Here is a 57,671-nt window from a genome sequence, read left to right as displayed (position 1 = left end):
GCTCCCGGAGGTTACGGTGAACCGAAGTCTCTCCAGCGGTGTTCTCTCCGTCGTCAGCGCCAAGATCGTCATTCTGATAGTCGGCATCCTCTCGACACCCATCCTCTTCCGACTCCTCGAGCCCGCGGGGTTCGGGGACTACTCGTTCCTCATGTCGGTGTTCGCCATCTACATGATTTTCGTCAGTTCGGGGATCGCCGACGGCGTCCGCAAGTTCCTCGCGGAGGAGCGGTCCATGCAGGACTGGGAACCGTACGTGGTCGGCTACTACTTCCGGCTGGCGCTGCTGTTCTCGCTCACGGGCGCGTTTCTGATGATCCTCTCCTCTCAGAGCGGGCTCGTCACCCGGCTTTTCGGAGCGGAGTACACGCCCTACTTCTACGGGCTAGCGCTGCTCGTCGTCTCCGTCCAGTTCCAGACGTACTCGCGCAAGACGCTCATGGGCTTCGGCCTCGAGCGGTACTCCGAACCGCTCAACATCCTCGACAAAGTCGCGTTCGTGGTCGTCGCTATCCCCCTCGTCTATCTCGACTTCGGCGTCACTGGCGCGCTCGCCGGCCACGCCGTGGCCAGCATCGCCGTCGGGGTGATCGGCCTGATGCTGATCCACCAACGGGTGCCACTCTCGAACGTGTTCCGGACGCCGCCGAGTAATTTCCCCCGAAAGAAGATGCTGACGTTCAACTCGATGAGTATCGTTCTCCTGTTCCTGCTCACCTCGCTCTATCACATCGACGTCGTCATGCTCCAGCACTTCCGGGAGAGTGCCGACGTCGGGAACTACAGGGCGGCGCTCACCCTCGCGGAGTTCCTCTGGTTCGTTCCGCTGGCGCTGCAGACCGTGTACGTCCACTCGACCTCCGAGCTGTGGTCCAGAAACCGCACCAAGCAGATCACCTCGCTCGCCTCGAAGACGACGCGGTATACGTTTCTCCTGACGGCCATCATGGCCGTCGGACTCGCAGCGCTGGCGGATATCGCCGTCCCGATCTACTTCGGTCCGGACGCGACGCCGGCGATCGAGCCGTTGTTGCTGTTGCTCCCCGGTGCACTCGGATTCGCGCTCGCACGGCCGATCCTGGCCGTCTCGCAGGGCGAGGGGACCCTCCGGTATCCGGTCGCGGCGACCGGCGTCGCGGCGACGATCAACGTCGTGCTCAACTTCCTGTTGATCCCGCGGTACGGGATGCACGGTGCAGCCGTCGCGACCAGTGTCGGCTACGGAGGGATGTTCGCCTTCCACTGCGTGTCTGCCCGACACGTCGGCTTCGATCCGCTTGCCGACGCACGGTTCAGCCGGATCGTCGCGACGACCGCGCTCGCTGCGATTCCGATCTTCGCGCTCGCGGCCGTCATCACGAACGAGTGGCTGGCGCTGGTGATCGTTCCGCCAACTGGCCTCGCGATCTACCTGACGTTTGCCGTGCTGACCGGCGCGATCACACCTGCCGAACCGTTCGAGGTTCTCGCAGAGTTCCCTGAGCCGATCGGTTCGCGAGCGGCGTTCGCCCAGGAGCGACTCGAGGGCGTTCACGCCGATCTGACCATCGCGGGATGGGTCCAGAGTATGCTGTTCCTGACGGGTGTGACGTTCCTGCTGTCCGGACTGCTGATCGCCCTGTTCGGAACGGAGGGCGGCACTCCGGTGTTCGGATAGCCGCGGTCGAACGGCACACTCGCGAACGACGCTCTGACTGGGCCGCGTTCGATCGTTCCGAGCTCGTGAGACGTGACGATCGACTTCGCATCGACTCACCGCCGGAACGATCCGCCACAGATCACGGAACGTCCCGCTCGCCGACGGCGACGGCGAACAGATCACGGAACGCTTCCCCGTCCATCCTCCAGTCGGCACCGTACCCGAACTGTACTGCGTAGCGCTGTTCGGTCGTCGAGGTCGACGGACCGGACTGTGCCCGCGATATCGCGTCTCGACAAGACGTCGGGGTCGTGCGGATCCGCCGTCTCAGTTCCGAGCACGTTTCGTGGGTGGCGAACTCTCGTGTTCCGTTCTCGAAGCCGGTAACTCGTGAAGTCGACGTCCTCCCGGTTCGAACCCGAAGGAGCCACCCACTCGGTGCCGGCTGAAACAAGTGCTGTCCCGAGTCGTGGGAGCCGCTGTCGGATTCGCTCGCCCACTTCGGGCGACAGCGCCGTTTAGCCCATCGATAATAAAACGCCGTGCGATCCAAGTCGAGTGAAATGGCACTGGTCAGCGTTATTATCCCGACCTACAACCGGGAGGAGACGGTCTCTCGAGCGATCGACAGCGTGCTCGCCCAGACCGTCGATACCGTCGAGGTCGTCGTCGTCGACGACGGCTCGACCGACGACACCGAAGACGTACTCGAGTCCTACGACGACGAGCGGGTGCGCCCGATCTATCACGAGACCAATCAGGGGGCGAACGTTGCACGAAACACCGGGATCGAACACGCCCGGGGCAAGTACGTCGCCTTCCTCGACTCGGACGACGAGTGGCGCGCAGAGAAACTCGAGGCCCAGCTCGACGTGCTCGAAAAGCGTTCGTCGGAGTGGGTCGCCGCTTACTGTGACTTCACGTTCGAACTCACCAGCCCAGTCGATCGACTGCGTGGGCTGGCCGCCAGCGTGCTCTCTCGCGCCGACGATCAGGCGCAGATGGAGGGTGGTGAGGAGCTAATCGGCGAGATCCTCGCGGACAACGTCCACACGGGGGCCGGCTCGACGCTACTCGTCCGCACCGACGTCGCCCGTGAGGTCGGTGGCTTCGACGAGACGCTCGACCGCTTCCAGGATCCCGAGTTCGTCCTGCGCATCCTCGACGTCGGCAAACTCGCGTACGTCGACGAGCCGCTGGTCGTTCGCGAAGAAACCGGCACGCCGCCGGCCGATACGATCAGGCAGGCCGACGAACAGTACCTCTCGCTGTACGACGACGAGGTCACCCGGTTCGAGGAGGACGGCTATCAGATCCGCTCGAGTCACGATCTCGTTCTCGCGAAGACCTACTTCACCGAGGGACGATTGCTCCGTGGCAGCTTGCACCTCTTCCGGGCGGCGCCCGAACCGCGTCACGTTCCAGGTGTCCTCTGGGCGGCCGGTTCGGGTGTCCGTCGCCGTCCCACTCCGGTGTTGATCGCCGGTATCGCGCTCGTCGCCGTCGCGGTCGGCAGTCTGATAGCGCTTCGCTCCTGAACCCAGGCCAGCGAGGGAGTCCTTCGACTGATCGACGACAACGTTCCGCGATAACGACCGTTCAGTTTTCGGTCCGTAACGATTCTGAACGGTCTCGGTGCCTTACAGTGAACGGTTTCGTTTCACAAACGACGGGGGTGATTTGCTAATGGAGCTATAGTAAAGCACCCTACACATCACGTGGGGGTTGTAATGGAGCGTTTGAAGACTCATCGACGGAAGGTTTTGACCGCTGCAGCCAGCTGTACAGCCGCAGGGCTCGTCGGTCTCAGTGGCGCTCAGCAGGAGTCGACGTCGCTCTCTCGGGACTCCTTCGAAATTATGGAGGGGACCGAGTACGAGACGACCGTCTACGAGACGACGGCGGGCGCTGACGGCGGAACGGTCGTCGTATTTGGCGGCGTTCACGGCAACGAAGTTGCGGGATACGAAGCCGCAGACGTAATCGCTGACTGGGAGATCGAAGCCGGGACGCTCGTCGTCGTTCCCGAAGCGGACGCTCCCGCCGTCGAAGCGGGCACACGGTCCGGTCCCGACGGCGACGACCTCAACCGACAGTTTCCCGTCGGCGAGGAGCCACGGACGGAACTCGCCCGGACGATCTGGGGCGTCATCACCGACTACGATCCCGATGTCATCATCGATCTCCACGAGTCGACCGGTATCTACGCGGGCTCCCCGGTCGACGGTGTCGGCCAGGCGATCTTCCACTCCGGCGACGGACAGGCCACGCAGGAGGCCCAGCAGGCGACCGACTACGTGAACCAGAACTACGTCGAGACGTCGGGGTGGGAGTTCACGACCGGCTCGCTCGGTCCCGACACCAACCCGACCGACCTGATCGTTCACAAGGCCTGGCTCGATCTAGGTGCTCGAACGCATCTCGTCGAAACGCTTTCTCAAGGACCCGACCTCGAGACGCGGATCGACTGGCAGCTGCGGCTCGTCGGTGAACTCGTCGCGGACGAACTGTTCCCGAGCGGTGTTCCCGAAGAACCGGCCGAAGGACCTGTCGAGGGGCCAGAAGAGCCTGAGGAGGACGAGGAAGAAGAACCGGACGAGCCGGAAGAACCGGACGAGCCGGAAGAACCGGACGAGCCGGAAGAACCGGACGAGCCGGAAGAACCGGAGGAGGAGGACGAGGAAGAAGAGCCGGAAGAAAAAGAACCTGAGGAGGAGGACGAGGAAGAAGAACCTGAGGAGGAGGACGAGGAAGAAGAACCTGAGGAGGAAGAGCCGGAGGAGGAAGAACCTGAGGAGGAAGAACCTGAGGAAGAAGAGCCGGAAGAAGAAGAACCGGACGAACCCGAGGAAGAACCTGAGGAAGAAGAACCGGACGAACCCGAGGAAGAGCCTGAAGACGACGGCCACGAAGCAGGACGACCGACCGCCACGATCGAGACGACCCCCTCGGACGCCGACGAGCGGCAGATCCAGTGCGGGGAGACCGTCACGCTCGATGCCGCTGCCTCTTCCATCGAGGGCGGCGAGATCGACTCTTACGAGTGGGACGTCGACAACAACGGATACTTCGAGGAGACCGGCGAGACCATCGACGTAACTGTGACTGCTGATGGCGATCATACGGTTACGCTCTGTATCACCAGTGAGGGCGGCCGGACCTCGGTCACCGAGATCACGCTCTCGGCCGAGTAACTCGAGCCCGGACGTCTCGACTCAGTCGCGTCTTTTTTGCGGCCCCGATTGGTGACTGTTCTGTGGCTCGAGTGCCGACGGAGGTATCGACCCGTCCCGCGAAAATCACACCGTCCCGGTCCGTCCGATCGACGGGCTCGGTGCTCGCGGCGTGCAGTCACTGTCGGTCGAAGAAAGAAAGAAACAGAGCCGCAGACGGTCGTGCGGTCGTCGGTGAACCGCTCGAGTAGGGATTTCGAAGCGCCGGTCAGTTCTCGTGACCTTCGCGACGCAGCTTCCAGAGGTCGTCGAAGTCGATGACCTCGACGTCGTCGGTGTCGTTGATGTGCTGGAGCAGCTCTTCGTAGTCGTCCTCGTCCATCGTGTTGTCCTGGTCGAACGCGTGGAAGTTCAGGACCGTACACTGTCGGTGCTCCGCCGCCAGGTCGACACACCGCATCGCGATGTCGAGGTCGTGACCGATCGTTCTGGGCAACGCAAGCGGATCGAAGCCGTGGACGCCGGTGAGGTTGACGTCCCCGGCCTGGTTGAAACCGCCGGCGTAGTAGTAGTTCGAGGCGACGTCTAGGACCTCCTGGTCGTAGCTGTTGTGCGGGAAGACGATGTAGTGGCCGCCCTCGAGGTCGTTCTGGACGGCCCAGTTCTTGTCGCGGCTGAGGGCGTCCTCGACGTCTTCCTTGTCCATGTCCGCGAGCGCGGAGTGAGTCCCGTGGGCGACGATCTGATCGCCCGCCTCCTGGCGCTCCTTGAGCTGGTCGATCGACATCACGCCCTCGCGCTGATTTCGCGTCCACTGCCGAACTGCGGCCTGCACGGCGTTGACGTCGTACTCGTCGTGCAGCGGCGACGCCTCGTCGTAGAAGTCCTCGAGACCGTCGTCCCAGCTGAGCATGACGTAGCCCTTGTCGGGCTTCTCGTGGGTGCGTAGATCGTCGACCCACACCTCGGCGTCCTCGGTGTTGTGGATGATGATCTCGATCTCCTCGACCACGTCCCGCTCGAGTTCTATCGAACTCTCCTCGAAGACGCCGGGGCACGTCCGGAACCAGCCGATGTCTGGGGTGCGATAGGTGACCGACCGGAGCTGGTGGTGGGTGTAGCCGCCGTAGATGTCCGTGAGTCGGATGTCGATGGCGATGTTGGAGGGTGTCGACGTGCGTACGGCCATCGAGAGGTCGAGATCGCTCATGTCCGTCGTCTCGATCTGCTTTTCGACGACGATGTTCTCGTTGTCCTCTGCAGTGAGCTTGAGGCTCTGATCGCCGTCGAAGACGACGTCTTCATCGGGTTCGCCCGATCCGCTGGTTACCTCCCAGTCGTCGAGGTCTTCGAAGTCGTCGAGTTGCTCGCCGGGTTGCCTAAACTCCTCTCGGCTGTTGTACTCGGTCTCGACCGCGAGTTCGGGCGACTCGAACTCGTCATCGTCGCTGTCGCCGCCGCCGTCGGACTCGTTTCCGTTCGACGAGTCGTCGTCTCCGTCGTCGCCGTTCGGAATTGCGGAATCCACCCGGTCCGTACAGCCGGCCATGGCCGCGAACGCTGTCGCACCGGACGCTGCGAGGAATCGTCGTCGGGTATTCGGTCGTTTGGTCATTGCTGGATCGGCATACCGGCAGCAACGGTATTATTATGCAGACGATAGTGGGTTAGCCGCCGTTCAGTGGTTACCTTATATAGGTGTTAGACGGGCCAGCTCCGTCCAGAACAGGACTGCTGCTCTCTGTAGACCCGTTCTACGGAGCTGTCCCGTCCATCCGCGATCAGTACCCAATCGCGGCCGCGTTAGCGGAACTATAGTTAATGGTGGCTCGCCCCGACTATGATCTAGTCAAGCGTGTATCCGATCTGCGATCACCGGTCGGCGAACCAGGACTGGCCGCGAAACTCACGAGTCGTCTCCCGAGAGTACACGCTACAGTCACGCAGTGAGGTGTCTTCGAGATGAATACGGAACTCTTCGGCGTATTTGGCGGCATGGAAGCGTTTACCCGGTTCAGGTCGACGGACGAGTTCGACGAGATGCTCGTCGGACCGTCGACGACCGTCGGGATCAGAGATTCCGGGCTCGGCACTCCTGGCTGGAGCGCGACGTACGAGAGTGACGACGGCGTCTGCGCTATCTGGGGAGAGGTGTATGTCCCCGGTAGCGAGTCGAACGCCGCGCGATGGTTTCTCGAGGCGTACGATCGCGAGGGGGCCGACGCGCTGTCCAGGCTCAACGGGTCGTACCTGCTCGTGCTCGACACCGGAGACGCGGCGTTCACCGCGACGGATCCGATTCGATCCCGGGAGTGTTTCTACACCGACGATCCCGGAGTTCGCGTGTTTGGGACGGACTCCTCGACCGTCGCAGCAACGATCCAGGAGCCCGAATTCCGGCGGGATGCCATTCTCGAGTTTCTCCACCTCGGCGTCACCCTCGGAGAGAAAACGAGCGTCGAGCAACTGTCTCGACTCCCGATCGATAGCTACCTGACGCGGTCGTCCATCGAGCATCTCGAGCGGTTCGTCTACGACACGCAGGAGTTCGACTACGCCGAGAGCCTGGCGAACCGTCTCGAGCGGGCGATCGACCGACGGTCGATACTTCCCGGACGGAAGGGGCTGCTCCTCTCTGCGGGGTACGATTCGCGAATGCTTCTCGCTCAGCTCCCCGAGATCGAACACTGCTACACGGTCGGCAGTCCGACCGCCCAGGAGGTCGCGGGTGCCAACCGTCTCGCGACGCAGTACGGCGCCGATCACACCGCGTTCGAACCGGACGAGCGCTACCTCCACGCAGACGAGACGAAAGTCCGCTACTCGCAGGGTCTCAAGGAGTCGTTGCATATCCACCACGCCGGCTACTCCGACGAGATGGAGGTCGATACGATGTACCACGGCCTGCTCTGTGACACGTTCTTCCGCGGGCACTTTACCGCGCAGGTGGATTTCGAGGTGTTCGGCAAACGCATTCCGTTCGAGCGCCTCGATCCCGACCCGGATCCGATCGACGTCCTCCTCTCGCGGTTCGGGTACGATCCGTCCGCGAGCGTCGACCTGGCCGAGCGAACGTCGTTCGACGTCGATCCCGAATCGTTCGTCAGACAGTCCGTCCGAACCGAGTTCGAGTCCGTTCTGGACCGCTCTGACTCCATCCAGAACGCGATCAACTGCTGTGGAATCTCGAATCAGCCCTCGATCCCGTTCCACACACAGCTTGCGGACAACTACTTCGCGTCGTTTCTCGCCGCGGACACGGAACTACTCGAGTGGCACCTCCAGGCACCACCGGCCGAGCGGACCACCGAGACGTTCCTCGAGGCCTGCGAAATGATCGACGCCGACATGCTCAAACACCGTCCCCCGGACCGTCCTCACGATCTCACGCTGTTCAACGAGATGGAACGGTTCGTCCGGCGTAAGACGCCATTTCTCGAGTCGTTCGAGTCTCCCTGGCCGGACCGGGAACAACAGTTCAACCAGCACGACTTCGACCAGCGACTGCTGCCGGAACTCGAACACGTTCACGACCTGCCCGCCCGTCACAAACTCCGGCTCAACGATTTTCTCGGCTGGACTGACAGTTGGACGGACAGTGCTGAACAGCCCAGAACTTGGCTCGACCGGCATCCGTCGGTTGCATAACAAATTCTGTCGTAATGGGTGTTTTCACGGTCTGTAAAACGTTTACCCTCGGTTTGAACGCGCGAACGAACGGCCGCGATTGATTCAGATCTCGATATCGGGACCATATTTATAATACCCGATGTGTGTGATATACAATATGCGTCTGACGCCGTTTCGAGATAACTCATCCTCGGACTCGAGTGGCGACGAGTCCACAATTCAAGCGTCGACGTCCGTCAGAGTCTTTAATTACGATGAATCGTCGATCGTCTCACACGACACCGAGACCGATGCGGGAGCGACCAGCGCACCGCCGGAACTCGAGTGGGACATCGTTGCGCTGCTCAAGTCGCGCGACGAACCGGTGACGATAGACGAGATCGCAGATCAAATCTACGACGCTGATGGAGTCGACGATGTCGAAGCCTGGGGCGACGTTCACGAACGACTTTCACAGACCGCGTTGCCGGCACTCGATGCCTCCGGCGTGATCGATTTTCATCCGGACCGGGGAACGGTTACGCTGGTCGAGCGACCGGGTTCTCGTTTTCGGAACTACGTGCTTACCGTTCTGTTTGCGGCGTCACTTGGATTGCTCCTCGCGCCGATCGTTCTCGACGTCACGGCGACCGTTTCGCTTCTCGGTCTCTTGACCGCCGCTGTCGGAATCCTCGCGACCGTCGTCTGGTAATCTCGAGCAGGGGTGTGCCGACCGGGTGGCGAAACCCACATGTCGGTGATGAGCTCGTCGGTGACGCCCGTCGGATTCGGACGCAATTACCTGACGTACTGTCCGATCGTCAGTGCCGTAAACATCAGCAGAATAAGGGCACTCAGTCCGATACCGGTGATGAGCGAGAAGAGCGGCAGTTCGAACACCGCACCGAGAAGCAAGACCGCGCCCACGCCGGCGGCGCCAATATAGTAGTCGTCCCAGTCACCAGTCACCGCGTTGCCGTCGTCTCTACTTGCGTTCGTCTCGGAATCGGCATTGAGGTAGTAGTCGAGTTGCTTTGCGAGGGGACGGCGCTCGACGATACCGCGGTTCTGTTGGTAGTCGATTATGCCCGCCTTGTCCAATTTCGGCAGGTGGGACTGATAGAGTGGGATGTAAACGCGCTGTCGCTCGTCGGAACTCAGTTCCTCGACTGTCGTGCCGTTTTCCCACGCCGCAACCTGCTCGGCCACGTCGCGCATGCGTACGGAATCCTCCGCCTCCTGAAGATACTCGAGGACCATTCGACGGCGTTCGTTCTGCAGAATGTGGAAAATCTCGTCTACCGGCAACTCCTCACCGGACGTACCCTGTTCGTCCGCTTGGTCTTCACCTCGATTCTGTTCGTCTCTGACCGCCTGTGTGGAACTCATCGTACTGCTTGATCGTCACTCACGGACCAGTATTAAAGGCTGAAAATCGTCCACAGATGAACGGTTTGACTTCAGTGAAATTGCCCCTAATATTTGGGTTTGTGACTGTTTCAGAACGTACATTCGGCGGAATGGGCGTTCAGAAACGGTTTTTCCAGCACTCGGACTGTTCAATAGTCACATAACTTATACGCCTCTCTCGTCCCGAGACTATGCTCTATCATAACACTCCATCGTTCAGAACTGCCTGAATTGACGGAATATTTTTATAGTTGAACGAAACTCTCCTGGAAATCCGACGGTGTTTACTGTCACCAAATTTCGAAGACGGTCGCCGGTCGGCTCCGACGGTGGACGACGACCGACGGCGGCGTGGCTCGGCTTATACGACCGATAACTAAACGCTCAAGGTACTCATTCCCGGTAAATGAGTGACTCCGACTGGTGGTTTCTCGATCTGGCACTGGTTATCGCGGTGACTGGCCTCGTTACGTTCGGGCTGTTCATCGGCGTTCCAGGACCAGTTCGCATCCTCCTCGGAATTCCGTTCCTGCTATTCCTGCCCGGATACGCCCTCGTTTCGGTGTTGTACCCGGACAAATTCGACGACGAGTATCAGTCGTTCGACGACGAGAAGACCACCCGACGAGGTCCGGTGTTGAGCAGCGGTGGACTCGGATCGATCGAGCGGTTCGTCCTGTCGGTCGTCGCCAGTATCGCGGTCGTTCCGGCGGTCACGCTGGTTACGTCCGCGACGCCGTGGGGAATCACGGTTCGACCGGTCGTCGTCGGAATTGCCCTGACGACGATCGTCTTCTCGTTGCTGGCGATCGTCCAGCGGTATCGGTGTCCGCCGGAGCAGCGGTTTGCCCTCTCGCTGTCGGGATCGTCCCTGCTGTTCTCTGCTGACCGGAACTCGTACGGTCGATCGGCGCCGAGTCCGATGCTGTACAACGCGATCTTCCTGGTCGCGCTGGCCGTCCTGCTCGTCACCGCAGGATTCGCAGTCGCGACGGGCCCGCCCGAACACGACGGCTACACCGAGTTCTACATCGAAACGGAGGAGGTCCACGGGGAGATGGAAGTGATGTACGACGACTCCCTGTCGGCGGGTGAATCGCAGTCGCAGACGGCGTACATCACGAACGAAGAACACGAGGAGCGATCCTACACGACCGTGGTCGCGCTCCAGCAGGTGAGTTACGAGGACGACAGCGTTACCGTCCACGAGCAGGATGTCCTCGCCAGCGAGTCCGCCACCGTCGCCGACGGCGAGACCCACGAGCAGACGCTCGAGTTCGAGCCGTCGATGACCGGCGACGACCTCCGACTGGTACTCTACCTCTACGAGGGTGAGCCACCGGAGGATCCGACCGAGGAGAACGCCTATCGAACGATCGAGCTTCCGGTCACGGTCTCGTAATCGACTCGAGCAGCGGTCGCGTTCGATTGGGTTCTGCGACTCGTTCTCGCTACCGCCGACTCGATTTTTTACCGCCGACTCGTTCGACCCGCCGATCAGCCGCTCTCTCGATGCGCACTATCCTGTCCATCTCTCGATGCACACTCTTCCCGTTCACACTCATCCGTCCGCGGAGTCGAGTGCCAGCAGTGCCGTGTGTGTGACGGACGGTCCGACGCTGTCCGTCACGCCTGTTCGTGCTCGATCCCGGCCAGTAGTGTCCGAACCGCGTCGGACTCGGTCTCGAGTCCGGCGACCCGCGGGTAGACGGCGACGCCGAGTACGAAGTCGTCGTCGTGTTCGACTGGCTCGCTGAGCTGTACGGCGACGTCGAACGTGATGCCAGCCTCGACGAGGCGAGCGCGGGCGTCGTACCGGGCGACCGTCGTCTCGGTGTCGAGGATCGAGACGACCGTCTCGTCGACGCGCTCGACCGCCTCGAGTTCGTCGTACCGTTCCTGAATGAGTTCGACGAGTTCGTCGGTCGTGTACTCGCCGACGGGGTTGAACGACCGGCCGAAGGCGGACACTCGTGGCGTGCTCAGAACAGCGACGACCGCCGCCTGGAGTCGGGGCAGTCCGATCGCATCGAGCGCGACGGCACGGTCGTACTCGGCGTACCAGTTGCGCACTTCGATCGTGCGCTCGAGGCCGAACCGGCCGACGGTACGCTCGATCGGGAGTTCGTCGACGGCGTGCTCGCCGTACCCCGTTTCGGCCAGCGCGTCGTCGTCGACGGTCGCCGGTGTCGACGAGAGTGCACCGTCGGTGAGTCGGGTGCATCCGGCACCGAGGCCCATTCCGACGGCTGCACCCGATGCGAGAATGCGCCGGCGCGTGAAAGTCATCGATACGTAACTGTCCGCAGAAGACGAAAGTCCGTCGGTTCGCAGCGACCGTTTCATACCGAACGACGCCAGCGGAAGACGACGAGAAGGAGTGGAGTCGCTATCCGTTCTCTCCGTTCGAGATTACTCGAGTGCGGGCGACGGTGTACAGAACTCCACGTTGCCGTTGTCGTACACCGTCGACTGTTCGGGCTGGCAGAGTTCGTGCCGATCGATGGCGGGGGTGTAGCCGTGGCCGTTTTGGTCCCGGAAGTACGTCGCCGTTTCCTCCGACTGTACCGTCCGGTAGAGAGTGTACTGCTGATCGGTTTGGTTCTCCGCGGGTATCTGTGCCGATGTCGTCCCGCTTAGCGGATACGAGTGCGTTCGGAAGACGACCGTCTGGTACGGGTGATCGGTGTAGAGTGCTTGATCCGGACGAATCTCGTCACCGGCCGGCGATCCGGTCATCTCGCCGACGGCGTACGCCGCGGCGATCTCGTCCTCGTCGTAGGCGAGGCGCTCGTTGTGTTCCTCGAAGACGGGATTGTCGACGCTGCTGCTCGACGCGAGCATCATCCCGCCCGGGAAGATCAACGCGACCAGCAACAGGACGACGATGACGGGCGTTGCCGAGAGGTTCCGACTGAGCGTCCGGAGTCCGATCGCACCGAGGATGGCCATCAGTGCGTAGAGGAACGCAAACCAGCGCGTCGGAATGAAGTTCCGAATACCGAACATCGGCAACCCGAGCACGAAGAACAGCATGATGCCCGACCCGAGCGCCAGGGTGAAGACCGATTGCTCGGCACGCCGCCGGTGGACGATATACAGACAGCCGACGAGCATAAAGCTGAGCAACAGCAGAAAGCCGAGTTCCTCCACGTACGGAACGATCTGGTCGAACAGCGTGGTGGTCGTCTCCGCAGCGGCGCCGGGTTCCTCCTCGTCATCCGTCGCACCCGGCGACGCGAGATTCAGGAAGCCTGCACTCTCCGAGAGGGTTTCGCCGAACAGGCTGAGGATGGTTCCGAGGAACGAGTCCTGTCGGTACGGGGTCAGCGACCAGACGAAGATCAGGAACCCGAAGTTGAACACCACGAGACCGAGGAGGTTGACGGGTTTTTTCGTCTGGAAGACGCTCGTGTCGAGCCGCGTGAGCCCCAGTGGGCCGAGCATGAACACGAGCTGGGCGAGGAACGCGGCGCCCAGTAGAACGAGCATAATGAACGACGACACCTGGTGAGTGAGGACGATCGCGATGGAGAGGAGGATCAATAGCGTGAAATCGCGACCCGTGTACTCGATCCGCATCACGCGGAGCAGTGCGTACAGGAGGCCGAGGAAGAAGACGAGTCCCATACTCGTCGGAATGAGGTGGATCCCCCACAGCGCGACGTGACTGCTCACCGCGAACAGCGCCGTGGCTAACGTCGCCCATCGGGTGGGAACCAGCAGGTTCGACGCGGCGTAGACCAGCAGGATCGACAGCGGCATCACGAGACCGACCGAGAGGAACAGCCCGAGTCGCAGGGAGACGTCGTAGACGAGTGCGGAGGCGACCACGAGCAGGTGGAAAAACGGCGAAGCGAAGTGCTTGTCGTGTCCGATCGCACCCAGTGACTCCTCGGTGTAGATCGCACTCGCTAGCTCCGTCATGTGCGTCCAGACGTCGATTCCGATGTAGCCCGGCGTCGCGTACAGCGCGAGCAGTCGGAAGACGAACGCGAAGAGGACGAGCTGGAACAGGATGAGCCCGTGGTTGAAATCGCGGTCGCTGGTGAACAGTATCTGGACGAACAGTAACGTCCCGACCACGGCCGAGATCGCGAAGAAGGCGGTCGTCCGTGCCTCCTGTAGCACCGTTACGAGCACCATCGCCACCATGCCGACGACAACGATGCTCGGCAACGCCATGGCCGCCGGTGTCGACAGCACGGACAGCGTCCGCTCGTCCTCGTTCTGATTGACCGCGCCGAGATACAGGAGACAGCCGATCCCAATAACGATCGGAATCGTGTTGATGTAGATCTGCGAGGCGAAAAACCGCAGCGGGAACAGCAACAGGGCGACGGCCAGTCCGATGATCGCCGCCGTCGTATCCAGGCGTAACGGTCGTAAGTTCGACAGTGACATCCTAGACGCCATGATGTACCTCCCCGTCGTCGGTTCGATCGACGGTCAGTTCGGTCGGCTCGCGGCCCCTTCGCTCGAGGACCTGCCGATAGCACTCGAGCACCCGGTCACCCATCGCCTCGAGGCTCAGGCCGTCGATCACCTCACGGCCGTTCGAGCGGCGGTCGCCGGCGAGAACTGACTCGAGGCCGGCGGCGAGTTCGGCGTCGCTATCGCTGACGGTACAGTTCTCGACGTCGCCGATCGTCTCGCGGACGAAGCCGACGTCGGTCGAAACGGTCGGCACGTTGCAGGCCGCGGCCTCCTTGACGACCATCGGACCGGCCTCGCGCTTCGAGGTCACGAGGAGGACGTCGCTCGCGTTCATGTAGTATGGCATCTCTTCGTAGGCAACGCCGTCGACCGTTCGCAACTCGAGGTCGGCGTCGGCGCGCTCGACGACGCGTTCGGCCCGCGCGTAGTCTTTTTCGTCCCGGTCGGGATCGTACGGAAAGAGTGCGATTCGTTCGTCGGGGTCCCATCCCACGCGCTCGCGGGCCTCCTCGCGTGGAACGGGTCTGAACTGCTCGGTGTCGACGCCGAACGGGATCTCGACGTGATCGACGTCGAGTTCGCGCGACATCGCGGGACTGGGCACGATCGTGGCGTCCGCGAAGCGGGCGCCGTATCGACTGATCGTCTCGAGCCAGCCCATGTCGCTCATCAGGTCGGTTCCCCACAGACTCATCACCACCGGGCGCGTCGGCTGGGCGAGTGCAAACGGCGCGACGAGACCGTAGTGGCCGTGAATCAGGTCGTACTCGTCCGAACGAACGTGCGAGAGCACCTTCGGATAAAACCGCAGGTAGTCGCCGGGCGTCCGCGGTGAGTCGGCGGTGTAGTCGCCGGGGACGCCGATGACGGTGCACTCGACGCCGCGGTCTTCGAGCACGGAAATCTGTTGCTCGAAGAACGAACGCGTGGAGGTGATGAGATGTAGTACGTGCATATCGTGTCAGTCAGCGTTGGCAGCGAGCGCCGATCGGTCCGGATCGCGTCCGGAGACGGTTTCGACCTCTCTAACGATGACGTCGGTGACGTCGATCCGGTCGGCCAGCAGTCGTTCGCGTCGGCGGTTCCACTTCTCGTCGTCGGCCTCCTCGACGATCGACACTGCCCGCTCGAGCGACCGAGCGTGGCGGTTCGTGCCGTTGAAGTTGAACACGAGGCCGTAGTTCTCCTCGAGTTCCCTCGTGTAGCCGAGCGAGAGGGAGTTGACGTACACCGAGGGTGTGCCGAGCACCGCCGCCTCGGAGGCCATCGTCGCGCCCTCGCCGACGAAACAGTCGGCGTACGCGAGCAGATCGTGCATCCGATCCGGCGACGTGGTGAGTCGGTTGGATTCGAGTTCGGGCGGAAGGGGGACCTCCGACGTGATCAGCACCTCGGCGCCGGCGTCCTCGAGGCGCTCGACGGCCTCGACTGGATCGTCGAAGCCGCCCTGGCCCATATCGTGCGAGGAATCCCAGCTACTCAGGCGCATCACGACGAACGTGTCGTCGGGTTCCAGTCCCGCCTCCTCGAGGATCGCGGGATCGGGTTCGAAGCGGTCGGGGTGGAGGTAGGCGAGTTCGTGGTAGCCCGCGTACTCGACCTTCTTCGAGCCGATGTCGCCGTCGTAACACTCGGGCGTGCAGATGACGTCGGCGAACGGGTAGGCGAGTCGTTTTATAAGCGTCGCGTGCTCGGTGTCGTAGAAGACGACGCTCTTCGCGCCGACGAGTTTCGCGACGTGGGTCGCGGCGGGGCCGCCGATCGCGGTGATCACGTCGGGTTTGATCTTGCGGGCCCGGGCCAGCAGCCGCGTCTCGTAGGTCGCCTGCACCGCTGCAAGCGAGAGCAGCGAGTTCGACTCGCCGGCCAGGATCTCGTGATCGATGTCGTAGGTCTCGAGCAGTTCGGCGACCACTTCGTTCCGACGCGCGAAGACGTGGACACTGTGGCCGTTGGACTCGAGTTCCGCGATGGCGTGCTTGAAGAAGTGAACGTGGCCAGGATGCTGGATCGTCACGATGGCCCGCATCTAGCGACGCACCCCCTTGCCCGCGTTCGCAGCAGCGTCGATCCCCATCGCGACCAGGAAGACGACCGCACTCGCGGCGAACGCGAGAACGGTCGTGAACAGGTTACGCGGCGACGCCTCGCCCTCGAGGGCGTCCGCGCCGGCGGCGGCGGTGAACGCGACGGTCCCGGCCAGCGACGCAATACCGAGCAGGTAACTGAGCGCGACTGGATCGCTGCGGTCGTTGGCGAGTTGCGTTCGCATCCGCCGGAGGAAGCCGCGAAGCAGCGTCACCGAGGTGGTTGGGATGAACCGCTTGTACTCGATGGTGCTCTCCTCGTCGGCGTACTTGGCGGGCATCGAGACGTCGCCGACGCGCATCTCCGCGATGTTCAGTCTGACGAGCAGGTCGTTGGGATACTCGTGATCGTCCGGCAGCGACTCGATGTCGACCGTCGACAGCGCCTCGTTCGAGATCGCAGTGTAGCCGTTCTGCGGATCCTGGAGGGTCCAGTACCCGCTCGCGATCTTTGTCAACTGGGTCAACGTCCAGTTGCCGAACAGACGGAACGGGGGCATCTCCTTGCGGTCTTCCCGGTCGGCGAGTCGGTTGCCCTTCGTGTAGTCGGCTTCACCCTCGACGATCGGGTCCAGCAGCCGCGGAAGCTGGTCGGGATCCATCTGACCGTCCGCGTCCATCGTAGCGACGATGTCAATTCCGTCGTCTCGCGCGCGGACGTAGCCGGTCCTGAGTGCCCCACCGGCACCCTGGTTCTCTTCGTGGCGGATCGCGACGATCTCGGTTCCCTCGATCGTCCCACCGTCGGGGATCGAGGCAGGCACTGCGGCCCGTTCGTCGCCGGTCGAATCGGCGCGTTCTTCGTCGTCGGACTGCTTCGAAGCGGCTGCGTACTCCTGGATGATCTCCCAGGTCCCGTCGGTCGACCGGTCGTCGACGGCGTAGATCCGATCGACGAAGCCGGGCATCGTCTCGAGCACGTCGCCGACGTGTGATTCCTCGTTGTACGCCGGGACGATGACGCCGACCGTATTTCCGTGATACATTATACCCCCCGGTAAATGAGTCCCTCAGCGGTCGCGTCGTCCGCGTCGAACCCTCCTGCGACGTCGACCAGCGCGGCGTCGTCGTTGAGCGCCGCCGCCATCTCTCCGAGGTCGATACCGTCGAACTCGCTGTGTGGTGTCGCCAACAGTACGCCGTCGAACTCTTCGAAGGAGAGCGAGTCTTGGACGTCGATGCCGAACGACTGCTCGACGGCGTCGTCGTCCGCGTGCGGATCGTACCCGACGATGTCGACGTCGAACTCTTTCAGCTGGTCGATGACGTTCGCGACCTTCGAGCTCCGGATGTCGGCGACGTTTCGTTTGTACGTGAGCCCGAGGACGAGTACGCGGCTGTCTCGAAGGGTGTTGTGACCCTCGTTCAACGCCTTGATCATCAGGTCGGAGACGTGTTCGGGCATCGATTCGTTGACCTTCCGGCTCGAGAGGACCAGCTCCGGATTGGCGCCCACCTGCTTCGCGCGGTGGGCGAAAAAGTACGGATCGACTGGGATGCAGTGGCCGCCAACGAGCCCCGGCCGGTAGTCGTGGAAGTTCCACTTCGTCCCCGCTGCCTCGAGCACCTCGTGGGTGTCGAGGTCCATCTCCTCGAACACCATCGAAAGCTCGTTCATCAGCGCGATGTTGACGTCGCGCTGGACGTTCTCGATGACCTTGCTCGCCTCGGCCACTTCGAGCGACGAGGCGCGGTGGATGCCCGCGTCGACGACGGATTCGTAGAGCGTCGCGACGTCCTCTCGAACTGCCTCGTTCTGCCCACCGACGACCTTGACGACGCTCTCGAGGGAGTGTTCCCCGTCACCCGGCGTCGCCCGCTCGGGCGAGTAGCCGACGAAGAAATCCTCGCCGGCCTCGAGTCCGGAAGCGTCCTCGATTGCCGGCGCGAACACCTCGCGCGTGACTCCCGGGTAGACCGTCGACTCGAGGACCACGGTGGTTCCGCGCTCGACGTGCTCGCCGACGGTTTCGGCGGCACTCTCGATGAACGCCAGATTCGGTCGCTCCTCCTCGACGGGGGTCGGAACCGTGACGAGCACGTAGTCCGCATCACGGATCGCGGCGTCGTCGGTCGTGTACGTAACGTCACCATCGAGGATATCGTCGTCCGAGAGATCGCCGGTCGTGTCGACCCCGTTTTGCAGCGTTTCGACCTTCGAATCGTCGACGTCGAAGCCGATGACGCGGTAGTCCGCCTGCGCGAACCCGACCGCGAGGGGGAGTCCGACGTATCCGAGACCGACCACACAGACCGTCGCATCCTGGACCCGCTCTTCGACGGACTGCTCGAGGAGGACCTCTCCGTCCGAGTGGCTGTCTGTCTGGTGGTCGCTCTCTGGTCCGTCCGTTCGTCTCTCGGTGTCGCTCAGTGGTGGGGTCATAGTGTGTGTCACGTGGCCGACGCACGCTCGACCGCCCGTGCGTCGGAGTATGCTGTGTCAGACGCCGTTCGAAGCGGCTGACACGCCTCGACTGACCCAAGACAATCTCATGGGTTTACTATATAGCCGATAAACTGTCCCGTCGGACCCCGTTCAGATACATCAACGGTATAGACACCGCTCGACCACCGTTCGGCCTTGGTTTCGTTTCTCACGGGTTGAGACCTTATCGCGGACTTAAGCGGATCTGTTTGACCGCATAATGAAGTTGGATGTCATATTGTAATCTGATACGGCCGATGTGAATATGTTCTCTCACGCTCGGTCATACCCGAATTTAGCAACCATGGAGCCCAGCACGATCGATATCGTATCCACATCCGTCTTCAGCGACGCATTGCTCACCGACGGCGACGCCGCCACAGCCACGTTGCTTTCGGCCGCCGACGGTGGGGCACTCCGCCCGAGAGCGGCCGCTCTCGTCGCCGACCGGGGCGCCTCACAGATCGTTCAGTTCCTGAACGTGACCCCCATCTGGGAGTTCGCGCTGGTGGCCGCTGCAGTCCTGATCATCGGCGTACTCATCGGGGCGCGTCTCATCGAGGCGCTGTCGAACCGCGACCTCGACATCGATCCGATGGCAGCACTGTCGAGTCAAGAGACGGACGACGAGACCGACGAGCCGGCAGACGACGAACCGGCGCACACGTACGAGGCGTACATCTCGCCGGACACGCCGGACGAGTTGTTGAGCGACAGGGGACAGATCATCCGGATACTCGTCGAGAACGACGGTCGGACGTATCAGTATCGCATCGTCGAGGAGACGGGCTGGTCGAAGTCGAAGGTCAGCCGTCTCCTCTCGGAAATGCACGAACGAGGCGAGATCGGCAAGGTCTCGGTAGGCCGCGAGAACGCGATCGTCCTCGCGGACCACGGACCCGACGGATCCGATCAGGCCGACGATCCGTCGGTCGCCGTCAAAAAGTCGCCGCAGTAACCAGGTCGTTGCTGCGCAATCAGCGTCGCTGGTTCTCTCCACGCTCCGCTCGCTTTTCGCTTCTCATTGCGTTCCGTCCGCTTTTCGGATCTCACCAGTAGTCGAGCACACGCGGGTTTCGATCGAACGTTGCGAACGATTACGAACGGTTCTGATCTGCGTCGCGAGGACGCTGATCGAACGATCACAGCCCGTTCTCGACGACCTCGAACCGTCCAACGAGCTGTCACACACGTGCTCCTGGTGGTCGTCTCTCGGCGCTCTCCGAGAACCATCGCGTGTCCTGGAGCCGGCGCTTCGATGGATCTGTCGGACTGCTGTGACAGTATCGGCTCGAGTACCGTCGCGTCGGCGGCACTCGGCGAGACTGCGGATTCGGCGGCTGTAGGCGCCTTAGTAGTCGAATAAGGATGGGTCGCACGCGTGCAACAGAGCACACACGCGCGTCAGCGGTCGTTTTTCGACCCGTAGCAGCCCCTGGACGACCGAGACCGTCTGTTCCGAGAAGGAAGTAGCACGTCGAACCATCACACACTCGAGTAATTCTATTGACGACTTCTGGAAAAACTTCGGAAACACTCGCTTCTCGCTACTTATCCGATCCATAGTAATGGGCGTTGTCGGACATCTACGAAGTACGCACCGGGTCGACGCTCAGGGACAGACGACCCGGGAGGAATACATCTATGACACGCTACAGGACTGAACGCCACACTGGCGTACCGAACCGACGTTCGATCACCGCGACTCGGACGGCCTGCTCTGCTCGCTCTCCCTCCCCGGTCGTAGCGACCGTAGCTACGGAGGTGTCACACTAATGTGCGGGATCATCGCCCGAATTGGTTCCGACGACGCTGCTGACTCGCTGCTGACCGGACTCGAGAACCTCGAGTACCGCGGCTACGACTCGGCAGGGATCGCCGTCCAGAACGGGTCTGGCGTGAAGGTTCACAAGACCTCCGGCGAGGTCTCGGACCTCAAATCGAAGCTGAACTACCTGCCGAGCGGGAACGCCGGCATCGGCCACACACGCTGGAGTACGCACGGCCCGCCGACGGAGGAGAACGCACATCCGCACACGGACTCGGCCGGCGACGTCGCCGTCGTTCACAACGGTGTCATCGACAACTACGAAGAGCTTCGCACGGAGCTGAGCGCGAAGGGACACGTGTTCCAGAGCGACACCGACACCGAGGTTATCCCGCACCTCATCGACGAGTACCGTAGCGAGATGTCGACCGAGGAGGCGGTTCGTCACGCAGTCGATACGCTCGAGGGCAGCTACGCGATCGCGGCGATCGTCGACGGCGAGGACCGCGTCTACGCGGCCCGGAAGGGCTCCCCGCTCGTCCTCGGACTCGGCGCGGACGAGTGGTACCTCGCGAGCGACGTTCCCGCGTTCCTCGACTATACGGACGAAGTGATCTATCTCGAGGACGGCGACGTCGTCGTTCTCGACCCCGAGTCGTACGAGATCACCGACCTCGGGGGCGAGGCGGTCAATCGTGATGTCGATACGGTCGACTGGGACCCGGAGGACGCCGGCAAGGGCGAGTACGACCACTACATGAAAAAGGAGATCCACAGCCAGCCAACCTCGCTCGCGAACACGATCGAGGGCCGCGTCGAGGACGGCGAGGTCGACCTCGAGGCGCTGCCAGCGGGCTCCTTTACGGACGTAGACGAGGTCCAGTTCGTCGCCTGCGGAACGTCGTATCACGCGGCGCTCTACGGCGCGCAGTTGCTGAAGGCGTCCGGGGTCCGGACGGAAGTGATCCGCGCCAGCGAGTACGATTCCGCTTCGGGGCCCGTCGACGAGGGCACCCTGACGATCGCCGTCACGCAGAGCGGCGAGACCGCGGACACGCTGCAGGCGATCCGCGAAGCGACAGACCGCGGCGCGCGAACGCTGGCCGTCACGAACGTCGTCGGTTCGACGATCGCCCGCGAGACCGACGACGCGATGTACATCCGTGCCGGTCCGGAGGTCGGTGTCGCCGCGACCAAGACGTTCTCCTCGCAGGCGGTCTCGCTCGCGCTGGTTAGCCAGCGCATCGCGGCCGACGTCTCCCACGCCACACCCGTCGACGACCTCGAGGAGATGCTCGCGGATCTCGAGGACCTCCCCGAGCACGTCGAGGAGATCCTGGAGACTACCGACGCCGAACGCCTGGCCAAGCAGTACATCGACAGCGAGGCGTTCTTCTTCATCGGCAACGGACTCGGCCATCCCGTCGCGCTCGAGGGAGCGCTGAAGTTCAAGGAGATCACCTACGAGCACGCCGAAGGGTTCGCCTCCGGCGAACTCAAACATGGCCCGCTGGCGCTCGTCACGGAACAGACCCCGATCTTCGCGGTCTGTACCGGCGGCGACGACGACAAGACGAAGACGAACGCGATCGAGGCCCAGACTCGCGGTGCGTCGATTATCGCCGTCTCGCCGGACGATCACCCGGTCGTCGACGCCGCCGAAGTCCACCTCTCGGTCCCCGACACGCATCCCGTCTGGGCCGGACTGCTCGCGAACGTCCAGCTCCAACTCGTCTCCTACTACGCTGCGGACCTGCTCGACCGACCGATCGACAAGCCACGTAACCTGGCGAAGAGTGTCACCGTCGAGTAAGGCGACTCCTGTAGCGGTCATCCTCCCGCGCTGACTGTCTCTTTCCGCGTCGGTCCGATTTTTGGCGACTCTGCAACAGTGTTCGACCGCTACGTTGTTTTCACTCTTTCAATATCGCCTGTACAGCGGCGGTCGTCGCTCGAGTAACGCGCCTCGAACTACCACTGCCGGTCGTTCCGGCGACGGCGAACCGGGAACGCCGACTGCTCGGGCCGTCAGTTCGCCCTCGAGTTTCGGACGAGTCTCGCGACGTGCGTACAGGGCTGGGACATCGTCAGACGAAAGTCGACGATCCCGTATCGTCGGCGTCGTCGGGTCTCTCCTCCGCAGTCCGCGTCGTCACCGTTTGCTACTCGTACCGCTCCTCACGGCCCCTCGTCGGTGTTACCGATCACGACGGTTCCATCGCCGGGGCGCCGCCGTCCTCGTTTTCGACCGTCCTCGTCGCCGTTTCTGGCGATCGACGTGGAACCGTCGCCGGCGTTCCGGTTTCGAACTCGTCGTTCGCGGTGACCGTCCAGTCGACAGTTTCCGCGCGGGAATCGGCTACTGGCGCTCCACCGATCAGATCTGACTCCGTACGACGTGGGTTCCTGCGACAGTCAGGTACCGTCACGTCGACGTCGTCCCGGTCTCGTCGTCTTCGCTCTGGTCAGTAACGTCGGACGCGTCGACCACGGGTCGTCGTTCGTCGGACGCGTCGACGCGGAGCCGTCGTTCTGCGGTTTCGGGTCTTCGCTCGAGCTACCCGTGGTGATCGTCACGAGTTCGCCACCGGGGGCGAGCAGTACTCCCGTAGCTCTCACAGGCCGTCGATACCGATCTGGCGCACGTTCGCCGGCGCTACTCGGTGGATCCCGCTTTCCTCTGGACGAACGACGGGAGCCGCTGAAGCACGTCGTCTCTCTCCAGCGGTGAGTGGCGGGTGAGTCAGCAGACGAGGCGCAAACTGTCGAGTCGCGCGGGGGCGTTTCGGACTACTCCGAGAAGGTGGTCGTGCAGGCATCTTCGACGAGCGTTCTCGAGAGATTCGTCGCTGTCACTCGATTCGAACGCCGAGTCGAGGCCGGCAGTCGCCGACCGAACCGTCTCCGTCGCTATCAGTGGTATCGAACTGGGAAAACGTCTCGGGTGGGAAGAACGTCTCGAGTGTACCGATCGTCGACCGATACCGAAGCGATCAGACTCGCTGGACGACGTCAGTTGTCGACGGAGGAGAACCAACTGTCGTCGTCATCGTCGTCGTCGTCGTCATCGTCGTCATCGTCGTCATCGTCGTCATCATCGTCATCGTCATCATCTGCTTCGTCGTCGTCTGCCTCGTCATCGTCGCCCCCGAACGGATCGTCATCCGCTCCGTCGTCATCATCTGCTTCGTCGTCGTCTGCGTCATCGTCATCTGCTTCGTCGTCGGCCTCGTCATCGTCTCCGAACGGTGGGCCGCTGTCGTCATCGTCGTCGTCGGCGCCAGTGTCGTCGTCTGCGTCATCGGAGCCGCCTTCGTCGTCCCCGCCAGTGTCGTCGGTTCCATCGTCTTCATCTGCTCCGTCGCCACCGTCGCCACCGTCGCCACCGTCGCCGCCGTCACCGCCATCGGTGTCGCCGGCGTCACCGCTATCGCCGTCACCGCCGTCACCACCATCGCCCTCGCCGCCGTCGCTCTCCTCACCGTTCCCGTCGCCGCCATCTCCGTCAGCGGGGTCTTGGTCGTCTTGGTCGCCGTCTTCTCCAGGATCTTCCTCGATATCGTCGTCGTCGACGCCGGTAATCGCCTCGTCGATGCCCGAACCGCTCGCTGCGAGTGCGATTCCGGCGACGAGAAATGCGATGCCGGCGACGACCAGCAGCAACTGTGCACCGGTAGAGACTGACCGTGCCTCTTGCTGTTGACTTGGGTGGCTCATAGTGCTGTCTCTGATACTTCAGATACGGTGTTCGTCTCCCGTCGCAACGCCGGCGACGCTCGAGAACGGGCAGAGGCGGATCGAGGAGCGACCGTGGCGTGCGGGGCTTCACGACGTTCGTGACCGCGAGCGGTGCTGACTGACGAACCGGATTCGCGGCTCGTCGACACTGCTCGCGTCACGTCGTGGCTCGTCGAGTACACATCGGCAGCGATACGCGCTGTGGCGCCGGCTGTAATACACACTGTGGCGCCCGCCCGTGTGCGGTCTGCGTGCCACGACGAGATACCTGGTCCCATCAAGAATTCTATTGTGGAGTATAGCGCTTCATTATACAGGTGTTAAACGAAACATCGAATTCGCCGGCCCGTCCGGCCGTCTACCGTTGCTCGAGCCAAACGGCGCGCTGTGGATACGGCGCCCTGGGCGCGAAAGCCGTCGAAATCCGCTTCGTTGAACTCGATTCGACCGAATCGTCCGCAGTTCGCGCACCGCTCGCAAACAACTAAGTGACTTCGACAGCGAGGTGAAAGTAATGGCAGACGACCCCGAGGAGGGGATGTTGTCGTGGGACGAGTCCGTGTTCAGAAACGAGCACGTCTTCGAAATCGACTACGTTCCCGAGACGTTCAAGCACCGCGAGAGCCAGACCCAGAACCTCACGTACGCGTTACGCCCAGCGGTGCGCGGGTCGCGACCGTTGAACGTCATGGTCCGGGGACCGCCAGGGACGGGGAAGACGACCGCGATCCAGAAGCTGTTCGACGAGGTCGGAACCCAGACCAGCGACGTGCGCACGATCCGCGTCAACTGTCAGGTCAACTCCACCCGCTACTCGGTGTTCTCGCGGCTCTTCGAGGGAACCTTCGACTACGAACCCCCCTCTTCGGGCATCTCGTTCAAGAAACTCTTCGGCCAGATCGCCGAAAAACTCGTCGAGGACGACCGCGTGCTGGTCGTCGCCCTCGACGACATCAACTATCTCTTCTACGAGAACGAGGCGTCCGACACGCTCTACTCGCTACTGCGGGCCCACGAGGAGTATCCCGGCGCGAAGATCGGCGTCATCGTCGTCTCCTCGGATCCCACACTCGAGGTCATCGACGAACTCGATTCGCGCGTCCAGAGCGTCTTCCGTCCCGAGGAGGTCTACTTCCCGGTGTACGGCCAGCCGGAGATCGTCGACATCCTCGCGGAACGCGTCGAGCGCGGCTTCCGCGACGGCGTCATCTCGCGGGATACCCTGGAGCGCGTGGCCGACCGGACGGCCGAGAGCGGCGACCTCCGGGTCGGGATCGACCTGCTCCGGCGCGCGGGGCTCAACGCCGAGATGCGAGGCAGTCGCACCGTCGAGATGCGAGACGTCGAACAGGCCTACGAGAAGTCGAAGTATATCTCCCTCTCCCGGAGTCTCTCCGAACTCTCGGACACCGAACAGTCGCTGCTCGAGGTCATCGCGAACAACGACGGCGGCCAGGCCGGCGAGGTGTACGAGACCTTCCACGAGGAGACGGAACTCGGCTACACGCGGTACTCCGAGATCGTCAACAAACTCGACCAGCTCGGGCTGATCGACGCCGACTACGCCGACATCGAGGGCCGCGGTCGCTCGCGCTCGCTCTCGCTGTCCTACGAGAAGGACGCGGTGCTCGATCGACTCGAGTGAGCCGGGACCCAGCGTACTTTTTCGCGGCCCCTCGTCGAAACGCCGTCTTTCGGACGCACGTTCGCCTGAAACAGCTGTTGGATAAATCTTCGATACGAAGGCCGCTTGTTCCCACCGATTGCTCCCGTTCCGGTGTGCAGTGCTGGGCCATGGCTTAACCGTCAACGCGCCGAACTGACGAGTATGCCCACGCTCCTGTGCTACGGCTCGTACGGCTTCGTCGGCGACCTGATCGCTCGCGAGGCGATCGACCGTGACGTGGACCTGCTCCTCGCCGGTCGCGATGGCGACCAACTCGCCGAGCAGGTGGACGAACTCGGCTGTCCGGGCCGCCGATTCGACCTCGAGGATTCGGAAACCGTCGCGGACGCGCTCGAGGACGTCGACTGCGTCCTGAACTGCGCGGGTCCGTTCTCGAACACCGCCGAGCCGTTAGTCGAAGGCTGCCTCGAGAGCGGAACGGACTACGTCGACATCACCGGGGAGATCCCGGTCATCGAGTCGATCTATGACCGAGACGAGGAGGCGAAAGATGCAGACGTGACGCTGCTCCCGGCCGCCGGCTTCTCGACGGTTCCGCTGGACTGTCTCGCCGCCCACCTCGCAGACCGCCTTCCGGAGGCGACCGACCTCGCGCTCGGCGTCGACTCGTTCCGACCGCCCTCGATCGGAACGGTGCGAACGGTGATCGAGGGGGCCGACACCGGCGGGGCGATCCGTCGCGACGGCCGACTCGAGCGCGTCCCGACCGCGTGGCGGACACGGGAGATCGACTTCGGCCGCGGCACCCGCCCGGCCGTCACGATGCCGATGGGAGACGTGTCGACCGCCCACTACACGACCGGCATCCCGAACGTCGAGGTGTACGCGCTGATGCCCGAACCCGCCAGGACTGCGCTCAAACTCCACCGGTATCTCGCTCCCGTACTCGGACTGACACCGGTCCAGTGGACGCTGAAGCAACTCGCGGGTCTCGTCCGCGAGGGTCCCGCGGAGTGGTCGCGCGAGCGCGGTTCGGCCTACATCTGGGGCGAGGCCCGAACCGGCGACGACGACGAGCGCGTCGTCTCCCGCCTGCGGACGCCCGACGCGTACGTCGTGACCGTCAACGCCGCCGTGGAGACGGCCGAGCGGGTCCTCGACGGCGAGGCCGACAGCGCGTTCCAGACGCCGGCCGGCGCGTTCGGCGCCGATTTCGTCCTCGAACTCGAGGGCGTCGAGGGCTTTTTCGACGAGTCGACGCCGGACGAAACGTCGCCGATCAATCCGCTCCTGCGGTAAGCGGTCGCGTCTCGAGGACGCGTCCGAGTTCGCGGGCGAGGCAGGGATCGTCCACGGAACCGGCAGTCGCTGGCCCAATCCCCACAGTGAAACCCCTTCAACGGTCCCGTATGGAACGTCACGACTTCTACCAGGCCGTCGAGCAGCGAGCGAATCTCGCCGACGAGACCGACGCCCGGAACGCGACGCAGGCGGTCTGCTCCGCCCTGGGCGAGCGACTCGAGGAACACCAGTCCCACCAGCTCGCGGACGACCTGCCGGAGGAGATCAACGATCACCTCACCGACGGGGCCTCCGGACGACGGCTCTCCTACGAGGAGTTCCGCTCGCGGGTCGAAGAGCGAACCGACCGCGCCGAAATCGGCGATCCCGAACGGCTCTCGCGGGCCGTCGTCGAGACGCTGTTCGAGCACGTCGACGACGAGGAAGCGGACGACCTTCGGGAGCGCCTCGAGGAGTTCGGGTACGACGAGATCGTTCCGGACAGCTGATCGCGACTTGGTTCGGGTTTCGTCTGCCCCGTCCCCAGCAACTGCCGCCCGAAGCGTGAGGGGCGACGTCACCGTGACTCGAGGTATGGAGCACGAGACGTTCGTCGAGACCGTGAGCGACCGCACCGACAGCGACAGCGACGCCGCGACGGACGCGACGCGAGCCGTCCTGACGACGCTCGGGGAACGACTGAGCGAGGATCAGGCCCACGACCTGGCGTCCCAGCTGCCCGGGGAGTTCAGCGATCACTTCACCGAGGGCGAATCCGGGCAACGGTTCTCCGAAGAAGAGTTCATCTCGAGGGTCGACCAGCGCATGGAGACGGTCGACCTCACCGGCGAGCGTGCGACGACCGCAGTGCTCGGAACGCTGCTCGAGGCCGTCGACGAGAGCGAACGCGCCGCCGTCGTCGACCAGTTCGAACACTACGGGTTCGAGGAACTGCTCTCGGAGACGAACACCGAGGTCGACGTCACCGACCGAACACCGCGAGAACGATAGTTTAGGCCTGATCGATGCCTTCGCGGTAGTCCTCGGCTGTCTCGAGCGCGTCTTCGATCCGATCTTTCGTGTCGTCGCTCGCGTCCTGACTGAGCTGTCGGAGCTGGTTGAGATGCCCGTCGAGGACCGCGTGGTCGGGCTCGTGATCGCCGATGGTGTAGTCCTCGAACGCGTCGACTTGCTCGCGGAGGTCGTCGCGGATGTCGTCGTCGTCTGCCGTTTTTGCTGCCTTTTCGAGTTCGTCGCGAACCTGCTTGAGTTCCTGAGCCATAGTCGAGACAACCACGACTCGACCCATAACAGTTAGCGTGGCAGTTGAGCGCGAGCCCGACGTGCCGGGTCGAACCGTCGGCGAACTCCCTCCCCTCACGCGATCGAGGACCAGGCTATCATCTGGTGTACGTGACGATTTCTCGCCGTAAGGAGTGCGTACACCCGACGCTGCCGTCGGAAACGCCAAGAGAATCAACGTTACTGACTACTGGATTTTTCCGCTCGAAGTTCCCCCTCTCGATTGCATTATGCCAGTATCACGACGGACGGCCCTGAAAACGATGGGTGTGGCGGGAGGATTGAGTGTTGCCAGCGGTACCGTGTTCGCGAAAGGCGAACACGCGGACGACGAACGGCCGATGGACGACGAGAAACAACCGGACGACGAGAAACCCCACGACGAACCGGCCGACGTGACGTCGGCAGTTCGCGTCGCGCACTTCTCGCCCGACGCCCCGAACGTCGATATTCTCGTCGACGGCGAGCAGGTACTCTCGGACGTCCCGTACAGTGCTGTCTCGCCGTATCTCGAACTCGAGCCCGGCACTTACACGGTCACGATCACGGCCGCCGGCGATCCCGAAGCCGTCGTCTTCGAGGACGAGGTCGAGGTTGGGGAGGCGTTCTACACGATCGCGGCGATCGGCGAACTCGAGGCCGAGACGTTCCGGCCGGAGATCCTCGTCGACGCCGACCCGCTGCCCGAGGCTGAGCCCGACTCCGCGTTCGTCCGCGTCGCGCACTTCTCGCCAGATGCACCGGCGGTCGATATCTACGCCAACGACGACCCGCTGGTCGAAGACGTCTCCTTCGAAGACGTCTCCGACTACCTCGCCGTCCCCGCCGGCACGTACACCCTCTCGATTCGACCTGCGGGCGATCCCGAGACCGAGGTGGCGACGTTCGACGTCACGCTCGAGGCGGGTACTCCCTACACGGGGTACGCGATCGGCTATCTCGAGCCGCCCGAGGAGTTCGCCGAGCGCGAGTTCACCGTGGAGCTGACGGTCGACGGGCCGATGGCCGACGAGGAAGACGAACCGGTCGACGAGAAGGACGAGAAACCAGTCGACGAGAAGGACGAGAAACCAGTCGACGAGAAGGACGAGAAGGACGAGCCGCCCGCCGACGACGAGAAACCGGTTGCCGACGAAAAGGAGAAACCGGCAGCTGACGGGAAAGAAAAGCCGGAAGCTGACCACCAGTGTTAGGGTCGAGCAACGAACCGTAACCGACGTACTGGTTCGGCGTCCGGTCCCTTCTCGAACCGTTTCGACTGACTCGACGTTCGCACCGTTTTCGATGCTCCTTCAGCCGTAGGCCACGACGTGCCCGTGCTCGGTTCCCGCGACCAGCAGCCCGTCGACCGCGGCCAGCGACGTTACCTCGGCCAGGCGGACGCTATCGCCGCGGGGCTCGCGCTCCCAGCGGACGTCGCTAGTTGCAGGATCGATTGCGGCGAGACCGGGAGCCTCGGGTTCGCCGCCGACGAACAGGGTGTCTCCGGCGGCGGCCAGAACTGCCGTCACCCCCCACTCAGTCTCGGCCTCCCACTCGATCGCTCCCTCGGCGTCGACCGCGAGCAGCCTGTTCGGCCCGTCGGGAACGTCGTCCCAGTCGCCGCGACCGACGTGGAAGATCGCCCGGTCGTCGACGATCACCGGAGACGTGACGTGCGTGTCGGAATACTCGTGGGTCCACTCGAGACCCCCGCTGTCGGCGTCGTACGCCTGCAGTCGTTCGCCCTCGTCGAACGGCAGGGGTTCGACACCCGAAAGAACGCGGTCGTTCCAGACGACCGGCGGCTCCCCGTTACCGCTACCGGACGATTTCCACAGCGTTTCCAGTTCGCTATCGGTCCCGAGACGAACCGGTGCGTTCGGCGACTCGGACGCGGTGACGGTTGTCCCGCCCTGAAACAACCGATCGCCGTCGATCGCGACCGCGCCCTGGTCGGAGACGCGCCAGCGCTCGTCGCCCGACTCGGCATCGTAGGCGGTGAGTCCGTTACCGTCCCCTCGGTAGAGGGTATCCCCGTCGAACAGAAGCGGCGCTCCGAACGTTCTGGCATGCCGTTCCTCGTCGTTCGCCCAGCGTCGTTCGCCGGTCTCGAGGTCGTAAGCGGCAATGTACTGCCCGTCCGACGTCGTGTACACCGTTTCGTCGCCGAGCGCCACTGCAGCGACGTCCGCGTCCCTGTCGTCGGCTTTCCACCGAACGTCGCCGGTGTTGCGCTCGAGCGCGACGAGATTGGTACTCGCGTCTCGCTCGCTGCCTGCGACCACGACGTCCTCGCCGACGGCGAGGCCATCGACGCTGCGAACCGGCGACTCGGGTTCGAATCGCCAGCGTTCCTCGGGGTCCTCGGGGACGGTCGCCTCGGCGTTGTGGCCCGTGTTCTGCAGGTCGTACCGCGAGAGCCGCCAGGTGTCTGGGCCGGTCTCGAACGTGTCGAACGAGTGGCCGCTCGAGAGACAGCCGGCGATGGCGGCGAGTCCGGTTGCCGTCCCCGTAGCGAGGACGGTGCGTCTGGAGGGCATATCACGCAGTGTATACGTTCCGTGCATAATCTTTCTGTTTGGCTGTCACGACCGAACCCCGACCCGTCCGTTGCACCGGATCGTTATATCGTGACCGGGCGCGCGCCGCATGCGAGCGCGTAAAGTGTCTCGAGTCCCTGATCTCGATGATGAGTGACTCTCGAGGTCCCCTCCAGCCGGATCGTCCCGAGGCCGACCATCCGTTCGAGGTCGACGCGCCGTTCGACCCCGCGGGCGACCAGCCCGAGGCGATCGAGCAACTCGCTGACGGGTTCCAGTCGGGAATGGACAAGCAAACCCTGCTCGGCGTGACGGGATCGGGGAAGACGAACACCGTCTCGTGGACCATCGAGGAGGTCCAGAAGCCGACCCTCGTCATCGCCCACAACAAGACCCTCGCCGCCCAGCTTTACGAGGAGTTTCGGAACCTCTTCCCCGAGAACGCCGTCGAGTACTTCGTCTCCTACTACGACTACTACCAGCCCGAAGCCTACGTCGAGCAGACCGACACCTACATCGACAAAGACGCCTCGATCAACGACGAGATCGACCGCCTGCGCCACTCCGCGACGCGCTCTCTTCTCACGCGCGAAGACGTCATCGTCGTCGCGAGCGTCTCAGCCATTTACGGCCTCGGTGACCCGCGCAACTACATCGACATGTCGATGCGACTCGAGGTCGGCGAGGAAACCGGCCGCGACGAACTCCTGGCACAGCTCGTGGATCTGAACTACGAGCGCAACGACGTCGACTTCACGCAGGGCACGTTCCGGGTCCGGGGCGACACGATCGAGATCTACCCGATGTACGGCCGCTACGCCGTCCGGGTCGAACTCTGGGGCGACGAGATCGATCGCATGGTCAAGGTCGATCCGCTCGAGGGCGAGACCCAGGGCGAGCAACAGGCCGTCCTCGTCCACCCGGCGGAGCACTACTCGATCCCCGAGACGAAACTCGAGCGCGCGATGGACGAGATTCGGGACGACCTCGATTCGCGCATCTCGTACTTCGAACGCCAGGGCGACATGCTCTCGGCCCAGCGCATCGACGAGCGAACCACGTTCGACCTCGAGATGATGCAGGAGACGGGCTACTGCTCGGGGATCGAGAACTACTCCGTCTACCTCTCGGATCGCGAGTCGGGAGAGGCTCCCTACACGCTGCTGGACTACTTCCCCGAGGACTTCCTGACCGTCGTCGACGAGTCCCACGTGACGCTGCCCCAGATCCGGGGCCAGTACGCCGGCGACAAGTCCCGGAAGGACTCACTGGTCGAGAACGGTTTTCGGCTCCCGACCGCCTACGACAACCGCCCGCTCACCTTCGAGGAGTTCCAGGAGAAGACCGACCAGACGCTCTACGTGTCGGCGACCCCGAGCGACTACGAGCGCGAGGAATCGGACCAGATCGTCGAACAGATCGTTCGCCCGACCCACCTCGTCGACCCCGAGATCGAGGTGTCGCCCGCCAGCGGCCAGATCGACGACCTCATGGATCGCATCGACGAACGGATCGAGCGCGACGAGCGCACCCTCGTGACGACGCTCACCAAGCGGATGGCCGAGGACCTGACCGAGTACCTCGAGGAATCCGGCGTCGACGTCGCATACATGCACGACGAGACCGACACGCTCGAACGCCACGAGATCATCCGCTCGCTTCGCCTCGGTGAGATCGACGTCCTCGTCGGGATCAACCTCCTCCGGGAGGGACTGGACATCCCCGAGGTCTCGCTCGTCGGCATTCTCGACGCCGACCAGGAAGGGTTCCTGCGCTCGGAGACGACGCTCGTCCAGACGATGGGGCGTGCGGCCCGCAACGTCAACGGCGAGGTCGTCCTCTACGCCGACGACCCTTCGAGCGCGATGGAGTCGGCGATCGAGGAGACCCAGCGACGCCGCGAAATTCAACAGGAGTACAACGAGGAACACGGCCTCGAGCCGACGACCATCGAGAAGGAGGTCGGCGAGACGAACCTGCCGGGGAGCAAGACCGACACCACCGAGATCTCCGGTCGCTCGCTCGAGGACGACGACGAGGCCGCCCGCTACATCGCGGAACTCGAGGATCGGATGGAGGAAGCGGCGAGCAACCTCGAGTTCGAACTCGCGGCCGACATCCGCGATCGAATCCGGGAGGTGCGCGAGGAGTTCGAACTCGAGGGCGAAGACGAGGGGATCGCACCGCCGACCGAGGAGTTCTAGGCCCGACACTTCTATCCGGCTCACCTATTCGATTCACGTTCGTTCGCTGCAGTCTACTACCGGCGTATTTTGGCGACTTCGTGGCCAGATGTCCGCTTCGTGTGGGACGAACATGCGTTGACAATAAGCGGCCAGGAGGTCGTGAATCCGACTCCGAACGAGATCGTATTCATTCCCGTATGTATTATTATTCTATATTTACATCAAAACAATTAAAACATACTACTCCAGCTTATGTGATATGGATGACAGCAGGAGAACGTTTATTGCAATATTCTTCGCCGTGCTCATGGCGACCTCGATGATCGCCATGCCCGCACTCGCAGCCGGGCCGAGTGCTGGCACGGTGAACGAGCGATCGACCGGCGTCACGATCCAGGGAGATGGACCACCTGGCCACGGTGACGGCCCACCAGAACAGAACGGCGGCGGACCGCCCGGCCACGACCGCGGCGACGCGAACGTAACCGTGCCGGAACTCGAGGCGAACACGTCGATCGAGACAGCGGTGAACGCGACCGAACGACTCGGAGAGCTCGATCTCGAGACCGGCGAGAACGAAACCGACGAAGCTGACGAACCCGCGATGACGGCCGCGAACGAGACCGTCGCGGCGGTCAACGCCTCGCTGCAGGCGTATCGACACCTCGAGTACGTCGATTCGCGCGAGTCGTTCGAACGGTACGCCGACGCGCAGCGATCGCTCGCAGATCTGGCGGACGCCGTCGACGAGGACGACGAAGCGATCGTCGACGAGATCAGTCGCGACCTGTACGCGGCGAGCGATCGGAGCGCGCGACTCACCGTCGTCGACGCCAAGTCCGTGGTCGCCGCGAACGACGAGGAGTTCCGGAATCCCGGCCAGCGACAATCGGCCGAGAGCGCGCTCGGCAACGCGATCGACGCGCTCGAGCGAGCCAACGACACTGCGGGAGCGGATTCCACACCAGGTCACGGTTCGCAGGACGTCGACCCGGCCGATCGAGCGAAGGCGACGACGCACCTCGAGAACGCCTGGAAACACGGCGAGCGAGCGCTCGACACGGTCGAAAACGACACCGAACCGACGCTGTCGCTCTCGCAGGAACGGGCGTTCGAGCGCAACGACTCCGTTGTCGTCCCGATTCAGGCGACCCTCGACGACGTCCGCCCCTACGCCTACGACGAGGCCGACGTGACGATCGACGGGAACGGTACCGCCGACGACTTCTCGCTGATTGCCGGCGAGTCGGCAACCTCGACTGCGAGCGGAACGACGTTCGTCGACCTCGGACCCGAACCCGAGAACGTGACCGTCACCGTGACGGCGACGGCCGAACACGACGACGAGCGGACGGCCGAGGCGACTCAGGAGCTTCGCGTTGACCCCGACGACGTCATCCTGGATCGGCCGGACCCCGACGAATATCAGGAGGTCGACGTCACGGATGACTCCTCGGGCGTTGCCGTCGAGGTTGGCGGTGACGGGCTCCACGAGAGCGATATTTCGGTACGCGACGAGACGCCCGCGGAGGACGATTCCTATCGCGCGGGTCCGATGGTCCGTATCGAGAGCCAGCAGGAGTTCGACGAGGCGACCGTCGAGATCCCGATCGACGATGCCGACCTCGAGCGCGAGGGCAACCTCTCGGTGGTGACGTGGGATCCCCAGAGCGACGAGCCGTGGACCCCGGTCGAGACCGAGATCGACGCCGACGAGGGCGTCGCGACCGCCGACGTCGACGGTTTCTCGTTCTTCTCGGTGTTCTGGATCAACGACTGGGAGGACGAGACGAGCGATACGATCACGCTCGACGGAAACGAAACCGACGGTGACGTCGGCGACGGTGGCTCGCTCGAGAAGGCGGACTTCACGTTCGTGATCGACGTCAGCGGCTCGATGAGGGGCGACCGAATCCACTACGCCCGGGAGGCCGCCCAGCGGTTCGTCGGCGCGTTCGAGGACGACGAACGCGGCGCACTCGTGGAGTTCTCGAGTTCCGCGTCGCTCGTCGAGGGGCTCACGACTGATCACGACGAACTGAATCGTAGCATTCAAAATCTGGATGCCGGCGGCTGGACGAACACTGGCGGCGGCCTCGAGGAAGGAATCGACGAACTCGAGGCTAACGGCTGGGAGAATCGGTCGTCGGTGATGATCCTGCTCGCGGACGGCGAGACCAACCGCGGGCCGGATCCGGTCGGCGTTGCGGAAGACGCGGCCGAGGAAGGCATCGAGATCAGTTCGATCGGACTCGGGAGCAGCATCGACGAGGACGAACTACGGGCGATTGCCGGTGCCGCTGACGGTGACTATTACCACGTCGAAGACGCCGACGACCTGCCCGATACCTTCGACCGTGTCGCCGAGAACCAGACCGAAGTCCAACTGCAGGATACCAACGACGACGGCATTCCCGATCTCGTCGCCGAGATGGACCTGAAAATGCCGAGCGGCCCGCCGGGCGTCGAGGGCGAATCATTGGACCTCGATCCGATCGCACTCGATACCAGCGGCGACGGCATTCAGGACAACGAGACGGTCGACATCAACTACCGCGTCCACGAGGAGAACAACGAGACGAAACTCACTGCACAGGTCACCCACGCCGCGCACCACCCCGCGAAGGTGGATACGACCGGCGACGGGTTGACCGACCGCGAGCAACTCGAGGACGGCTGGGAGATCGCCTACACTGACTCACGCGAGGAGTCGCTGGAGGTGCTCGGTGAACTCGAGGGCGCCGAGGATCTCGACGATCTCGGTGCCGTGGACGAACTCTTCGAGACGACGCGCGTTCACGCGAATCCGCTCCTCAACGACACCAGCGGCGACGGGCTGTCGGATCGCGAGGAGGTCGAAGAACTGGGAACGGATCCGGAATCGACGGACACGACCGGCGACGGCGTTCCGGACGCTGACGCGGATGATCCGACGCTGTTCGACATCAGTTCGCCGGAGGTGACCGTCACCTACGCGCACTTCGACGATCCGTCCGCCAGCGCCTCCGTCTCGGTCGGCTGGGACGGCGTCGACGTCGACGCCGAACTCGACACCACCGGCACGTACGAAGTGCAGTTCCTCGCAGAAGACCAGGCGGGACTCGGTGAGGCGCGGATCGTTCAGGACGGCTCGGTCAAGAATACGACTTCCCTTTCGGGGACGAGCGACGGCGGTACCCTCGAGTTCGAGACGGGGACGCTCTCGACGTTCGCCGATCTCTTCGAGGGGACTGCCGTGACCGTCCAGGTCGACGACCGCCACGGCCCCATCGAGGAGGTCGGGACGACCGAAGCGGAAGCGATCGAGGTCGGCGGCATCTTCCATCAGGTATCCCAGGAACTTCGCGCTGCCGGGTACACCAGTGCCGAGGTCGAGGAAGCGCTCGGCTTCCTCGAGGGAATGACGACCGGTGCGGGTGAAACGCTCGGTGGGATTTTGGCGATCTACGACGATCCGCACGTGATCGTCGAAGCGGCGAAGGCAGTTCCCGAGGCCGTCGAGAACTTCGACGAGATCATCGAGGCGTTGCCCGCGGCGATCGAGGACCAACAGCAGTTCAACAACCCCCACGATCCCGGTGACCAGTACTACGACGACTTCCGGTACGGCTGGTACCAGGGCTACTTCTTCTGGTTCGTCGTCGAGATGGCGGTTCCTGCCGGAGAGGCGGGCAAGGCGCTCAAGAGCACCGACACGATGCAGTCGACGGTCGACCGGATCAGCACACCGCAGGTCCAGCGGGCGGCCCAGATCGCAAAGCAGGGCGGTCAGACCGCGACGGCGCCGGTCAGGTACAGTCGTCAGCAACTCTCTCGAGCACTCACTGGGTCGTTCTCAGTAGCGGATGACGCGGCACACCGACTTTTACCGGGTCGATCGACCGGGAAACAGGTCGACAACGCCCATACTACGAGACAGTTAGACGAGGGAACGGTAACGGTCCTCGCTGATGGTGGCACTACGTTCCGAGAAGGGGTGTACAAAGCAGCAGATAGTGATGCTGTCACCTCCTATCGCCAGATCGATCGGGCAGTCAAACGGATTGACGGCCTTGATGGCGCGGCGAATACACGTGCAAAACAACTCGTCCGAAATAGCGATGGTGACGGAATCCGACTCATCGACAGGCTCGATGACGGAACCTTCGAGACGTTATTCAGGATAGAGGATGGTAACGGCTATAATAACTTCAACCAGTGGGATGATTGGCGATCGAACCTAGCGAAAAGCTCGACGAATGCCGATCCAGAGGATGTGAACCGATATGTCGAGAATGTTCGCAAAGCAGGCGAAAACGATGCCATCTCGAATGAACGAGGGCTCGTCAACGACCTGACTGAAGAAAATTCTCAACGTTCGGACTTCAGAGGACTGCGTGGCGAGGCCGACACTGTCACCCGGTACAGTGAACAGGTTGACGACGTACGTCGTATTGAGGTTGAACCAGGTGACGGAGATTACGACCTTCGTCTCGAGAGAAGCCAGGGAGACGAATTCGTCGAAGTGAAGACACCAAAAAGTGACACGGATCTCGACTTCAATTATTGGAAGAGGCAACAAAGTGAGATGAATAAAAAGTACTCGAACTCTCCGGACGTTTCGAGAGATCAGGCGACTCTCGAAGTGCCCGTAAAACGCGACTCTACTGATATCGAGTTAGCTCAGAACGAACTCGAGATGCTCATCGAGACACCTCCAGCCGGTGACTTCAGTGAGGTGCGGATGCAAGTGCGTGACGACAGCGGTATCGAAATAATTTCGATTTCAGCAGATCCAGACACATGAACAAGAATCACGATCACGTAGCGGTACACAGGGACCAAGGTGCAGTGTACTGGGAACTGGGAGTCCCTTCTACCGCCGAAACCTGTGAAGAGCAGACCCGAGAAATGGTGGAACTCTGTGAACAGTTCTTCCAGACGTTCGGCGAGTTCCTTACGCCAACAGAGGTCGAGTTCCATGTGCCCTGCTTTCCTGCCGGGCACGAGCTCCCGGCGAGTATGTATGACGATGCAAAAATAAAAACGGTCCAGCGGAACCTCCAGAGTTCGGAGGGAATTAGTGTTGACGAGTTCCTCACGGCGACTGAGATCAGCAACTGCCCCTCACGGTGGATGCCCAACATAGAGTTCAACGGTAACAGCGTACTGGTAGAGCTTACGAATGGCCCGGTCGTTGCTGATCGGACCAATCATACCGTCGAATACAAAAAGAAGCGGCCGACCAACGAGCTTCCAGATCGAGACTTGCTTGAGATAGACTTACTTCACGGACCGGCTAGCTCGAAATCCACAATTGAGACCGAGTTCGCTACATACGTCATCGTTGATTTAAATAGTGATATCTGGTTCGAAAATTCGGAAATCGGGCGAGCGAACGCACAGAATCTTGCGGCGTTCCTCGAACGAATCCACGACACACTGCCGGTCGAAGAAGTCAACCGTACGTCAGACTGGTATCCTGTTGAACGACTCGAAGACATTTACTAACTAATATCGGTATTTAAATTCGATTCTTGTATGACTAGTGTTGAAGTACTGTTGATTTCAGTAGATCCACACCTATGAACGAAAATTCCGGTCACGTCGCCGTTCACGCGGATCAGGACGTCACGTTTTGGGAGTTCGTACTCCCGTCGAACGTGACATCGTGTGAGGAACAGGTCGAGGAAATGGTGGGTCGGTGTGAAACGCTTTTCGAGACGTTCGAGGACTTCGTCGTTCCGACGGAAATTAACTACCACGTTCACCTGTTTCCGTCCGGTCAGCAGCTCCCCGTCGCAATGAGCGACGACGAACACGTCAACACGATCGGTCGCGAACTTCGGAATGCGTCCGGGATCACTGCAATAGACTTCCGCGAATCCGCCCGCGTCGAGGTATCGGAGTCGCGGTGGATCCCCCGCATCGGATTCGACGGCACCGAGGTGGCGGTGCAGCTTTCAGACAGTACCGTCGCCGTCTCGAGACGCAACCGGACGGTCGAGTATCGCTCCGGCGAGCCGACCGGGAACGAGCCTACCCGCGATCCTTGGAGTTGACGGTGTTGCATGGCCCGAAGACGGCCCAATTCGATATCGACGCGGAGTACGTCACAACCATCGTCGTGTCACCGCTGAGTGACATCTGGTTCGAGGATACAGAAATCGGATTGGTGAATCGACGCTCCCTCGCTTCCTTCCTCGAACGGATCGAGGATGCGTTCTCCGTCGCGACCATCGAACGCACGTCCGAGTGGGTACCCGTCGAAGACCTCGAGGCAATCTACTAGCAACGAAGCCGACGGTCGCCGTGCCTCGGCAAGAAGACTCCTATCAGTTCCTTGTGATTGGCGGAGTGAGGTTACGAACTATTCGAGAGAACAAATGATGAAGCCTGAACAGTTTATGCTGAGTCGTCCGAAACCGATTCATCACCATTTACTCTCGACGGGGGTATCAAAGAGGTTACCGTCAAACCGATAGCAGCGTCGGTAGCGTACGCCGCACGAAGAAATCATAAAAAAGCTCATAAAGTTTAAACATCTGACAGATGAACCTCGAGGTCTACGACGGAAAGCAGCGAGTCGGCGAACTGGATATCCAGCGAACGAACGGGGAAATCGTCGAAAGTAAGTCGTCGTTCGGCTACGATCCCGATGTCGTAGATCGCGAGTTCGAAAATAAGCTGACAACAATGAGGGAGCACGGCGACGTTGACCTCGACGGCAATACACTGGAAGTACGCGCCACCCATATCGGAGATCAGAATATAGTGGAATCGAGTATTCAAAAGTGGGAGAGTGAGTTAGTAGGTAGTGGCGAGTGGAACAATGCGGATGTCACGGTCAAGGTCGTCGATGAAAGCACCGACACTGTAATTGAAGGATAAGTTCGCAAAGTCATCATGGAAGATTACGACTGGATCGAGATTGCCTACGTGTTCGACGATGAGCCGTCGGTAACGACGTACGAGTCGCTACTCGATACGCTTCCACAGTATCCCGACGATACGCTCGAAGCGGACGAGTTCTATGTGAATTATTCGGACGGACACGACGTCGATGAGCTACGGGTTCCCGGTTCGGCGGAGGAGGCTGCCGACGTACTGTCTACGCATCCGGACTGTCGGATTGGTGTCCCGATGGAACTCGATTTGTACGATATTAACATCGGGTTTAGCAACACCGGGATGGGACTTCTCCCCTCCACTTCGAGGCCGTACTTGCGGTTCGCGACGACGGTCTACGCATTCGAGGAGACGAACGGAGAGGACGCCGACTCGCGAGCGAATCTCACGGACCGCCGTCAGGAGTTCGTAGAGATTCTCGCTAGAGCCGCCGACATCCTCGAGCCGAGGTGGGGATTCGGCCGGCGGGGCGGAATCGCCGTTGGTACCCAAGAAACTGTCGACGACCTCGCCGCAAGGACGACCCCACCGCTGTACGAATACAACGTCTTCCGGCCCGAAACGGTCGAGGCGCTCGGGCGCGAGCGAGTTCGGTCAGCACCCGCCTGGTACGTCGAGGAACTCGACAACGGTGGCGTGTTTCTCGCCGTTCGTGAGCCACCCCGACAGTGCGGCCCCGCTGCGGAACCCTGTTTCGAGGTCGGCGACCACCTCGGGATTGCGCTCGGGAAGACCGACCGCTACCACTGACTCGCCGCTTGGCTGCTGCGGAGCGGATCGATCGATCAGAAGTAACGACGGTACGGCTCTTGATTCGTCGTTGATATCCCGGTTTCGGCCGGCGAGGCGGGCAAGGCGCTCAAGAGTACCTCAGGGGCCAGGCTGGCGAAATCAAGAGTGCGGACAGGTACGCAAACGCCGGCGCTGACGTGACCATCGAACCCGCCCGTGGGGATTACTGTCTGGCAGTCACTCGCGACTACACCGCGACGCTCGAGTGCGGCAAGGCGGCGTCGTCGAAACCCCACAACCCCGGGACCGCGTCGACTGGCGACCGCCGACCGACGTTGATTCCTCCAGGATGCCGCGTTCGCCGATCGAGGCCAGAGACAACAGGCTCACGGGTTCGACGATCCGTTTACCGCCCTCGAGACTGGTGAGATCGGAATCGACCTCTGTGTCCCTCGCGACCGGATCGGCCCCGAGTTCCGCAACGAGGACCTTGAACTGGTACGCGTTCGCGTCGACGAGGACCGAACCTCCGCCGCCTCGAAACCGGTGCGTTCGTTCGGAATGTCGTCACCGACTCACAGAAAACGCCGCGATCGCTCGCCGTCCGTTCTCTACTCGTGCTCGTCGTGTTCGCCGTGGTCCCCTCGCAGGTGCTCGATCGCGTGGAGTTCCACCACCGGAACGACCTTCGCGACAGTGAGGAAGAACAGCGTCACCATCCCGATCGTCCCCGCGATCGAGGCGATCTCGATCCAACTCGGGAAATAGGTCCCGGGGGTCGCCCCGTAGATTTCGAAGCTGGGGTGGAAAAAGCCCTCGACGACGAACAGCACTTTCTCTATCAGCGTCGCGGTGAGGACCAGAACCCCCGCGAGAACGGCTCGTTTCTTGCTGAACAGCGCCGGACGGATCGTCTGTGCGAAGATGTACGCGAGCACCAGGAAGACCAGACTCATCGCGGTGATGTAGACGGGATGTGCCAGCCTCGCTCCCGCCGCGACGTCCACGTCGATGGGGGGACTGAAGAGTCCGGTGACGTTCTGCTGGAGCTGTAGCCAGAGGAAGAGCATACAGAAGAACCCGAGCCACAGCAGGAGCCCGCGGAACACGTCGTCGGTGATGATGTGATCCCAGTCGTAGGCGTACCGGAAGGAGTACGAGAGCAGGATCACGCCGCTGATCGCCGACGTCAGCGCGATCGTGAGGAACTGGGGGCCCTGGACGCCGCCGTACCAGACCGGATACGTTGGCAGCACGGCGAACAGCCACGGAATCACACCGCCGTGGAGCAACAGCGGCGCCATGATGATGATCGCGAGCGCGAGCCACCAGACCATCCGCTGGACGATTTCGTCCTCTCGCTCGCTGTAGCCGATCGTCAGCCCCTTGTAGATCGGCTCGAAGTGATCCGGAAGCTGATCGCGCATTCGGGTCACGTCGTAGCGTAGCGTGAGCCCGAGGTAGGTCGCCGTCAGCACGAAGTAGGCCGTGATGACCGTCACGTCCCACACCAGCGGTGACGCGTGGACGGTGATGTGGTAGTGACCGAGGACGCTGGTAACCATCCGGTCGGGGCGACCCATGTGGACGAGAATAAAGAATCCCGCCGCGGAGAGCCCTGCGATCGTCAGGAGTTCGGCGAGTCGCGCCACCGGCATATACCGCTCCATCCCGAGCAGCCTGACCGCCGCCGAGAGGATGATGCCGCCGTGGGCGATCCCAACCCACCAGATGAACGCGCCGATGTACACCCCCCACGTAACGCCACCACCGGTCCCCCAATCAGAGAGGCCAGTGACGACTAACCCTTCCGCGAGCTGATACCCCCACCCGACCAAAAAGAGCAGTAGCGCCAGTCCGGCGGCGCCGAACAGGAGAAAGTACCTCGTCGTCGTGTTCTTGATCGGACGAAGAATGTCCGCTTCTGACGGCGTTTTCGTACCCATTGTGTGAGTCAGTCACTCCCTCATGGGAACCGGCCACTTGCATCCGTTCGGTGAGTATGCAAGGTCCTTCTTATACCGGGGATTTCACGCGCGATGTGCGAGCTACAGTTCGAGCGTGTACACCACTTCTCGTCGCTCCTCGTCGCCGATCTCGACCTCGCCGTCGCCGGTCCGCTCGAAGCCGAGTTCCTCGTAAAAGGCCCGCCCGCCGTCGTTGGAGGCCAGGTCGATCGCTCGCATCCGGTTCATGTTGAAATCCTCGAGGTCCGCTCGAAGTCGCTCGTGTAGCGCCGTCCCGACCCCTTCACGCTGGTGGTCGGGATGGACGTACATCCGCAGGACGTCGCCCTCGTCGCCCTGGACGACGCCGTGGGTGAAGCCGACGATCCCGTCGTCGGTCTCGGCGACGAGCACCGCCGTACCTGCCGTCTCGAGCGCGCGCTCGAGTTCCTCGTCGGCGTACCAGTCGTCGATCGTCTCGTCGATGACGTCGCTCGGGAGTTCGTCGTAGGTGTCGTGCCAGGTGTCGCGGGCCACCTCGCGGATCGCCTCACGGTCGTCGGTCGTCGCCGGTCGGATCTCCATAGCGCGTGCTACGGCAGCGAAGACCAAAGTTGTACTCGCAACTCGAGTTGGACCAGTCCAACCAGGGTTACGCTTCGACGTCGAACCCGTGCTCGCGAAGCAGGTCTGGCACTCTGTCGCGGTGGTCACCCTGCAGTTCGACGCGGCCCTCGTCGACGGTGCCGCCGGTTCCAACCGACGATTTGAGATTCGAAGCGATCGATTCGACCTCTGATTTCGGGAGGTCGAACCCTTCGACGATCGTCACCGGCTTTCCGTACCGCCGTTTTTCCATTCGAATCGACAGCAGTTGTTCCGCGGCCTCGAGGTCGCCGTGGCTGTCGAGTTCGTCGAGCAGGTCGTCGATCGGGTCGTCGTTAGACACGTCGTCCTAGAGGAGTCCGAAGGTAAAAGCGCTGTTCACTGATCGGGTGGTCGAACTGTCCGATCGGGTAGTGCAACTGCGGCCGTCGCCGGGCGGTTACAACCGCTCCTTGACCGTCTGTGCCGTCTTCTCGCCCACGCCCGCGACGCTCTGGAGGTCCTCGAGGCTCGCCTCCCGGACGTTCTCCACGCTACCGAACCTTCCGAGTAACCGCTTGCGCGTCTCGGGGCCGATTCCGGGCACGTCGTCCAGCACCGTCTTCACCTCGTCGCGGACCGTCTGGTGGTACTGGACCGCAAAGCGGTGGGCCTCGTCCCGAACCCGCTGCAGGAGGTGTAAGTGCGGGGCGTCGTTCGGCCAGGAGAACTCTCGACGGGGGGTAATAACGCGCTCTTCGGCCTTCGCGAGCGCGACGGCGGGCACGTCCCAGCCCACCTCCTCGAGCGCGTCGCGAGCGGCCTCGAGCTGTCCCTCGCCGCCGTCGATCAGCAACAGATCGGGGTCGGGACGCTCGTCTCGCCCCTCGACAGCACGGAGGGCGCGCCACTCGAGTAACGCCTTCATGTTCGCGTAGTCGTCGTTCTCGTCGGTGAGCTTCTTTCGGCGATAGTCGGCCTTCTCGGCGCTGCCGTCGACGAAGGTGACGTCGCTGCCGACGGCCGACTTCCCGTGAGCGTGGCTCACGTCGAACCCCTCGATCCGGCGGGCCGAATCGATCTCGAGCGCGTCCGCGAGCATCCCGCACTCGTCGCGACCGCCGACGTTGCGCCGGGCGTTTTTCAGCGCGAGGTCGACGAGTTTCGCCTCGCGGCCCGCGCCGGGGACGCGGACGGAGACGCCCTCGGTCTCGAGCCAGGCCGCGACCTCCTCGTCCTCGTGGCGTTCGGGCAGCAACAGCGCGTCGGGCAGGTCGCGCTCGGCGTAGTACTGGACGATGAAGGCGGCGAGGACGGCGGGGACCCCCTCTGTTTCGGGTGCATGGGTGTCGTCACCCGGTTCGGCGTCGGGCGCCTCGAGCGTGTGCCGATCACGGTCGACCAACTTCCCGTTCTCCGCGCGCAGGCGCGCAACGGTCGCGTCACCACCCTCGATGGCGACGCCGAGGACGTCGACAGCCCGCTCGTCGCCAACCGACTGGACCGCCTCGCCGCCCTCGCCGTGGAAGGCCTCGACCGTCTCGAGGCGGTCCCGGAGGTTCGCTGCGCGCTCGAAGTTCTGGTCCTGGGCGGCGGCCTCCATCTCCCGGCGCAGCGGGTCGGCGAGAATCCCGGTCTCGCCCTCGAGGAAGCGCTCGACCGCAGTGACGTCCTCGCCGTAGCTCTCGAGGCCGATCTCGCGGGTACAGGGTGCCGTACAGAGCCCCATCTCGTAGTCGAGACACGGGCGATCCCGGCCCGAGTACTTGTGATCCGAACAGCCCCGGACGCCGTACGTCTCCCGCAGGGCTTTCAGGACGGTCTCGACCTGACCCTTGTTGGTGTAGGGGCCGAAGACCGTCGCCGATTCGTTGGGGTCGCGGGTGATCTCGATCCGCGGCGCCTCGTGGTCGGTCAACTGGACCATCGGGTACGACTTGTCGTCCTTGAGCCGGACGTTGTACCGGGGCTGGTGGCGCTTGATCAGGTTCGCCTCGAGCAACAGCGCCTGCGTTTCGGTGTCGGTGACGGCGATCTCGATCCCGTCGGCGCGGTCGACCATCCGGCGGATGCGAGCGCTGCGCGGATCGGCGTACGACCGGACCCGGCTGCGGAGGTCGACCGCCTTCCCGACGTAGAGGGTCGTTCCCTCCTTCTGGAACTGGTAGACCCCCGGCTCTCGCGGCAGCGACTGTGCGCGGTCGCGAACCCCGTCGGCGTTCATCGGCGGGCCTAGGGAATCGGCGGGTTTGAGCCTGACGTCCTCGCCGCGTCCCGAGAATGCACGCGGTACATTCTCGGGGGTCGGTCCCCAACCCTCGGCTATGAGTGACTCGACGGATTCGACGGTCCGGTGCTGGCTCGTGGAACGAACCTTCGACGACCGTAACCTCGTGACCACCGTCTACGCGACGCCGGACGGCTCGCACTACCAGCAGCGAGAGCGGTCCGCGACCTCGCTTCAGAACGGGTCGGCCGTGACCGCGGCGACCGAGATTCCCGAGTCGGAACTCGAGGCGGTTCCCGACGAGGACACGCGGGAACGCTACGCCGAGGAGGTCGAGCGGACCGCCGAGCAGTACGACCCCGACGAAGCGATCTGAGACGCCTTCCGAGTCGCGGTCGAGAGCTCGCTATTCGGTCGGCTCGTCCGCGTCGGCCTTCCGGCGCAGCCACTCGAGACCGACCGCGCCGCCGACGATACCGGCACCGGTGGTGAAGCCGGGGACGTCGTCGGCCTCGTCTTCGTCGTCGGTTGCGCCATCGTCCGCTTGGTCTCCGTCGTCCGCATCGTCGTCACCGAGTCCAGCGTCGTCGTCTTCTGATTCCTCGTCGTCGGTGTCTTGGTCTTCGGGTTCGTCGTCGGTTCCGTCATCGCCGCTGGAGTCCTCCCCGCCGTCTTCGTCGTCGCCGGTTTCGCCGCCCTCGAACTCCGCTTCGTCGTCAGTTTTGTCATCGTCGTCACCGTCGTCGCTATCGCCGTTTTCATCACCGGTTCCGCCATCATCGGTGGCTCCATCGTCGTCGGTGTCTTCCCCGTCCTCGGGCTCCTCATCGCCGTCACCGTCGTCGGCCTCGTCGTCACCGTCACCGTCATCGGGTTCGTCGCCTTCTTCCGGTTGCTCGTCGCCCTGCTGATCCTCGTCGCCACCGTCTTCCTGTCCCTCCTCATCGTCCTGCTCGTCGCCGTCATCCTGCTGATCGTCCTCGTCGTCGCTCTCGTCACCATCTTCGTCCGTTGTCTCGCGGAGCGCCACGAGATCGTCGTCGTGTTCGACGTAGAGCGTGTCGCCGCTGATGGCACGGACCTCGCCGACCGGCAACTCCGATTTGGCTATCGTCCACTTTTCGGACCCATCGTACTTGTCGAAGGCGACGAGTTCCCCCGTGTACGTGTCATCGGTGAGATGCTCGCGGAAGTAAACGTAGACGGTGTCGCTGCCGATGACGGCGCGTCTGACGTTTCGCCGGACGGTGTGTTCCCAGCCGTACTCGTCGCCGTCGATAGAACTTCCAGAGACGGAGGTGCCCTCGTATCCGCCGACGTAGATCTCTTCGCCGAGGGAGATGCCGATCCCTTCCGACGTTGCTTTCACGATCGTCTCGCCCGTTTGCGGGTCGTAGATATGCCGGGCGTAGTAACTGACGTGACCGAGAACGGCACCCGCCGACGTCGCCCGGGCCTGGACGGAGCTGCCCGTGTAGTGTTCCCACTCGGTACGCCAGACCTCGGCTCCGGTTTCCGGCTCGAGCGCGAATTTCACTCCCGTGGAGCCGCTCGTCATCGCTGCGGCGTAGACGACGCCGTTCGCGGCAGCGGTGGTACCGTCGAACTCGTACTCCTCGCCGTTCTGGGATCCGATCGTGGTCGACTCGCTGTCCCAGCGAACCGAGCCGTCGTCCGTCTCCAGGGCGTACAGCGTGTCGTCGGCGACGACGTAGACGGCCTCGTACGCGACCGTATGGGAGTGAATCGGGTGCCCGTGCTCGGGTTCCTCGGGGTCGAGGTCGCTCTTCCAGCGGACGCTGCCGTCCGAGACGTCGAGCGCGACGACCTCGCTACCGCTGAAATAGACGGTGTCGCCGACGACCGATGGACTGCTCGCATCGACGTCGGTGTTCTTCCAGACGACCGACCCGTCCGCCGCGTCGAGGGCGACGACGCCGTCTCCGGTCGTCGTGAAGACGGTGTCGTCGGCGACGGCGACGGACCCGCCGTGCTCGACGGACCAGGCGACCTCGAGGTCGTCGCCGTCGAACTCGTGGCCGTCGCGTACGTATCTGGCGTGGCCGGCGTCACCGTTGAACGACGGCCAGTCCTCGTCCGTTTCCGGGTTGGGGTCGACGTCCGGATCCGGAAGCGCTTCGACGTCGGGCCCGTCGGCGCCGGCCCCCACCGACGCCAATCCACCGATCGAAAGCGCTGCACCAGTCGCCAGTACCGAACGTCGATGCCATTCTGACATATTGGTCCCCCACCTCGGTTAGTTCTATTACTATCCGGTCGCTATTCGGACTTGTTCGCTTCCCAACTGTTGTGAGTGCGGATTGAACGATCGCGACCGGTCCGTTCCGACGCCTCGACCGTTTCGATCACCGAGGGTGCCCGGGTAATCGATTCGAGAGATCGATACACTGATCCTTCCCCGGAAATTCTGCCGTAATTTTTCCGCCCGAGTAACAAACCTTATCGGCAGACGGTGAGACCACACGGCTAGACATGCCCGCTATCGCAGTCGACGGCCTGACCAAATCGTACGGTCAGACGCTCGCGCTCGACGACCTCTCGTTTCGGGTCGAGGAGGGCGAGGTGTTCGGCTTCCTCGGTCCGAACGGGGCCGGCAAGTCGACGACGATCAACGTGCTCCTCGATTTCGTCCGTCCGACGGCCGGTCAGGTCGAGGTGCTCGGATTCGACGCGCAGACGCGCAGTCGGGAGATCCGCTCGCGAACCGGCGTCCTCCCCGAGGGATACCAGACGTACGAACGACTCACCGCTCGCCAGCACCTCGAGTTCGCCATGGAATCCAAGGGCGTCGAGGACGACCCCGAACGGCTGCTCGAGCGAGTCGACCTGGTGGACGCCCTCGACAAGAAGGCCGGCGGCTACTCGAAAGGGATGGCCCAGCGGCTCATGCTGGCGATGGCGCTCGTCGGTGAACCCGAACTGCTGATCCTCGACGAGCCCTCCACGGGACTCGACCCTAACGGTGCCCGCGAGATGCGCGAGATCGTCCGCCAGGAGAACGAACGCGGCGCGACGGTGTTCTTCTCGAGTCACATCATGGAGCAGGTCGAGGCGGTCTGTGACCGCGTCGGCATCCTCCGAGACGGTGAGATGGTCGCCGTCGACTCCGTCGAGGGGCTCCGGGACTCCGTCAGCGAGGGGACGACCCTCCGGGTTACGGTCGACCGGATCGACGACGAGGTGCTCCAAGCCGTTCGGTCACTGCCCGACGTCTCGAACGCGGCAGTGGAAGACGAACAGCCGCCGACGCTGGTCGTCCAGGTCGAGGGATCGAAGACCGCCGTTCTCGGCGAACTCGAGAACCGCGGCGTCGAAGTGCATGACTTCTCGACGGCAAAAGCGTCGCTCGACGACGTCTTCCGCTCGTACACGACGGAGGTACAGGCCCGATGAGTTCCGAAACCGGAACGGGGACGGGTGGGAGCGACCGGTCGGCCCCCGGGAGTTCCATCCACCCCGAGAGCGTCCGCGCCGTGGCGAAAAAAGACTTCCAGGACTCCGTCCGCTCGTGGATGTTCTGGGGCCTGAGCATCTTCTTTTTCACGCTGCTGGTCGCGCTGACGGGAGTCGTCTCGTACTTCGGCGAAGATCTCGCGGCCCAGGACGTGACGACGGAGGTGTTGGTCGTCTTCGTCAGCGAGATCACGCGGCTCGTTCTCCCGCTGATCGCACTGATCCTGGGATGGAAGGCTATCGCCGGCGAGCGCGAGTCCGGCAGCATCAAGATCCTGTTGTCGCTTCCCCACTCCCGGAAGGACGTCCTCCTCGGGAAGCTGATCGGCCGGTCGGCGGTCCTGTCGCTCTCGCTGATCGTCGGCTTCGTCCTCGCGGCGATCATCGTCGCCGCGCTGCTCGGGAGCTTCGATATCGTCGACTACCTCGGACTGCTCGCGATGTCGATCCTCTACGGCGTCGCCTACACGAGCATCGCCGTCTCGCTCTCCTCGCTGACCCGGTCGACGACGATCGCCGGGGCCGCGATGGTCGGCGTCTTCGTCCTCTTCTACATCGTCTGGAACGCCATCACGTCGGCCCTTCGGCTCCTGATGGACCGCGGAACCATCTCGGGTGAGAGCTACACGGTCGAGACCAACGAGGGACCGGTCGAACTCGAGCGGCTGCCCGACTGGGCCTTCTTCATCGAGTCGATCGATCCCGGATACGCCTACAACAACGCGCTGTCGATCGTGACGGGTGCCGCGGAGTCCGACCTGGACGTCCAGCTCGAGGCGGTCATGTTCAACGGCGACATCCCGTTCTACCTCCAGGACTGGTTCGGCTTCCTGATCCTCCTGTTCTGGATCGTCGTGCCGATCGCCGTCGCGCTCTACCGGTTCGACCAGGTCGACCTCTAACGTCGTTCCCGCCCGCTACCACCGCCCCGTTCGACGCCTCCTTTTTCTGCGCTCCACCTTCCCGTCAGCCGACGAGACAGTCGGGATAGCCTGGGAAGTGAGTTAGGTATCCGAACGGCATACTCGAGGCCGTGACCGACTGCATCTTCTACGGCGGCAAGGGCGGCGTCGGCAAGACGACCTGCGCGGCGGCGACCGGCTGTCGCCTCGCAGCCCAGGGCCGGGAGACCCTCGTCGTCTCGACGGATCCAGCCCATTCGCTGGCCGATTCGTTCGACGCCGACCTCGGCCCGGAGCCGACGGCGATCGATCTCGACGGCGAAGCCACCGGCTCAGCCTCGGAACCCGGCGGACTCTGGGCCGTCGAGATCGATCCGGAGACGCGCAGAGAACGCTACGAAGCCCTGGCCCAGGCGCTGGCTGCCGACCTCCGACGGGCGGGTGTTCGACTCGAGGACGCCGAGGTCGAGCGCCTCTTCGCGTCGGGAGCACCGGCCGGGAGCGACGAGATCGCCGCGCTGGACCTGCTCGTCGAGTACGTCGACGCCGGCGAGTGGGACGTGGTCGTCTTCGACACCGCGCCGACGGGTCACACCCTCCGACTGTTCGACATGCCCGAGGTGATGGGGCTGGCACTCGAGACGGCCCAGTCGCTTCGCGGGCAGGTCCGTCGCATCGGGAACGCGGCCCGGAGCGCGGTGCTCGGGCCGATGTCGATGATGACCAACGGCAGAGGCGACGGGGACGACCTCGCCGCGTTCCAGGCGCGCCTCGAGCGCGCCCACGAACTGCTCGTCGATCCCGAGCGGACCGAGTTCCGCGTGGTCTTGCTCCCCGAGGGGATGGCGATCGCCGAGTCCGAACGGCTCGTCGACCGACTCCGCGAGGCCGACGTGTCGGTGGAACGGCTCGTCGTGAACCAGGTGCTCGAGAACCCGGACGAGCACTGTTCGCGCTGTCGGTCGCGCCGGGAGCGCCACGAACGGCGCGTCGCGGAGATCCGCGAGACGTTTCCCGACCTCGAGGTCGTGACGCTGCCCGAGGTCGAGGGCGAGGTGCAGGGACTCGAGGCGGTTCGATCGATCGCTGAACGACTTCCTGAGGAATAGGTGGGGGATACCGTCGGTCGTCTCCCCGTAATCGTGAGTCAGATCGCGACCAGGATCGTGACTCGGAACACGACCACGAACTCGAACCGTGCGTGCATACCCGAGTCTAACAATCGGGAATCCGAGCGTCCTGCTCGCACGAACACACGGGATTCCACGTCCTCCCCAACCGATTTCTCCTTACGGGTGCGCAGCACCCGTTCGGATGGTTCGCGGAACCGGAGGTTCCGCGCTAACGCTCGGTCGCTGCGCTCCCTCGCTCATCCACCGGAAGACGCACAGCGTCTTCCGAGCCGTTCGCTCACTTCGCTCGCGAAGACCCCGCGCGGCTTCGTCCCCCCATTCACTGCTGTTCATCGCGGGACAGCACGCGCCACCCCTGGTGGTTCTCTCCCAGTTCGATTACTCGAGGTCGATGCCCTCCTCCGCCAGCAACTCGCGGAACTCGTCCTCGTCGACGATCGGCACGTCGTTGTCCTCGGCGTCGTCGCGTTTCGTTTGCCCGGGGTTCTCGCCGACGACGAGGTAATCAGTGTTCCCCGAAACGCTGCCCGTCGCGTTCGCGCCGTGAGCCTCGACGGTCTCCTGGGCCTCGCTGCGGGTGAGGCCCTCGAGCGAGCCCGTGAAGACGAACGTCAGCCCCTCGAGTTCGTCGCCGCCGCTCTCGAGTTCGCTCTCCTGTGGCGAAACGTGCTCGAGGACGTCGTCGACGGCCGCGGCGTTGGCCTCGCTCGCGAAGAACTCGTGGATCTGTTCGGCGACGGTCTCGCCGACGTCGTCGACGCCCTCGAGCGAGTCGGGCTCGGTCTCGGCGGTCTCCCGGAACGCCTCGAACGTGCCGAACTCGCGGGCGAGTTCGCGGGCCGTCGTCGGCCCGACGTGGGGGATCCCGAGCGCGGAGAGGAAGTCCGACAACGGCGGCTCGCGGGCGTCTTCGATCTCCGCGAGCAGGTTCTCGGCGCTGGTCTCGCCCCAGCCCTCGAGGGCGGTGAGTTCCTCGCGCTCGAGTTCGTAGAGGTCGGCGACGGACTCGAGGAGTCCCGCGTCGACGAGCTGGCGGACGCTCTTCTCGCCGAGTCCCTCGAGATCGAGCCCGTCGTCGCTCGCGTAGTACTCGATCGAGCGGCGAAGCTGGGCGTCGCAGGCCAGGCCGCCCGTACAGAACGCCATCGGCCCGTCGCGTTCGATCGCGCTGTCGCAGACGGGGCAGTGGTCGGGCAGTTCGTAATGGCCCTCGCTGTCCTTCTCGACGACCTCCTCGACGTAGGGGATGACGTCGCCCGCCCGCTGGACCCGAACTGTATCGCCGACGTTGACGTTCTTCTCGGCGATCTCCTCGGGGTTGTGGAGGCTCGCCCGCGAAACCGTCACGCCGCCGACGTCGACCGGCTCGAGCAGGGCGACGGGGGTCACCCGGCCGGTGCGACCGATCTGGACCGCCACGTCGACGATCGGCGTCACCTCCGCGCGGGCGGGGAACTTGTAGGCGAACGCGTAGCGGTCGTGGCGCGCGGTCCGACCGAGTTCCTCGCGGGCATCGCGGTCGTCGACCTTGATGACGGTGCCGTCGATCTCGTAGCCGAGGTCGTCGCGGGCCTCGAGCATCCGGTCCCGGTAGTCGATGGCGTCCTCGATGTCGTCGACCACCTCGATGTGGTCGGTGACCCGCAGCCCCCAGTCGGGGAACCGTTCGAGTTCCTCGCGGTGGCTGTCCTCGAGTTCGCTGGCCTCGAGCACGTCGAAGTAAAAGACTTCGAGCGGTCGTTCGGCGACGACGGAGGGATCGAGCTGTCGGATCGTCCCGGCGGTCGCGTTTCGGGGATTGGCAAAGGGCTCCTCGCCGCGCTCGATCCGCTCTCGGTTGTGCGCCTGGAAGGCGTCTTTCGGCATGTAGACCTCCCCCCGGACCGCGAGGAACTCGGGGTAGTCCCCGTGGAGCTTCTGGGGCACGGAGCCGATGGTGCGTGCGTTTCGCGTCACGTCGTCACCTGCGCGGCCGTCGCCGCGGGTCACGGCGCGCTCGAGACTGCCGTCCTCGTAGACGAACTCCATCGAGACGCCGTCGAACTTGGGTTCACAGACGTAGTCGACCTCGCCGACCTCCCGTCGCACGCGCGAATCGAACTCGCGGACGTCCTCGACTTCGCCGCTCTGGTCGATCGAGAGCATCGGCTCGACGTGGTCGACCGTCTCGAACGCGTCGATGGGCTCGCCGCCGACGCTCCGGGTGGGGCTGTCGGGGTGGGTGAGCCCGAAGGCGTCCTCGAGTTCCTGCAGTCGAGCGAACAGCGCGTCGTAGGTTCGATCGGCGACGATCGGATCGTTCTCGACGTAGTACCGGCGGTCGTGCTCGCGGATGGCCTCGCGTAACTGTTCGACCTGCTCGCGTGCTGCCTCCTCCGAGAGCTCCTCGACCGGTTCGAACTCGGTCGGCGGATCCCGGAGGTACGGATTCTCTTCGTCCACGTTCTCGTCGGCGAGGGACATTCGTTGCTCGAGAGTAACCACTCGGGTCCGTTAACGTTACTGACCGTGGCTCGCTCGAGCGATCCGTACCCGCCGAGCGAGTTCGACCGCTTACTGCCTCCGGCCGGTCACTTCCACGGGTTGTCGACGAGTTCGGACTGAATCTGCGAGCCGACGGCGATTCGGCAGTCCGCCTCCGGGGTGGCGACACAGAGCAGCACGTAGCCGTCGTCCCGGTGTCGCGGTTTCAGCGCCCGCGGCGCACGGCGGTACGCGAAGGCGTCGTCGACGTCGACCGTCCGCTCCTCGTCCGTCCGATCGTCGGCCGCTGCTCCCCCGTCGACCTCGAGCAATCGACCCACGCAGGTCCCGCACGCGCCGGTCCGACAGCCGTACGGCAACGCCTCACCGGCGCGCTCTGCAGCCTGGAGCACCGTCTCGTCCGCGTCGACCGCCACCGTCCGGGTGGGGTCGTTTGGCCACTCGAGGGTGACGTCGTGGGTCGCCATTCTACTGCCAGACGTCGCTCGTACAGTCGCCGTCGGGCCACCGGATCTCGTGGGCGCGGGCGGGGCCGGCCGGACACTCGCCGAAGTCGACGAGGAAGTCCTCGTCGAGTTCGAGGGTCCCCTTGCGCGGGTCGACGTCGGCTTTCAGCATCACGGAACCGCGTTCGGCCTCTTCGGGATAGAACTGGTCGTCCCACGTCGAGAACAGCGAGGTGGTCCAGTAGAGCCGTTCGCCGTCGAGGCTGAGCTGGAGCATCTGCGGCCCGGCAGTGAGTTCGCGGCCCTGCAGTTCCTGAATCTCGCCGAAGTGGCCGCCGACCGAGAGCGAGTCGGCTCGTCGGGGGTTCGAGGGATCCGAGATGTCGTACATCCAGACCTCGCCGTGGAGCCAGTTCGAGCCGAACAGGTAGCGATCGTCCATCGAGATCAGGATGTCGGTCGTCAGCGGCGGAACCGGCATGTCCCAGTCGGGATGCTCGCGCGCGTCGAACTCGATCGCTTTCTCCGCGCGGTACTCGCCCGTCTCTCGGTCTTCCCAGAAATGGAACATATTCGACGAGAGTGCGGTTCCGACGAACCCGTGGGTCGACTCTGGCGTGTGGAGGAATCGAACTTCGAGCGGAATCAGCCCCTCCTCCCCGAGGTCGATGGTCTGTTCGACGGTGCCGTCCTCCCAGTCCCAGAAGTGGAGCCGGCGACCGTACTTTCCGTCCTCGACGTCCTCGAGGTCGAACCCGGGATAGTAGGTCTTCGGCGCGGCCCACTCCGTCGAGACCATCACGTTCTGACGGGGCTGGTACCAGTAGTCGTAGTTCATCTCGATCTCGCCCGGCGGATCCCAGCGCCCCTCGATCTCGAACTCGTCGTTCAACTCGAGGAAACCGCCGGGGAGGTCGCCGTCGGCGTCGCCGAGCATACTGATGATGATCTTCCCCTCGGGGACGCAGTGGACCGTGTGGGGTGCCGAGAGGTCGTACTCGAAGACCTCCTCGGGCTCGATTACCTCGACTAGCTCGGGGTTGCGCCGCTCTTTCGTGTCGACGACGTGGATCCGGGAGGAGCGCTGGCCGGGCACGATCAGGTGCCGGCGCTCGAGCCCCTCGACGTGACAGGACGACGAACACGCGTTCCACCCGAAGTGGTGGAGTTCGTCGCCCCGGTTCGGCATCTCGACGCGGTCGACGATCTCGCAGTACGTCTCGGAGTCGGGGTCGAGGTCGACGACGGCCACGAAATCGGGTTCGTCGACGTCGGTGCCGGCGTAGAGACTCATCACGTAGGCGAGTTTCTCGCGCTCGCTCTCCTCGATGGCGGCCTGTGGCGTCGCGTAGCCGGGACCCCGGTGGTGGTGGTGTTCGTGGTCGTGATCCGACTCGACGTCGTCTGGTGCGGTAGCATCACTCATGATGCATGCTACCACAAACGTGGAGATAAATCTGGTCGGGAACTCGGCGGAGTGGGCTACCCCCAGGGGCTGTCGCCGAGCTGCGAGCGGACCATCGGTCCGACCTCGATACGACAGTCGGCTCGCGGGTGGGCGATACACAGCAACGCGTAGCCGGCCGTCCGATCGGCGTCCGAGAGCGCCTTCGGCGGACGCCGGTAGTCGACGGCTGCTGCGGCGTCGGGGGCCTCGTCGTCCGCTCTGGATTTCCCGTCGATCTCGAGCACCCGCCCCACGCAAGCCGTGCACGTCCCCTTCCGGCAGTCGTACGGGAGTCGGATTCCGTCGCGCAGGGCGGCTTCGAGGATCGTCTCTCGCGGTCCGACGACCACGGTCCGGGTCCGCCCGTCCGGCCACTCGAGTGTGACGTCGTGGCCGGTCATCGTTCGGTCCTCGCCGACGGTCGGTGTTCGGGTAGTCGACTCATACGAGCCTCTACGGCCGACGGGCCGAAAAACGTAGAGCCATACGAGCACGGGGTCGTCGCGGGCTGGCCCGTCCGAGTGAACGATACCCAGTCTTTACCCGCATTGGCTCCGTAGACGCGGGTAGATGGGAGAGGGAAAATACGGACTCGTCGACCTCGAGGAGGTCGACACGCCGGGCGACGAGTGGGAGGAGATCGACGTCTCGGACACCGAGGCTGACCGGATCGCCCGCAAGCGCGATCGGAAGTTCGAGCAGTTCGAAGAGCGGATCAAGGACGCCGACCAGTTCAAGGTCGAGCAGTCGGTGTTCGACGACGCGACGCTGGCCGCGCTGTACAAGCTGGTTCAGGACGGCTACGTCGAGGCCTTCGGCGGCCCGCTCTCGACCGGCAAGGAGGCGAACGTCTACCACGCGCTCGGCGACGACCGCGACGTCGCCGTCAAGGTCTACCGGATCAACGCCTCGAACTTCCGGCAGATGCGCGACTATCTCGAGGGTGACCCGCGCTTCGAGGGGCTCGGCGGAAAAAAGAAGGACGTCGTCCTCGCCTGGACCAAAAAGGAGTACGCCAACCTCAGGCGTGCGGCCCTGGCAGGCGTCCGAGTACCGGAGCCGATCGCCACCGAGCGCAACGTGCTCGTCATGGAGTACATCGGCAACGAGGACGGCCGCGCGAAACGCCTCGGCGAGGTCCACATCGAGAACCCCCAGACCGCCTACGAGGTTATGCGCGAGTACATGCGCCGGCTCTACTCGGCGGGACTGATCCACGGCGACCTGAGCGAGTACAACGTGGTCTTCGACGAGGGCCAACTCGTCGTCATCGATCTCGGTCAGGCCGTCACCGTCCACCATCCCAACAGCCGCGACTTCCTCGAGCGGGACTGCGAGAACGTCGCGAACTTCTTCTCCCGGCAGGGCCTCGAAACCGACCCCGACGAGTTACTCGAGTTCGTGACGGATCCGGAGCCGGATCCCTCTCGAGACTGAGTCCGCCGAAACACTTGTTATCGCTGCGTTACACTAGACGATCAGTGACGTCCGCTCTCACGTGGCGCTGGCGCCGGACCTCCTCGAGAGCGGACAGTGTCGTCACCGCGGGCGACGCGGCCTAACCCGGCGGCTGCGGCGACGGCGGCTCCCTTCGCTCGTTCTTCTCCACGTACCGCGAGTCAGCCGCTGCCACCGAATTCGAGATTCCATGCCGAACACGACCGATTCGACCGACCGAACCGACCGGACGACTACCGACGATGCGACTACCGACGGTAACGACACGAGCACCGATGCCGACGAGTTCACCGTCACGCCGTACGCCGTCGACGGCGACGTCGACTACGAAAAACTGCTCGAGCGCTTCGGCGCCGACCCGCTCACCGACGAGCAGATCGACCGCCTGCCAGAACATCCGGCGATCCGCCGCCGGACGTTCTACGCCGGCCGCGACGTCGACCGCTATCTCGCAGCCGCCGAGGCAGGCAATCCGCACGCCATCGTCACCGGTAGAGGGCCGTCGGGACCGATGCACCTCGGCCACGTCCTACCGCTGTACCTCGCGAAGCGATTTCAGCAGACAACCGGCGCCACCGTCTACGTCCCGCTCTCGGACGACGAGAAGTACCTCGCGAAAGACCAGTCCTTCGAGTCGATCGGCGAGCACACCCGCGAGAATCTTCGAGACGTGCTCGCCGTCGGCTTCGACCCCGAACGAACCAGGATCGTCGTCGACACCGCCGACGCGGACGTGATCTACCCG

General features: G+C 63.4%; 46 protein-coding genes (1 of these 46 only partly in view). 26 read left to right on the top strand and 20 right to left on the bottom strand.

All coding sequences use genetic code 11. The features are described 5' to 3' along the window. Positions 1–16: 16 nt before the first annotated feature. From CV102_RS04180 to CV102_RS04170, 3 genes are all read left to right on the top strand, one after another. Positions 17–1,657 carry an oligosaccharide flippase family protein gene (locus tag CV102_RS04180; RefSeq protein WP_148856643.1) on the top strand — a complete coding sequence of 547 codons (1,641 nt, stop codon included), beginning with the start codon at positions 17–19 and terminating at the stop codon, positions 1,655–1,657. A 545-nt stretch (positions 1,658–2,202) separates the two neighbouring features. Continuing rightward, positions 2,203–3,177 carry a glycosyltransferase family 2 protein gene (locus CV102_RS04175; RefSeq protein ID WP_148856642.1) on the top strand — a complete coding sequence of 325 codons (975 nt, stop codon included), beginning with the start codon at positions 2,203–2,205 and terminating at the stop codon, positions 3,175–3,177. Between the two features lie 225 nt (positions 3,178–3,402). Then, a complete protein-coding gene (locus CV102_RS04170) occupies positions 3,403–4,833 on the top strand; it encodes a PKD domain-containing protein (protein WP_233710628.1) in 1,431 nt (476 codons plus the stop codon). Positions 4,834–5,080: 247 nt separating this feature from the next. On the opposite strand, the gene CV102_RS04165 is transcribed toward CV102_RS04170, so the two are convergent. Continuing rightward, positions 5,081–6,427: a polysaccharide deacetylase family protein gene (locus CV102_RS04165; protein ID WP_148856640.1), complete on the bottom strand. Its 1,347-nt coding sequence runs from the start codon at positions 6,425–6,427 to the stop codon at positions 5,081–5,083. Positions 6,428–6,774: 347 nt separating this feature from the next. On the opposite strand from CV102_RS04165, the gene CV102_RS04160 reads away from it, so the two are divergent. Further along, a complete protein-coding gene (locus tag CV102_RS04160) occupies positions 6,775–8,460 on the top strand; it encodes a hypothetical protein (RefSeq protein WP_148856639.1) in 1,686 nt (561 codons plus the stop codon). A 139-nt stretch (positions 8,461–8,599) separates the two neighbouring features. Further along, positions 8,600–9,133 carry a DUF7344 domain-containing protein gene (locus tag CV102_RS04155; RefSeq protein ID WP_148856638.1) on the top strand — a complete coding sequence of 178 codons (534 nt, stop codon included), beginning with the start codon at positions 8,600–8,602 and terminating at the stop codon, positions 9,131–9,133. An 86-nt stretch (positions 9,134–9,219) separates the two neighbouring features. On the opposite strand, the gene CV102_RS04150 is transcribed toward CV102_RS04155, so the two are convergent. Continuing rightward, on the bottom strand, positions 9,220–9,810 hold the full coding sequence (locus tag CV102_RS04150; protein ID WP_148856637.1) for a DUF7344 domain-containing protein: 591 nt from the start codon (positions 9,808–9,810) through the stop codon (positions 9,220–9,222). A 427-nt stretch (positions 9,811–10,237) separates the two neighbouring features. Between CV102_RS04150 and CV102_RS04145 the strand changes: the two genes are divergently transcribed. Beyond that, positions 10,238–11,233, top strand: coding sequence for a DUF1616 domain-containing protein (locus CV102_RS04145; protein WP_148856636.1), 996 nt, complete (start codon positions 10,238–10,240; stop codon positions 11,231–11,233). 224 nt (positions 11,234–11,457) lie between these two features. Here the strand turns inward: CV102_RS04145 and CV102_RS04140 are convergent, their stop codons facing one another. The 6 genes from CV102_RS04140 to CV102_RS04115 all read right to left on the bottom strand — a co-directional run bounded on the left by CV102_RS04140 (position 11,458) and on the right by CV102_RS04115 (position 18,738). Beyond that, positions 11,458–12,120, bottom strand: a complete 663-nt coding sequence (locus CV102_RS04140; protein WP_148856635.1) for a DUF6517 family protein — start codon at positions 12,118–12,120, stop codon at positions 11,458–11,460. Between the two features lie 123 nt (positions 12,121–12,243). Further along, positions 12,244–14,247: a hypothetical protein gene (locus CV102_RS04135; protein WP_148856634.1), complete on the bottom strand. Its 2,004-nt coding sequence runs from the start codon at positions 14,245–14,247 to the stop codon at positions 12,244–12,246. After that, positions 14,237–15,223, bottom strand: coding sequence for a glycosyltransferase family 4 protein (locus CV102_RS04130; protein WP_148856633.1), 987 nt, complete (start codon positions 15,221–15,223; stop codon positions 14,237–14,239). The genes CV102_RS04135 and CV102_RS04130 overlap by 11 nt, the downstream gene beginning before the upstream one ends. Before the next feature lie 6 nt (positions 15,224–15,229). Then, positions 15,230–16,297, bottom strand: coding sequence for a DUF354 domain-containing protein (locus tag CV102_RS04125; RefSeq protein WP_148856632.1), 1,068 nt, complete (start codon positions 16,295–16,297; stop codon positions 15,230–15,232). Next, the gene (locus tag CV102_RS04120) at positions 16,298–17,341 is read right to left on the bottom strand and encodes a glycosyltransferase family 2 protein (protein WP_148856631.1); all 1,044 of its coding nucleotides are present in this window, start codon (positions 17,339–17,341) and stop codon (positions 16,298–16,300) included. Next, entirely contained in the window at positions 17,341–18,738 is a 1,398-nt protein-coding gene (locus tag CV102_RS04115; protein ID WP_148856630.1) for a nucleotide sugar dehydrogenase, read from the bottom strand. Before CV102_RS04115 ends, CV102_RS04120 begins: the two co-directional genes overlap by 1 nt. Before the next feature lie 346 nt (positions 18,739–19,084). Here CV102_RS04115 and CV102_RS04110 point away from each other — a divergent pair, with 346 nt between their 5' ends. Both CV102_RS04110 and glmS read left to right on the top strand, forming a co-directional pair. Continuing rightward, complete coding sequence (locus CV102_RS04110; protein ID WP_148856629.1) at positions 19,085–19,738, top strand: helix-turn-helix transcriptional regulator; 654 nt, start codon at positions 19,085–19,087, stop codon at positions 19,736–19,738. 817 nt (positions 19,739–20,555) lie between these two features. Beyond that, on the top strand, positions 20,556–22,361 hold the full coding sequence (glmS, locus tag CV102_RS04105) for a glutamine--fructose-6-phosphate transaminase (isomerizing) (protein ID WP_148856628.1): 1,806 nt from the start codon (positions 20,556–20,558) through the stop codon (positions 22,359–22,361). A 1,199-nt stretch (positions 22,362–23,560) separates the two neighbouring features. On the opposite strand, the gene CV102_RS04100 is transcribed toward glmS, so the two are convergent. After that, on the bottom strand, positions 23,561–24,265 hold the full coding sequence (locus CV102_RS04100) for a hypothetical protein (protein WP_148856627.1): 705 nt from the start codon (positions 24,263–24,265) through the stop codon (positions 23,561–23,563). 535 nt (positions 24,266–24,800) lie between these two features. On the opposite strand from CV102_RS04100, the gene CV102_RS04095 reads away from it, so the two are divergent. The 4 genes from CV102_RS04095 (at position 24,801) to CV102_RS04080 (ending at position 28,205) form a co-directional block, all read left to right on the top strand. Next, positions 24,801–25,931, top strand: a complete 1,131-nt coding sequence (locus CV102_RS04095; RefSeq protein WP_148856626.1) for an ORC1-type DNA replication protein — start codon at positions 24,801–24,803, stop codon at positions 25,929–25,931. Positions 25,932–26,114: 183 nt separating this feature from the next. Further along, on the top strand, positions 26,115–27,212 hold the full coding sequence (locus CV102_RS04090; protein ID WP_148856625.1) for a saccharopine dehydrogenase family protein: 1,098 nt from the start codon (positions 26,115–26,117) through the stop codon (positions 27,210–27,212). Between the two features lie 110 nt (positions 27,213–27,322). Further along, positions 27,323–27,703 carry a DUF2267 domain-containing protein gene (locus tag CV102_RS04085; protein WP_148856624.1) on the top strand — a complete coding sequence of 127 codons (381 nt, stop codon included), beginning with the start codon at positions 27,323–27,325 and terminating at the stop codon, positions 27,701–27,703. 85 nt (positions 27,704–27,788) lie between these two features. Beyond that, positions 27,789–28,205, top strand: coding sequence for a DUF2267 domain-containing protein (locus CV102_RS04080; RefSeq protein ID WP_148856623.1), 417 nt, complete (start codon positions 27,789–27,791; stop codon positions 28,203–28,205). Between the two features lies 1 nt (position 28,206). Here CV102_RS04080 and CV102_RS04075 read toward each other — a convergent pair whose 3' ends face one another. Next, complete coding sequence (locus CV102_RS04075) at positions 28,207–28,476, bottom strand: DUF7553 family protein (protein ID WP_148856622.1); 270 nt, start codon at positions 28,474–28,476, stop codon at positions 28,207–28,209. A gap of 250 nt (positions 28,477–28,726) precedes the next feature. Between CV102_RS04075 and CV102_RS04070 the strand changes: the two genes are divergently transcribed. Beyond that, the gene (locus CV102_RS04070; RefSeq protein WP_148856621.1) at positions 28,727–29,689 is read left to right on the top strand and encodes a DUF4397 domain-containing protein; all 963 of its coding nucleotides are present in this window, start codon (positions 28,727–28,729) and stop codon (positions 29,687–29,689) included. Between the two features lie 99 nt (positions 29,690–29,788). On the opposite strand, the gene CV102_RS04065 is transcribed toward CV102_RS04070, so the two are convergent. Next, a complete protein-coding gene (locus CV102_RS04065; protein WP_148856620.1) occupies positions 29,789–31,018 on the bottom strand; it encodes an outer membrane protein assembly factor BamB family protein in 1,230 nt (409 codons plus the stop codon). 149 nt (positions 31,019–31,167) lie between these two features. Between CV102_RS04065 and uvrB the strand changes: the two genes are divergently transcribed. The 7 genes from uvrB (at position 31,168) to CV102_RS26355 (ending at position 40,842) form a co-directional block, all read left to right on the top strand. Beyond that, complete coding sequence (uvrB, locus tag CV102_RS04060; protein WP_148856619.1) at positions 31,168–33,222, top strand: excinuclease ABC subunit UvrB; 2,055 nt, start codon at positions 31,168–31,170, stop codon at positions 33,220–33,222. 241 nt (positions 33,223–33,463) lie between these two features. Beyond that, positions 33,464–37,990 (top strand): vWA domain-containing protein, encoded by a 4,527-nt coding sequence (locus tag CV102_RS04055; RefSeq protein ID WP_148856618.1) that lies wholly within the window; start codon positions 33,464–33,466, stop codon positions 37,988–37,990. Then, positions 37,987–38,694 carry a hypothetical protein gene (locus CV102_RS04050; protein WP_148856617.1) on the top strand — a complete coding sequence of 236 codons (708 nt, stop codon included), beginning with the start codon at positions 37,987–37,989 and terminating at the stop codon, positions 38,692–38,694. Before CV102_RS04055 ends, CV102_RS04050 begins: the two co-directional genes overlap by 4 nt. Positions 38,695–38,768: 74 nt before the next feature. Continuing rightward, positions 38,769–39,245 carry a hypothetical protein gene (locus tag CV102_RS04045; protein WP_148856616.1) on the top strand — a complete coding sequence of 159 codons (477 nt, stop codon included), beginning with the start codon at positions 38,769–38,771 and terminating at the stop codon, positions 39,243–39,245. A 5-nt stretch (positions 39,246–39,250) separates the two neighbouring features. Further along, the gene (locus tag CV102_RS04040; protein WP_148856615.1) at positions 39,251–39,475 is read left to right on the top strand and encodes a hypothetical protein; all 225 of its coding nucleotides are present in this window, start codon (positions 39,251–39,253) and stop codon (positions 39,473–39,475) included. Positions 39,476–39,735: 260 nt separating this feature from the next. Beyond that, positions 39,736–40,074: a hypothetical protein gene (locus tag CV102_RS04035; RefSeq protein WP_148856614.1), complete on the top strand. Its 339-nt coding sequence runs from the start codon at positions 39,736–39,738 to the stop codon at positions 40,072–40,074. Positions 40,075–40,089: 15 nt separating this feature from the next. Then, positions 40,090–40,842, top strand: coding sequence for a hypothetical protein (locus CV102_RS26355; RefSeq protein ID WP_222863683.1), 753 nt, complete (start codon positions 40,090–40,092; stop codon positions 40,840–40,842). Between the two features lie 593 nt (positions 40,843–41,435). On the opposite strand, the gene nrfD is transcribed toward CV102_RS26355, so the two are convergent. The 4 genes from nrfD to CV102_RS04010 form a co-directional block, all read right to left on the bottom strand. Next, entirely contained in the window at positions 41,436–42,770 is a 1,335-nt protein-coding gene (gene nrfD, locus CV102_RS04025) for an NrfD/PsrC family molybdoenzyme membrane anchor subunit (protein WP_148856613.1), read from the bottom strand. Positions 42,771–42,872: 102 nt separating this feature from the next. Continuing rightward, a complete protein-coding gene (locus CV102_RS04020; protein ID WP_148856612.1) occupies positions 42,873–43,355 on the bottom strand; it encodes a GNAT family N-acetyltransferase in 483 nt (160 codons plus the stop codon). 67 nt (positions 43,356–43,422) lie between these two features. Beyond that, positions 43,423–43,719, bottom strand: coding sequence for a translation initiation factor (locus tag CV102_RS04015; protein ID WP_148856611.1), 297 nt, complete (start codon positions 43,717–43,719; stop codon positions 43,423–43,425). A gap of 96 nt (positions 43,720–43,815) precedes the next feature. Then, a complete protein-coding gene (locus CV102_RS04010; protein WP_148856610.1) occupies positions 43,816–45,579 on the bottom strand; it encodes an excinuclease ABC subunit C in 1,764 nt (587 codons plus the stop codon). 100 nt (positions 45,580–45,679) lie between these two features. On the opposite strand from CV102_RS04010, the gene CV102_RS04005 reads away from it, so the two are divergent. After that, positions 45,680–45,958 (top strand): hypothetical protein, encoded by a 279-nt coding sequence (locus tag CV102_RS04005; RefSeq protein ID WP_148856609.1) that lies wholly within the window; start codon positions 45,680–45,682, stop codon positions 45,956–45,958. A gap of 30 nt (positions 45,959–45,988) precedes the next feature. Here the strand turns inward: CV102_RS04005 and CV102_RS04000 are convergent, their stop codons facing one another. Continuing rightward, positions 45,989–47,821, bottom strand: coding sequence for an outer membrane protein assembly factor BamB family protein (locus tag CV102_RS04000; protein ID WP_148856608.1), 1,833 nt, complete (start codon positions 47,819–47,821; stop codon positions 45,989–45,991). 254 nt (positions 47,822–48,075) lie between these two features. Between CV102_RS04000 and CV102_RS03995 the strand changes: the two genes are divergently transcribed. The 3 genes from CV102_RS03995 (at position 48,076) to CV102_RS03985 (ending at position 51,067) form a co-directional block, all read left to right on the top strand. Continuing rightward, positions 48,076–48,996, top strand: coding sequence for an ABC transporter ATP-binding protein (locus CV102_RS03995; protein WP_148856607.1), 921 nt, complete (start codon positions 48,076–48,078; stop codon positions 48,994–48,996). Next, the gene (locus CV102_RS03990; RefSeq protein WP_148856606.1) at positions 48,993–49,958 is read left to right on the top strand and encodes an ABC transporter permease; all 966 of its coding nucleotides are present in this window, start codon (positions 48,993–48,995) and stop codon (positions 49,956–49,958) included. The genes CV102_RS03995 and CV102_RS03990 overlap by 4 nt, the downstream gene beginning before the upstream one ends. A gap of 131 nt (positions 49,959–50,089) precedes the next feature. Beyond that, the gene (locus CV102_RS03985; RefSeq protein ID WP_148856605.1) at positions 50,090–51,067 is read left to right on the top strand and encodes an ArsA family ATPase; all 978 of its coding nucleotides are present in this window, start codon (positions 50,090–50,092) and stop codon (positions 51,065–51,067) included. A 402-nt stretch (positions 51,068–51,469) separates the two neighbouring features. Here the strand turns inward: CV102_RS03985 and ligA are convergent, their stop codons facing one another. From ligA to CV102_RS03965, 4 genes are all read right to left on the bottom strand, one after another. Further along, a complete protein-coding gene (gene ligA, locus CV102_RS03980; protein WP_148856604.1) occupies positions 51,470–53,554 on the bottom strand; it encodes an NAD-dependent DNA ligase LigA in 2,085 nt (694 codons plus the stop codon). Between the two features lie 107 nt (positions 53,555–53,661). Further along, entirely contained in the window at positions 53,662–54,042 is a 381-nt protein-coding gene (locus CV102_RS03975) for a 2Fe-2S iron-sulfur cluster-binding protein (RefSeq protein WP_148856603.1), read from the bottom strand. A gap of 1 nt (position 54,043) precedes the next feature. After that, positions 54,044–55,447, bottom strand: coding sequence for a selenium-binding protein SBP56-related protein (locus tag CV102_RS03970; protein ID WP_148856602.1), 1,404 nt, complete (start codon positions 55,445–55,447; stop codon positions 54,044–54,046). A gap of 56 nt (positions 55,448–55,503) precedes the next feature. Continuing rightward, positions 55,504–55,869, bottom strand: a complete 366-nt coding sequence (locus CV102_RS03965; protein ID WP_148856601.1) for a 2Fe-2S iron-sulfur cluster-binding protein — start codon at positions 55,867–55,869, stop codon at positions 55,504–55,506. Positions 55,870–56,038: 169 nt separating this feature from the next. Here CV102_RS03965 and rio1 point away from each other — a divergent pair, with 169 nt between their 5' ends. Together rio1 and CV102_RS03955 are read left to right on the top strand one after the other, a co-directional pair. Then, positions 56,039–56,905 (top strand): serine/threonine-protein kinase Rio1, encoded by an 867-nt coding sequence (gene rio1, locus CV102_RS03960; protein WP_148856600.1) that lies wholly within the window; start codon positions 56,039–56,041, stop codon positions 56,903–56,905. 211 nt (positions 56,906–57,116) lie between these two features. Further along, positions 57,117–57,671, top strand: partial view of a tryptophan--tRNA ligase gene (locus CV102_RS03955; RefSeq protein WP_148856599.1) — the 5' end (the start) only. The gene runs 693 nt beyond the window's last position; the window shows 555 of its 1,248 coding nt (coding positions 1–555); the start codon lies at positions 57,117–57,119; its stop codon lies off the right edge, out of view.

Source organism: Natronococcus pandeyae, from assembly GCF_008122205.1.
Taxonomy (GTDB): Archaea; Halobacteriota; Halobacteria; order Halobacteriales; family Natrialbaceae; genus Natronococcus; species Natronococcus pandeyae.
This window is presented reverse-complemented; position numbering and strand designations above follow the sequence as displayed.

Excerpts from the sequence above, each read along its gene's own strand:
- rio1 (WP_148856600.1), top strand. The coding sequence starts at position 56,039 with ATGGGAGAGGGAAAATACGGACTCGTCGACCTCGAGGAGGTCGACACG.
- CV102_RS04110 (WP_148856629.1), top strand. The coding sequence starts at position 19,085 with ATGGAGCCCAGCACGATCGATATCGTATCCACATCCGTCTTCAGCGAC.
- CV102_RS04055 (WP_148856618.1), top strand. The coding sequence starts at position 33,464 with ATGGATGACAGCAGGAGAACGTTTATTGCAATATTCTTCGCCGTGCTC.
- CV102_RS04155 (WP_148856638.1), top strand. The coding sequence starts at position 8,600 with ATGCGTCTGACGCCGTTTCGAGATAACTCATCCTCGGACTCGAGTGGC.
- CV102_RS04160 (WP_148856639.1), top strand. The coding sequence starts at position 6,775 with ATGAATACGGAACTCTTCGGCGTATTTGGCGGCATGGAAGCGTTTACC.
- CV102_RS04175 (WP_148856642.1), top strand. The coding sequence starts at position 2,203 with ATGGCACTGGTCAGCGTTATTATCCCGACCTACAACCGGGAGGAGACG.
- CV102_RS04140 (WP_148856635.1), bottom strand. The coding sequence starts at position 12,120 with ATGACTTTCACGCGCCGGCGCATTCTCGCATCGGGTGCAGCCGTCGGA.
- CV102_RS04090 (WP_148856625.1), top strand. The coding sequence starts at position 26,115 with ATGCCCACGCTCCTGTGCTACGGCTCGTACGGCTTCGTCGGCGACCTG.
- CV102_RS04035 (WP_148856614.1), top strand. The coding sequence starts at position 39,736 with ATGAACCTCGAGGTCTACGACGGAAAGCAGCGAGTCGGCGAACTGGAT.
- CV102_RS03970 (WP_148856602.1), bottom strand. The coding sequence starts at position 55,447 with ATGAGTGATGCTACCGCACCAGACGACGTCGAGTCGGATCACGACCAC.
- CV102_RS04120 (WP_148856631.1), bottom strand. The coding sequence starts at position 17,341 with ATGTATCACGGAAATACGGTCGGCGTCATCGTCCCGGCGTACAACGAG.
- CV102_RS04135 (WP_148856634.1), bottom strand. The coding sequence starts at position 14,247 with ATGGCGTCTAGGATGTCACTGTCGAACTTACGACCGTTACGCCTGGAT.
- CV102_RS04130 (WP_148856633.1), bottom strand. The coding sequence starts at position 15,223 with ATGCACGTACTACATCTCATCACCTCCACGCGTTCGTTCTTCGAGCAA.
- CV102_RS04070 (WP_148856621.1), top strand. The coding sequence starts at position 28,727 with ATGCCAGTATCACGACGGACGGCCCTGAAAACGATGGGTGTGGCGGGA.
- CV102_RS04080 (WP_148856623.1), top strand. The coding sequence starts at position 27,789 with ATGGAGCACGAGACGTTCGTCGAGACCGTGAGCGACCGCACCGACAGC.
- CV102_RS04115 (WP_148856630.1), bottom strand. The coding sequence starts at position 18,738 with ATGACCCCACCACTGAGCGACACCGAGAGACGAACGGACGGACCAGAG.
- CV102_RS04005 (WP_148856609.1), top strand. The coding sequence starts at position 45,680 with ATGAGTGACTCGACGGATTCGACGGTCCGGTGCTGGCTCGTGGAACGA.
- glmS (WP_148856628.1), top strand. The coding sequence starts at position 20,556 with ATGTGCGGGATCATCGCCCGAATTGGTTCCGACGACGCTGCTGACTCG.
- ligA (WP_148856604.1), bottom strand. The coding sequence starts at position 53,554 with ATGTCCCTCGCCGACGAGAACGTGGACGAAGAGAATCCGTACCTCCGG.
- CV102_RS04165 (WP_148856640.1), bottom strand. The coding sequence starts at position 6,427 with ATGACCAAACGACCGAATACCCGACGACGATTCCTCGCAGCGTCCGGT.
- CV102_RS04020 (WP_148856612.1), bottom strand. The coding sequence starts at position 43,355 with ATGGAGATCCGACCGGCGACGACCGACGACCGTGAGGCGATCCGCGAG.
- nrfD (WP_148856613.1), bottom strand. The coding sequence starts at position 42,770 with ATGGGTACGAAAACGCCGTCAGAAGCGGACATTCTTCGTCCGATCAAG.
- CV102_RS03995 (WP_148856607.1), top strand. The coding sequence starts at position 48,076 with ATGCCCGCTATCGCAGTCGACGGCCTGACCAAATCGTACGGTCAGACG.
- CV102_RS03965 (WP_148856601.1), bottom strand. The coding sequence starts at position 55,869 with ATGACCGGCCACGACGTCACACTCGAGTGGCCGGACGGGCGGACCCGG.
- CV102_RS03975 (WP_148856603.1), bottom strand. The coding sequence starts at position 54,042 with ATGGCGACCCACGACGTCACCCTCGAGTGGCCAAACGACCCCACCCGG.
- CV102_RS04085 (WP_148856624.1), top strand. The coding sequence starts at position 27,323 with ATGGAACGTCACGACTTCTACCAGGCCGTCGAGCAGCGAGCGAATCTC.
- CV102_RS04150 (WP_148856637.1), bottom strand. The coding sequence starts at position 9,810 with ATGAGTTCCACACAGGCGGTCAGAGACGAACAGAATCGAGGTGAAGAC.
- CV102_RS04000 (WP_148856608.1), bottom strand. The coding sequence starts at position 47,821 with ATGTCAGAATGGCATCGACGTTCGGTACTGGCGACTGGTGCAGCGCTT.
- CV102_RS03990 (WP_148856606.1), top strand. The coding sequence starts at position 48,993 with ATGAGTTCCGAAACCGGAACGGGGACGGGTGGGAGCGACCGGTCGGCC.
- CV102_RS04050 (WP_148856617.1), top strand. The coding sequence starts at position 37,987 with ATGAACAAGAATCACGATCACGTAGCGGTACACAGGGACCAAGGTGCA.
- CV102_RS26355 (WP_222863683.1), top strand. The coding sequence starts at position 40,090 with ATGGAAGATTACGACTGGATCGAGATTGCCTACGTGTTCGACGATGAG.
- CV102_RS04075 (WP_148856622.1), bottom strand. The coding sequence starts at position 28,476 with ATGGCTCAGGAACTCAAGCAGGTTCGCGACGAACTCGAAAAGGCAGCA.
- CV102_RS04125 (WP_148856632.1), bottom strand. The coding sequence starts at position 16,297 with ATGCGGGCCATCGTGACGATCCAGCATCCTGGCCACGTTCACTTCTTC.
- CV102_RS04095 (WP_148856626.1), top strand. The coding sequence starts at position 24,801 with ATGGCAGACGACCCCGAGGAGGGGATGTTGTCGTGGGACGAGTCCGTG.
- CV102_RS04145 (WP_148856636.1), top strand. The coding sequence starts at position 10,238 with ATGAGTGACTCCGACTGGTGGTTTCTCGATCTGGCACTGGTTATCGCG.
- uvrB (WP_148856619.1), top strand. The coding sequence starts at position 31,168 with ATGAGTGACTCTCGAGGTCCCCTCCAGCCGGATCGTCCCGAGGCCGAC.
- CV102_RS04065 (WP_148856620.1), bottom strand. The coding sequence starts at position 31,018 with ATGCCCTCCAGACGCACCGTCCTCGCTACGGGGACGGCAACCGGACTC.
- CV102_RS04045 (WP_148856616.1), top strand. The coding sequence starts at position 38,769 with ATGAACGAAAATTCCGGTCACGTCGCCGTTCACGCGGATCAGGACGTC.
- CV102_RS04010 (WP_148856610.1), bottom strand. The coding sequence starts at position 45,579 with ATGAACGCCGACGGGGTTCGCGACCGCGCACAGTCGCTGCCGCGAGAG.
- CV102_RS04100 (WP_148856627.1), bottom strand. The coding sequence starts at position 24,265 with ATGAGCCACCCAAGTCAACAGCAAGAGGCACGGTCAGTCTCTACCGGT.